Raw genomic sequence first — 57,671 nt, forward strand, 5'->3', positions numbered from 1 at the left:
GGTATAGCCCTCCGCCTACAATCGCCATAATCAATATCTGATTGTAAAGGTCTAAGAACATACAATCACCTACTTCTTTAGGCGCTTCATAAGCTTTTCAATGTCTTCTTTCGTTAAGTCGCCATTATCACATAAGGAATTTATAAACCCCAATACCGAACCTTTATGAACGTCGGCGATAAACTGCTTGGTTTCAAAATTTCGGTATTCCTGTTCCGTTATACACGGTTCGTAATAATTTGCCTTGCTAATTCTTGTTGCCTTGAGAATTCCTTTTTCCATTAGCCTGGCTAAAAACGTAATGACCGTGCTTTGCTTCCAGTTATTATCTTCCGGCAAATTAGCAATGATCTCTCTGGTAGTAACGGGGTGTCCGGCTACCCATATGAATTCCATAATCTGTTTTTCTGAATCTGACATTCGGTGAATTTTGTTCATGGAAACCTCCTTATAAAGCCCCCTGGTCTTAGTTTTAATATAACAATTTGCACTCTACTTACGTTTCGCCAAACGCTACTTAAAAACGTTAACTTGCTTTATTATGTCTAAACTATCTTTTTCCAATATATATAGAATCCAACTGTCTGTTCCGTCTTCATAGCGATATGTCAGCAATACAATATTACCTTTCTCATTGTAAACAGCATTTCCGGCGTTATCATTGTTATCATTAAGTATGGTGTTAGGCAGTTCCTCTTTATCCACATGTTTTACTTCTTTGAATTCTTCTGTTCCTTTGGCATTAGATAATTCGTTTTTCTCGATATTATAGACATATGCGGAATTTTCAATGGCACTTATGTTTCCTAAAGCGATTTTTTCATTATTGGATTTGGCAATCGTGTAATCGCTGCCCTGCATTTTATTAAGTCCCAAAGACATGTTATCGATTGTATGGATAATGTTTTCTTTATCAAAATCGTAAATCAATATGCCGTTAAAATTTAATATAACTGCATATTGCTTGTACGCATAAATTAATTTAGGACCCGTTGCCCCGATCGGCTGTTTTTTAATTGCCTCTATTATTTGATCATCCTTATTTAGATAACCCTCTAAATTTAATTCATTTGAGTTTTCTTTATCTGCTTGCTCGTTTGTACAACCTGCTGTTGCTATTAAAAAGATAGATACTAAAGCTATAAGAAAGGCCAGTTTCTTTCGCATTACATAATGTCTCCTTTACTCGATTATTATGGGGACACTTTAAAGTCTGTTTTTTTGCATGCCGTTTGAACTTTAAAATGTCCCCATAATTTTACTAATTATAATATCCAGTAATATGAATCTTGAGGTTTGATATGCCTCCATATCTTGTGGAATAATATCCGGAATATGCGTTAGTATGTGCGGTTACCGTTGGGTCTCCTCCTGGAGTGTGCACTACAATAGAATGATAATATTCACCTGAACTTGATAATTGAATTATATCTCCTGAATTTAAGCTGCCAAACGTGCTACTAACCTGCCCGTAAGGGCCTTTAGTAGTATTATTCAACAGAAAAGTTTGTAGCTCTCCAGCTCCTGTCCACGAAGAACTTCTATCATTTGCACTTCTGTAAAACCATCTATCACTGCCACTAATGCCAGTATTAGGAGAAGGGTAGAAGGGGGCACCTCCTCCATCATGTAAAACTTGAGAGGCATAGTTAGTGCAGTCCCCTCCCCCAGTCCGTGAAATTTGCGTAAGCAGGATTAAATCCATTCCACCAATTATCCTGATACGTTCTCATCCCAGCACGCTCGCTGGATGTAAAGGTATGAAAGCTTTGCACCGATTTATTGTCCTCCGTAGCTTCTGCTATTAAGCCGTCGTTTTCTTTTTGTACATCTTTAAAGTAATTCTTTATATTTTCTTCAACCGTATTGTAATCGTAGGAAGCCTTAGTCTGCGTATTTAATTGGAATTCTAAATTCAAATCAGCCGCCGATTGAGCTATCGTTGCATTAATCAAACTTCCTGAAGATAGATCATTGGACATTGCTGCGATTACTTTAAATTCGTTTAAATCATCTTTCCCTAATATAATTTTATAACCTGCATTCAAAGAAGATTTTAAATCTCCATCAATATAAATATAATTTATATTGAGAAGAACTTCATATGAGTCATCTAATTTAGTCACTTTCGTATCTAAAATTTCACGGGACTGTAGCACAATTTTTCTCCCCGATAACTCTTGTTTTAGATTCATAATTTTTCTTTTATCTTGGATAAACTTTTTTAGTTCATCTGCATTTGTTGCTATTAAATCTTCCTTATAACTTTCCGGATCGGCAAAATCAGAAAATGTTGTATCGACAAAATTTATTGCATTTTCAATCGCTAAATCCTCGATCTCTTCTGCCGACGCACTTAAGCACCCTATGCTTAACACCATCACCATTGCCAACAACATTGAAACAATTTTCTTTGACTTCAGCATTTGAATTCACACTCCTTTTATTTTTCAAAGTGACTTCTCAGGTTTTTGCCCGCAAAAACCATATTTTAATTTGAAAGGCCCATTGGATTCACTCCCTCAACATACAGAGTTGATATTAACAGTTTTTTTGCGACAGTTTCTAAACGATGCTCCGCAGGCCCTTAACGGCAATTTTACTTCCTGTTTGCCGCATTTTAAAGTGACGGCTAAACTTTCGTCCTGCGCAAGTTTAGGTCCATAATCTATTTTTTGCATCTGACACTCGCTGTGTTTTTGCTCATGAAATCCGCCTCTTCTTATCTACGTGGTGTAATTCAATATTAATTTACAATATGTAGATTAATGTGTCAATACTTTTTGGAAAATAAAGTAGCAAAAAACAGAGAAAACAAATTGAGTTTCTTCTTGCCAAAAAAGCATTCCAGCTCATAGAGAAAAGATATGCGGCAAGAATGAAAAAAGGCCCGTCAGGGGAAGCGTAGGAAGAGGGTGCGCTCCCATGCGTGCCTATTGTGTTCCAGTCAGTGAATCACTTCAACTCGATATCTACCATGCTGCCGTATAATTGGAGAAGTACAGCAGGGGGTCAACTCTGGTGCCGCCGACATAAACCTCAAAGTGCAGATGCGGGCCAGTGGACATTCCCGTGCTACCCACGAAGCCGATGGTCTGGCCCTGCTTCACCGTCTGCCCGACATCGGCGCTCATTTGGCTCATGTGGGCGTAAAGGGTCTTATTGCCGTTGCCGTGGTCGATGATAATATAGTTCCCATAGCCGCCTGCGTCGTAAGCTGTGGTTGTGACCACGCCGTCCGCGGCAGCCAATATTGCCGTTCCGTATCCCGCTCCGATGTCAATGCCGCTGTGGGTTTTGTAGACGCCCAGGATGGGGTGCAGCCTGGTGCCAAAAAAAGAGGTTACATAGTCGCTGTCGGCGCTGGGCCAGATATAAAAGCCCTCCGCAATTACCTCCGTTCCGTCCCCCAGGTGTCTCAACCCTGTGATCAGGGCCATAAAATACTGGTCGTATGAGCCGCTCAGAAGTTCTTTCAACAGTTCGTTCTGCTCGCTGTTAAAGCCGTAGATTTCTGCTTGTTCCCATGCGGTTCGCTGGGTAATGACGATATGCAGAATATGTTCGTACCATGTTTCCCCGTCGCTGTCGGTATGCGCCACAATTCAACCACATTATTGAAAATATGCTGAGCTGGCATCACAGCGGGTTTAATGTCTATTGTGGACCAGCCATTAATCCAGGGGATCAAGAAGGGCTGGAAAAACTTGCTCAATATATTATTAGAGCTCCCCTCTCACAGGAAAGACTGATCTATATATCCGCATCCGAAGTGCCTGACGGTATTGCCAGAGTAATTTATAGAGGCAAAAATAGCAGCGTTCGGGAAAGCTTTATGGCCCTTGACTGGTTGGCAAGACTTGTTACCTATATTCCCAATAAGGGAGAACAGCTGGTCAGATATTACGGATATTATTCCAACAAGTCGCGGGGGATGCGCAAAAAAACCGAGATTGATGTAGAGATTCCGTCGTTGGTTGAATCTGATATTTCCAAAAAGGCCTTTCGCAGAAACTGGGCTCGCCTGATTCAAAAGATTTATCATACGGATCTATTACTCTGCCCTCAATGTAGTGGTCACATGCGAATTATATCCATTATCGAAGATCTGTCTATCGTCAAGAAGATATTGATACATCTGGACCTGTGGGCAACTAAGAATCATGACCCTCCTCCCACATCTTCCGCTGATATAGAATATGCCTGTCTGGCAGCTCCTTGCCATCCATGGCACTGCTGCACTAGTCCATCCATGGACGTCGCAAGTGTTCCGCTCTCCATCACGAACGAAGAGAACATCAGAAGTACCCGCAAAGTGAAAGCTCAAGAGGTGTCTTATGAGGAACTTCCTCAGCTAAGTTTTGATGAATTCTCTGATGATTATGTCATACCAATGCCGTTTGCCGATCCCTCCGTGGTTCTTTTGATGGCTTGATAATTTCTGTAAAATTTTCCTTCTATATGTATAAGACAACTTATGAAATATTTTGCAACAGCTTGATTAGTACTTTTAATGCTTTTTTACCCCCCAAGGGCAGGCCCCAAAAACTTCCAGTTGCGCAAAAAAGCCTGCCCCAAAAAGGGCAGCTTTATCTGCTTCGTTTCAGATTTATGAATTAACTTAATAATTGTTAATTGAGTGTTGCAAATTACGTCTCTTCTTGTCTATTATAGTAAAGAAGGCCTTTAAAAGGCATGATGTTATTTATTGGAGGGATGCGATATGGCTGCCTCACATGCAAGCAAAAGTATTTTGGGATGGGCATGTATATGAAAAAAACAATTTGGTTGACCTTTTTGTAGGCTATGATGTTATTTTCCGGATGTGCGGATAAAAAGAATCCAGTCACAATACCCGATGCATCATCACCAGAAGGCATAATTAACAGTAAAGCAGCACAAGCGCCAACTGAGCGGTCAACAGACAACAATACTCCAGAGAGTTATTTAGTAAGCCTGCTCAAGCACGACAATCTCAAGGTATCAGAGGATCTTATCTCGCAGTTTTTTAAATATTATCGTATGAACCCATATGAACTGGCCATGCTGCCCGCTTTTGCTTCCCCTGAACAAGCGGATTGGGATCAATTTACGCTTTATATCTATATGAACTTTGTTAGCCCAAGAAACGAGGCCAAATATGAAAACCTTGACGACGTGCTTACAAAAGAAAAATTTGCAAAAACGGTAAATAAGTATTTTGGAAGAATAAACTACACCGATCGAGGCTCTTCATACCTTACCTATGATAACGGTGTTTATTGCATAAAGCCCGGAGATACAATGAGACACGGCTATTATCGCCTCACAAATATTTCGAAAGACACCGATGGTATCTATACGGCGGTATTTGATGGCTTGTTCTTCGGGGAATTGGAATCCTCCGACCTTTATGAGGACGCCACGCCAAATATAAAGGCTATCAGAGATGCCGCTGGCACAACGGAAGCTATGCAGAAGGCTGAGTTTGAGAAAACCGTACTAGATATTTTCCTCAAGCCGAATTACAACCAAATACTCAGAATGACTGAAAAAGTCACTATTCAGTTTACATTATCCGGTGATGATACTTTCCCATTTGCATATAAGTCATGCAAGATAACAAAATACTAACTGTGCAGAATCATGACCGCCGGTGGTATTCTGACTGCCCGTTTACGGGCGGATGCTTACTGCAATATAAAAGAGGCCGCCCCCTTGGGACAGCCTCTCTTTTGAGTACTGATTATTTATCTGAATTGAATATGAAGATGAGGGCCGGTAGAGTTCCCTGAATTACCGCTGTAGCCAATGAGGTCCCCGCATTTTACAGCCTTGTTCGCAAGAACAACAGTTTCTTCCGAGTAATTATTGCCGCTTGAAGAATCCGGGCAATTCTCAACATAACTTGGCGTGGAATAGCCGTTCAGGCTGGACAGATGGCCATATTCAATATATGAAGGTGTTCTGCCGTCCGCTGTTTCCCACCCAGAAGCAGGCGTCAAGCGTGTTCCTCGCCCAAGACTGAGGTGCGAATCAGCGCTGGTTTGGGTATGTTTGCCCCAAATATATGCAAATTTAAAAGTGCCGTCACACATGGCGTAAACTGGAGTCCCAGTTGACACAGAATAGTCTACATGGTTGCCGCCAGTAAAGTTATTGTTTTTATTTATGGGGTCTTTCATGATCTGGTCGGAAACAGGTGCTGTAGACAAATAGCCGGCATAAAAATACGCCCTCTTCTTTTGCGATCCAGAAATGTTGTACTCAATAAACGCATAGCTGTTAAACATCTGGCCGATATAGATGACTGTCTCCCCTCTTGAAACAGAACCGGCCGCCACATATCCGGTTGACGCAGGCCCGGTGTACGTTGTGCCGCTGGTGTTCACGTACCTGGTAAGATTCTGATTGGTGATAGTTGGCACCGACTCGGTAATGTTTACCGTGCTGGCGGGAACGTATCCTCTTTTCTTATTGGTTGTACCGGTGACGCTGTACTCGATATGAGCCCAGGTTCCCTCTTTCCAGATGGCGGTTACATTTTCGTTTTGGGATACGCTGCCTACCGAGGGGTAGGTGCTCGTGCTGGGACCGAGGATTCGATCTTGGGGATGGTGCCGATCTCGTCCAGGTACATCATAAGGTTTCATCGATCTCCGCATTGTAGGCGATGATGTTCATCATCATGGACATCTCCACGGCCAGCTTGAAAAGCAGCCTGGCCATCCGGTTCTCCGAACTTTCCACCACGCCGGCCATGGCGGAGGTAAGTGCGGCGGGCAGAAACTTCATGCTGTTTTCCGCGGAGATGTAGCCGCAGTAAAATAGAATGGCCTTCTCAATGAATTCGCTCTGGCTGCCGCAGTTGTCCTTTTGATACCACTCCTTGACCTGGCGCTGCGTTTCCGGGCGCATCCACAGGGGAAATTTCTTCTTTTTCTCTTCCACCATTGTTTTCGACCTCCAATCCGGCGCATAGGGGATCGCAACACCGGCCGCGATCCCCTATAAAATACTGTATTTACCTCCTTGACGCCGGTTTGCAGCTCCTGGCCCGACCCCCACGGGCAAGATCCGACCCCGGTATGAAACGTTCCTCAGCCCGCGTTGCGGGCTGAGGTGAGCCGAGGCGGGGGGCTGGGCGACCCCGCCTCTTTAACCTGCAAGATTTTCGACCCCATGGCTCACCCCCTCTCCCAAGGGAGGGGATATCCATCCCTTGGGCCGCTTTTGGATTGCCGCTCACAAAGCCTCGACACGGCCTGGGAAGCTGTTCATAGGTATACGGGTGCCATCCCTTTTGTCAAAGGGGCACACCGGGCGACACAGCCGCCAGATCCGCTCCTATTTGCCTCATGCTTATCCGGCCCCTGCTGCCGCCCTATTTGATGGCAGGCCGGGCCATTTCTCCACCCACTATGGCCATTACGGATAAAAATGCATTCCTTCCGCAAAGCCTTGTTAAAAAGGAAAAAAATTGGTAAAATGATGTACTAACAATTTATATTTGAAGGGAGGGCATACGGATGATCTACACGTTGATGAATAAGTATACCCCGGTGGTGGAACTGAATATTGACGAAGATACGGGCGCGATTTTAAAGGTCGTCCAGGTGATTCATCCGGAATACCTTCCCGTTGGCATTGCGATGATCAGAGGGATTCCCGACCGGAAAAGCCTGAACGATTGGTGGCGGGGACGTTCCATTCCCGCCAGCCGTTCCGGTATCCGGGAGGCTCTCGATATCTTGAAGGTGTCCTATACGGAGCAGCTTCTCACCAAATGCTACGGGCTGAGTCTGTCCGACCAGTATTGGATTAATCCCAAGGCGCATCCTTTTAAATGGGAGGATATCAATTTCTTTCACAATCCTTTTTCCGATGATGTGGGCAATGCGCTCTTTGGTCAGGCGACACCCGGCAGCGAACTGGACCTGCTCTCCCCCTGCAACACATCGGACGGATGGCTGCGCAAGAAATGGAAAATCATCGACGGTGAACGCTGCCTGATCAAGTCGGGAAGCAATCCGTTTCAGCAGGAGCCTCTCAATGAGGTGATTGCCACCTCCCTGCACCGACGTTTAAACCGCGGGGCTTATGTGCCGTACCGCCTCATTTGGGAGGAGCAGATCCCCTACAGCATATGCGGGAATATCATCACACCGGAGACGGAACTGGTCAGCGCCTACCACATCTACCGCAGCCAAAAGAAGCGCAACCACCATTCGGTGTACGAGCATTTCCTGCTTTGCTGCGAGCATTTGGGCATCCCCGGCATGCAGGAGTTTTTGAACTACCTGCTAGCCTTTGACTTCCTGATCGCCAATACGGACCGGCATTTTGGAAACTTCGGAGCTATCCGCAATGTGGATACCTTGGCCTGGGTAGGCCCGGCCCCCATCTATGACAGCGGTACCAGCCTCTGGCATGACCAGGTCACCGGGGCCATCCATCCGGGAGGCGATGTGCCCGCTCATCCTTTCAGACCGACCCATGCCCAGCAGATCGCTTTGGCCGGCAGCCTGGATTGGATTGATTTTTCCGCACTGCGGGATATTGATGAGGAGTTTCGGGTGCTTCTATCCGCATCTCCTTACATCGATGAGGCTCGTACAGACGCACTCTGCCAGGGTTTAAAAGGCCGGGTGCGGCAGTTGGAACAGCTTGCGTTGCAGCAGCGGCAGCATGCGGTCACGGGGCCTTCCCAGGATGAGCCGGGAGCTGAACCGGACTCGCCGGATTTTGAAATAAAGCTATCATGAGCTTAAATGACCGCTCTGCCAAGTGACAAGGCGGTTATTTTTTTCGGCTTATTGCCCATTTTCTGCGGTATTTTTCTGTAGTGAGGCCGGACGAGAGGGGCTTTTTGTTTTGGCCGCTTCCTCCGCCTCCCGGCTCTCGATGTATTCCCGCACCGGCACGGGAACGTGTTTTTCGTAGAGCTTCTGCATGACTTCGTCCAGCTCGGCCAGAAGCTCGGCGTCTTTTTTGCTCATATACCGCTTAATGGCTCCGAGCTTTTCCGCGTCGAAGCTGATTTGAACGGTTGCCTGCTTCATGGTTTCGCACTCCTTTTCCCGATTGTATTTGTTCACATGCTCATGCTCATGCCCTGGCTTTCTTCCTCGTCAGGGGCTGCGTCCCATCCCGGAGAATCCAAAACCGGGGCGGCTTCAGCCGCGGCTTGCTCCCGCTGACGGCGGGATTGCCTCGGCTGACGCACCCTCTGCTGCTCCGGCTGCTGTTCCGGTGCCTCCGGTTCAGGGGTTTCATCCGGTTGCCGCTCCTGCATTTCCGGTTCGGGAGCGGGTTCCTGTGCAAGCTCCAGTCCGAGCCTGCTTTCCACGTATTCGCGGACATTGGCGGGGACAACTTTTTCATAGGTTTTGTCCAGGTAATCTTGCAGTTCCTGCTCAATGGACAGCTCCTTTTTGGCCATAAAAAAGCGGAGAGCCTCCAGCTTCTCCGTGGGGAACAACATCTTCAACTCGGTTTCTCTCATGGCTGATTTCCTCCTTAAAAATTCATATTCATTGTGTTTTCTTCTTCCTTCCAGGACTCATCTTCATCCTCCATCAGCGATGAAAACAGGAAAAATTGCTGGTTCGGGCACTGCTTATTAGTTCACCACCTCCTTTTCTTACTGTTGATGCATCTGCATATTTGGCGGCTGTGGTTCGACGCAAACACGGTCTATGTCCTCTTTATGGCAGATAGCTTCTTGGATTTTTCATTTCTCCATTGATTCTTACCTCGAAGTGCAAGTGTGGACCGGTGCTGCGGCCTGTGGAACCGACCTGGGCGATGATGTCGCCGGCCTTGACTGTCTGTCCTTCGGCAATGAGGATTTTAGAGCAGTGGCCATAGAGAGTGACGAAGCCACCGCCGTGATCTATGGCCAGGTGATAGCCGTAGCCGGTGTTCGTATAGCGCACAAACTGCACCGTGCCGTCCAGGGCCGCGCGGATGGGGGTGCCGCTGGGCGCACCCAGGTCCAGGCCGGTGTGCCCTCTGCTCTCCCCGGTGAAAGGATCAGTCCGGTAGCCGAATTCCGAGGTGACCACGCCGCGCCAGTTTTCTCCTAGAGGAGAACAGAAGCCGTCGGCCCCCACAAAGGGCGCGTCGGACAGAGGCAGGCCGTTGGCCCATTGGTCGAATGCCTTCCCATAAGTGGGAACGCTGCCGCCGTACAATATACGGTAATATATTTCCGCAGCGTTGGCCTGATCCTCTAAAGTAATCGTCCGGCCCAGGGTGTTTTCCAGGTTGTCGTAGATCTCCGGCAGGGATTTGATCGGCACGGCCACGGTGCGGGTTTCCTCCGAAGTGGTGCCGTCGCCATGGTCCACGGTGCGGGTGCGGGTTTCGTAACCTACGAAGCACTTGACAAAGGCCTGGTAGCCCGAGTTGTCCATCCTGAGATTTTCCGCGCCGAAAAGCAGAGCATAAAAAATCGCCTTGATTCTAATGCTGTCAAGGCTGCCATCCTCCAACTCCGCGGATATGTCCGTGATGGCTGCATCCAGCTCCGAGAAACTGCCGCGCATATCCCGGATATGGGCGGCGTAATCGGCGGGCGCTTGCGAGGAAATCGCCCCGCCGTTGAAGCACAGGTCGATGGCGGTATTGTTGTGATCCGCCGCGGCCGAGAGCAGGCTCACGATCATCACGATGATGAGAATCAGCGGCGTCACGAGGGCGGCCACGAGAATGCAGACAGCATTCCGCGTCCTCTTGTCGGTGGCCGCGGTGATGGCGGCTTTGACCGCCAGGGCGACGGTTGCGGGAGCGGCCATATCCTCACCACCACTTCAGGTCGAACAGGCTTTCCTGTTCCGGGTGCTGTTCTCCGGCCAGCCGGGTGGATTTCTCCACCGCCTGCTCCAAAACCTCGGTGTCAAAGCCTGCGCTTTGGTAACCTTCCAGGATAGTCTGCAGGTAATAATCCGAGGGGGCGCCCAAGGGACGGCCATCGTTCATGACATACACCATGGCCGGAACAGTTTTGCCTTTCAGCTCCACATCGAGAATTTCCTTGCGGTAAAGGCACGGATATCCTTCATAATGGTCAAGAGCCTGCAGGTCTTTTTCCTTGAGCGTCCATAAGAGTACCGGCACGCAGGTGTTTTTGAGGGGTTCCACCGTTGCAAACGCGTTTTGACGGCCGCCTCGGAACAGCAGCTCATAATCCCTGATCTCGCTTGTCCCCGCCACCCTGGCGGTGGGGCACCGGTAGGCCATCTGCCGCAGGCTGAGATTGCTGCCGTAGGCGATGTACAGGGTTTTGCCTTTCATCATTGTTCAATCCTCCTTGCTACATGGACATGGAAAGGCCGGGGTTTTCTTCAGCCCCGGCCGGTTCGACATCCTGATGATTTTGTTCTTCCGCAGCCTGAGCGGCCTCGGCAGAACGCGCCAGCTCCTTTTCTTTTTTCTGCCTTAGCCGCTCCCTTTGGCGCTCGGCCTGGGCGGGATCTTTCCAGGCGATGCAGCCGTCCAGATGTTCTAATAGGTGCAGCCGGGCGCTCTTGAATTCGTCGCCGATGAGCCCTAGGCGCAGAAGCCAGGTGCGGAAGGTGTACTTTTCATTGCTGCTTTGAGTCTTGATGCGGCTGGCGCAGCGCTGGGAGAGTGCCTGATGGCTGATGGCCAGGCAGAGCTGGATGTACGCTTTGATCTTTCCGGCATGGGTGGTGCTGTTGAACAGCCGGAACTCAATGGTGCCTTTCTGGAATACGCTGTGCAGATTCAGGCAGTGATAGCGGCTGTTGTGGTAATGCTCATGCCTGCCATCGTTGCCGTCGTACCAAATGCAGCCGACCTGCTCCAGGGTTTTGGGCTTCCTGCGGTTGAGTTCCGCTAAAAAACTCTGCTCCACCTTTCTGCAGAATTGGCGCTCCCTTGCCACATCCACCTGCAGGGCTTTGTAGATCAGATCCTCCTTGCTGGCCATGATGTTGGTGATGTTGCGCAGGGTAACCGCGTTGTGCGGCGTGGCATCCACATGGACATGGATGCCGCAGCTTGCGTTGGCGATGGCTCTCCATCACGAACGAAGAGAACATCAGAAGTACCCGCAAAGTGAAAGCTCAAGAGGTGTCTTATGAGGAACTTCCTCAGCTAAGTTTTGATGAATTCTCTGATGATTATGTCATACCAATGCCGTTTGAAGATGAGTATTCGCAATGGACACCTTATGAGGATTGATTCAGCAGACTTGTAATTTATAATATATTGACGACCTGGACAATAGCTGGCTATGAGCATTTTTCGCGGCAGGAGCGTGAAATTTCTTATAGTCTATTTACTCATGCCCATATTTTAGATAAGGGTCTGCCGGGCAGTTCCAACTGCGGCAATAGTCAAGTTAGATTTCATATAAACCTACTATAGTAACGGTATTACCCATGAAAATTATAATTTCACGGGTAATATTATGCTGATAATTATAGCGTTCCAGTAATATACTGAGAAGGGTAAAAAAGTAAATTCTTATCTATGAGAAAAGTTATTTATTTAGATCATGCCGCAACTACTCCCTTAAATTGTGATGTATTGGAAAAGATGAAGCCATACTTATGTGAAAACTTCGGGAACGCATCAAGTATTTATCAATTGGGCATAGAAAGCAGAGCTGCCGTTGATGAGTCTCGATATAAAGTAGCCTATGCATTAAAATGCCAAGCACATGAAATATTTTTTACTTCCTGCGGAACAGAATCGAATAATTGGGCTATTAAAGGAATTGCTTTTGCAAATAGATTAAAAGGCAATCATATTATCACTTCGGCAATAGAACATCCGGCAGTTAAGAACTCCTGTGAATATTTGGAGCATAACGGTTTTGATATTACATATTTGCCTGTTGATGAATTTGGTGTTGTTTCTTTAGACATATTAAAAAAATCCATCCGAAAAAACACTATATTGATTTCAATTATGTATGCCAACAACGAAGTTGGAACCATGCAGCCAATAAAAGAAATAGGACAAATAGCAAGAGAAAGCAATATCTATTTTCATACGGATGCAGTGCAAGCCATAGGTAATATTGATATTGATGTAAACGACTGTAAAGTTGATATGCTATCCCTATCTGCACATAAATTTAATGGGCCAAAAGGGGTTGGGGCCTTGTACATCAGAACGGGAACAAATATAGACCCGTATCTACACGGCGGTTCACAAGAACTAAACCGAAGATCCGGCACTGAAAATGTGCCTGGCATTGTTGGGCTGGGAAAGGCAATAGAACTATCAACTATCGACATTGAATCTAAAAATAAAAAAGTGTTAACGATTAGAAATCTGTTTATTGGAGCGGTGATAAGGAATATTCCCAACGTTTTTCTAAATGGTCATCCAACCTTAAGATTACCGGGTAATGCCAATTTTTTCTTTCAAGGTATTGACGCTAAATATTTAGCGACTATTTTAAATGATGAAGGAATATATGTTTCCAATGGTTCTGCATGTAGTTGTAACTCAAAAAGTCCCTCTCATGTGCTTTTAGCTATGAATAAAACTGAGGAAACTGCGTTAGGTTCCGTAAGGTTTACATTTGGTGAAGAAAATACTGAAGATGAGGTAAATTATGTCGTGGATGTTCTATCCAAAGTTATAGAATACAAGCGTAAAAATCCATGATGCTTATTCTAAAAGATGAGTATTCTATGAAAAAACTTATAAACAAAAATATACAAAAACGAGCCGAAAAATCGTGCCAACGCACTTATTTGGGCTCGTTTTTATGTAAAACTATCTTCTCAGTTTCACATTGTTATGGCATCCCATTTGTAAGGAATATTCCTCCAAATCAGAGATTAACCACAATTTTTTTTGAGCGTCGTAACCGGTTCGGTCGTTGACGCCATTAACGTCCACTAATTCGCAATTGTCCATTTTCCTCCGAAAATGAAAGTATATCCATGGAATATCCGGCAAATCCTTCGGAGGTCCTACCCTCATAGAACACGACCACGCGGTTATCAGAAATATGAATGACATAGCTTTCCTTCCACGGGCTGGAAACTCCGGTCACCCAGCCCACGGCCTCGTAATAGTCATAGTATTCGGATTGCAGCTCTGCGCTCAGAAGCTCATACTGCGCCCGGCCGTTGCGTTCTTTTACCGCCTTTGCCCATTGAGACGCTATCTTATAATATTTTATTGCCGTTTCTTTCGGCACAAAGCTCTTTACAATTCCCATTGCCGTCTGTGCATCCACCTTGGCGGAGTCGAAAGAAAAGTCGAACGCGCAGCGGAGGTCCGCAAGCATGATGTATATGTGAAGCTCATCCACATGGGAATCGTCATTCGCTGCCGCAGGTTGTGTCGCCCGGATTAGCGCTTTTGCGGCGGGATAGTCAAAGCCATCTAAAGTGTCACTTGAAAGCGTTACCCTGTGATTGTCCTCAAACTGGGCAATGGTATGGTCCGGGTCGTAAGTACGCATGAAAAGGGAGCCGACCGCATCACCGGAACGGGTGAAGTTTAAACCTTCGGCTTTCCAGCCATCGGGAAGTAAAAGTGAATATAAACCGGTATCGTATACTTTCGTGTCAACTACGGCTGTGTGCCTTTCCTTGTCTAAAGTTGCGGTAAAGCTCATATTGATTGCAATGTCGGAAAGTGATATATAATTAGTATGATTTATGGTAAAAGCACGCATGGGAATCCGAGTGTCATCAATATGAAAATCACAGGAAGACATATGCGCAATGACCTTTATACCCTGCGATACTTTGGATAATTCTCCGCCCACTGGCGTATAAGAAAGTTGGGGCGACAGCTTAACCTGTAAATTATAACCATTACGTTCCTTACCATCGTCGTACCACGTAACCCCGAAATGCTTTTCCGTATCGTTCAGTATCATAGCCAGGTCTCGCAGTTTGAAATATACGTCGTCCTCAATCTCGTACGCCCACAGGGATACTCTTTCACCATTGATATAAAAGTCATACTGGACGGGCGCGGCGGAAGCAGCGGTCGTACCGACCGCTGCCAGTACCGGAATATTCGGTCCAGTAGCTATAAATACTCCGGCGATAACGAGTATACTAATGATTCGTTTAACTATTCGCATATATAGCCTCCTATCAATAACTAAAGTCAGACAGAAATGGAATACTAGGGGAATACTTGTAGGCTCTATTTTATAAAGGTAATCTTACACAATAACGCATCTACCTCCCTTATTATACAATTTTAACAAGAGTTCGAGTAGAATACCTTTCATAATGTATAAGACAATTCAGGAGGTCTTTTGCAACACTTTTATTGACATTTTTTACGCGCTAACCGGAGCTTTTTACTAGTTCTTTTTGCGTATCTATTCTCTCAGTTTACCATCAGTAGGCTTTTCTGCATCTTTTGGTGTAGCCCATGAAGGGCCAAATCGAACAATACCATCTAGTCTATTTTCTTCAAAAAGTTTTTATATCCTGCGTTCAGAAATCCCCCGCTTGATTGCTGCATTCCGAACAGAAATGTAATCCAACATTATGATAATCCGTATAATCTCAAAGAGAACTTTGTAATCACTCGTTGCGCATAATGAGAACTACAAAGCTACACTATGGATGTTTCTGCATCGTTTAGCTTTACCAATGAGAATTGTAAAATGATACAGGGTGATATGATTATGCGCAATCCAGATAATCTCTATGATTTTAAGGCTTTCGGACAAGTCATAAAAACAGCACGGGAAACCAAAGGATGGACACGGGAGGTATTAGCCGGAAAAGTTAATCTTGCCCCCAGGTACATCATGTCAATTGAGAACAAGGGACAGCACCCGAGTTTTCAGGCTTTTTATGAGCTTGTCACTCTCTTTAATATTTCGGTAGACCAGTTTTTCTTTCCCGATACCGGCGCTGAAAAAAGCACACGCCGCAGGCAGCTTGAAAAACAATTAGACGAATTGGACGAAAAAGACCTTATTATCATAGAGGCTACAGCAAAGGGAATAATTCAAGCAAAGGAAGCGGAAAAATAAAGACCTCCGCTTCCTTTGCCGTCAGCCTATAAAAGCCCACCGGCAACCGATGGGTTTTTATAGACGGGCAGAGAAAAGGCCCGCCACGGGGCAAGCTGATATGTTCACCCGTGGCGGGCCTATTGTGTTAAGCTACTCTGAAAATAGAGAGAATCGCACATGTTGTACCTGCGATTTTCATCCTGCCGCATGGCGGTGTGGGTCTATCCTGAAAGTCAGGATTTTGGTGCTTCGTTTCCAATCGGCGATGCAATTCAGTCGATGTCTACCATGCTGCCGTATAATTGGAGAAGTATAACAGGGGGTCAACTCTTGTGCCGCCGACATAAATTTCAAAGTGCAGATGCGGGCCTGTGGACAATCCCGTGCTGCCTACAAAGCCGATGGTCTGGCCCTGCGTCACCGCCTGCCCGACACCAGCGCTCATTTGGCTCATGTGGGCGTAAAGGGTCTTATTGCCGTTGCCGTGGTCAATGATGAGATAGTTCCCGTAGCCGCCTGCGTCGTAAGCAGCCGTTGTAACCACGCCGTCCGCAGCAGCCAGTACCGCCGTTCCGTATCCCGCACCGATGTCAATGCCGCTGTGGGTTTTGTAGACACCCAGGATGGGGTGCAACCTGGTGCCAAAAAAGGAAGTCACATAATCACTGGCGGCACTGGGCCAGATATAAAAGTCCTCCGCAATAACGTCTGTTCCGTCCCCCAGGTGTCCCAAACCCGTGATCAGGGCCATAAAATGCCGGTCGTATGCGCCGCTCAAAAGTTCCTCCAGCACTTCTCTCTGGTCGTCGTTAAAGCCGTAGATTTCCGCCTGCTCCCCTGCGGTTCGCTGGGTAATGATGATATGCAGAATGTATTCGTACCACGTTTCCCCTTCGCTGTCGGTATGCGCCACGATTTCTATCCAGTGGTCGATTTCTGTCATATCCCAAAATACTTCCTGGATAAGGTCAATACGGGTCTGGTCAATGGTGGCAACATCCATGCCATCGTCGGTCAGGGCGGTTTTGACGGCGAAAACGGCTAGAATATCTATCCAGATATTGCCCCGGCTGCCTCCGGTACCGATGTATTGAACATCCAGCGTATCCCATGTATTGTCATTCTTGATGTCCTCTATCCGCTGGTTGTATTCCTCGTTCACTTCCTGCACAACGCGCGAAATCGGCATAACATCGGTGCTTTTATCTTCATCCGAAAAGAATAGTCCGAAGGGGGAGGCAATCAGGGCGGCGACGGCGGCGATAAAAACGATTATCACCACCAGCGGCCCGCAAGCGGATAGCAGGGCAACCACGCCCTTTACCAATGCGGCGGCAATTTTGGTTATCAGCCTGGCAGCTTTCATAGCGGTTCTGCCCGTAGCTTTCGCAATCCGGGCGGCGCGTTTCATGGCCTGCTGCCTGGCCGCCTGCTTCGCTTTCTTCGCTGCCTGTTTTTGGGTGGCGCTGGTGATCTTGGCGCCTGCTTTCCGGGCCTTGCCGCCCGCCGTGGCCGCCCTGAGTAAGTTGGTTTTCGCCCGCTCCGTGGTCTGGATGCGGGAAGCCACCGAAAAAGGTCATAAAGCCGTTGGCCCGCTGGCCGGGGTCGTGGGATTTCAGTGACAGGCCGATCTGCACGATGCCGAAGCCCAGCAGGATAATGCCGATGGCGCGGATGGCGGCAAACACAAAATCGGACAGCTTGTTTATGCTCCCTAAAGGGTCGCCTGCGGCGTATGCCGTTACGCTAAAACCGAACATGGCCGCCGTGATAGCCGCCGCCATGATGTACCCGCGCCGGATGTTCTTTTCGGCGGGCTATGGACAATGGGTTTGCCGCCCTTGCGGGTAAACAGTTTTTTCATGGGGATTCCCCATGCCCTTGTTTCCCGCTTGCGGATAGTGGCAAGGGAAAGGGCGTCAATGGGGCTTTCGCAGACGGCTACAAAGCGGCTGCCGGGCGGGCAGGAGGGCAGCACGAAATTGTACCGCTTGTCGCTGCCCTCGATGTCCTGCTTGAAGTCCCCGTAGGTTCCCCGGACAGAGGCAAAGCGGGGTGTTCCAGCTGTGTCCTTGCCCACAAATACGCAGTTGTGATATTCCCGGCTCTCATAGAGCGTTCCGGCTTCAATGCAAAGCCTGATAATCTCAGGGTCAATGCCCCGGCCTTGCAGGTAGCCGATAACGGCCCGGTTGTTGCGGTTCGGTTCCGGCAGTTCAAAGGGCTTGGGCGGTGGCTCCGGTTTCCTTACCTGCTGAAAGGAAACGGCAGGGGCGGCCCGTCCGTCGCAAAGCAGTTGTACGGCTTCCACAAAGCCCATATTGCGTACTTTAATAAGGTAGTCAAGGGCGGTATTGCCGCCGATGCCTCTTGAAAACCAATGCCATTTGCCGTTGGAGATTTTTAGACTGTCATGGGTGGCGGTGCAGTATTCATGCGGCGCTGTGCGCTTTAGCTCTTGCGGCTCATATTGTTGGAGATAGGAAAACAGGTCGATTTCCTTTGCCTGCGCAACCAGTTCCGGTGTGACGTAAGGCATGGCCTATTCCTCCTTCCTGAAAATGAAAAATGGGCGCTCACTCTGAACGCCCAGGACGTGGTATGCTTTATTGCTATTCTTTTCCCAGCAGGTAAAAGGGGTTTTAAGGGGAACAAAAAGCTCGCCCGGCTTCGGCCATAAAGTCCTGCATGATGTCGTCCATATCCAGCAGGAAGGAAAACAGGAAGTATTGCCGGGCCTCCGGGTGCCCTGCCAGCATTTCCACTTCCCGGCCTTCGCTGTACAGGTGAGTAAAGATGGCTGAAATTCTCTTCATTACCTCGGTGTCGTTTTCGGAGAACGCCCAAAGGGTTTCAACGAACGGGGCGGTCATGGCCCCGGTTATGAGGTTGATTTTGTCCCGGCTGATGTCGCCGGACGGAAGCAAAATACCGTTGGCGTAAAGATTGACTTGCATGGTTTGAGCCTCCTTTTCAGGTTTTTTCCCATATCCCTTTAAGGCGCTTTATATCCCGCTCGTAGATTTTGATAACATTTTTGCAACAATCGGGGGTTTTGCGCCTTTTGAGGACATAGGGATTTTTGATAACATGGATAACATTTGAGAGTATATTGGTTTTTGACGACAAACAAAAAAAGCCTTGAAACATAGTTATTTCAAGGCTTCTCATGGTCTTTCCCCGTGTGAAGGGCACGACATATTTTGTTTTTTTAGTTTATTGCAACATGCTATTCGGCTCGGCTTTAGCGGAAATTATTTTGTATTTTTAATTATAAATTGTTTATTATAGCTTACACCACAAATTGGAAAATACATAAAAATACTGTCCTGCCACTATTTTCATAGGCTTTACAGCTCCCCTGCCAGGGCGGAAACCATGTTCGTTTATTTTCTGACAAATTAAATATGGATACACATCCGGCACTCAGGTATGGTTGTTTGGGCTTTTGCAGGCTTAATCCAGGGGGGCCGGATCTTTTTACAAAAGCTTCCATTATTTTGGATAGCCGCGAATGTTTTTCGATTTCTTAGGACAATCATTCTGACTTAAGCATGTTCCAGCCTGTGCTATATGAGTGGATTTGATGATACCAAGATTAATAAGTTAGTATTGGGCTATGGTTACTATCTCCAAAACTGCAGCGATGTTAACACACGAAACAGCTAAACGGTTCTTTTTCAAGTTAATACAGATTAGAAAGGGGTTAGAAAATGTTACGAAGTAAAATGATTGTTCCCATCTTTGTCTTAACACTTTTTATTACCGGTATTTTTGCCGCCCAAAGCGAGAATGCTGTGGCCGCATCCAATTTATACTGGGGATCGAGAGGAACTGAGGTAGAGACAGTGCAAAAAGCTCTAAATTCCCAAGGTTATTGGTGCGGAAACGTTGACGGCATATTTGGTCCAAAAACGTATGCTGCGGTAACCAAGTTTCAAAAAGACAAAGGACTGGTAGTGGACGGAATAGTGGGGCCTAAAACCAAAGCCGCTCTGAGGATAACTGATTCCACCCCTTCCCGGGATGGTTCCAAGGTTTATCGTGGTAAAACAGTAACCATGGTAGCTACGGCCTATTGCCCATGTGCCAAATGTAATTATCCATATTATGGCGCACCCTCTTACATAGGTCTTCCTTTGAAATATGGCATCATTGCTACGGATCCCAAAGTAATTCCCATGGGCACCCGGCTCTACGTTGAGGGCTACGGTGAAGGAATCGCTGCTGACCAGGGAGGAGCTATCAAAGGAAATCGCCTTGATCTTTGCTTTGCGACTCATCAGCAGGCCTTAAATTTTGGTATTAAGACCGTGAAAGTAACCATATTGAATTAACTTGAAATTAATAATCCGCAGTTCCTAAGCTGCGGATTTTTTTCTTATTCCCGATTTAATAATTTTCATCAGACAACAGCACTATTCATATTATCCTAGCTTTTTCCAGCCCGATACTTCTCTAATAAACTTTTTTCAACGGCAGCCGGTACCAACCTTTTTACATCCCCGCCCAATAAAGCAGCTTCTTTAACCCCGCTGGAGCTAACAAAAATATACTGTGGATCAGACATAACAAATATTGTATTTACTTCTGGCAATAATAGTTTGTTCATCATGGACATATGGGATTCATATTCAAAATCAGTAATAGAGCGTAAGCCCCTAATAATTACCACAACGTTTTTTTCTTTTAAAAAGTCAGCCAGCAGTCCGTTGAATCCTTCCACTTCTACGTTATCTAGATGTTTGGTACTCTCCTTGATCAGTTCAACCCGCTCATCCAAGGTAAACAAAGCCTGCTTGGTAACGTTATGAACGACTGCTACAATAATCTTATCAAAAACCCCGCTCATTCTCTCCAGAATATCAATATGCCCATTGGTAACCGGATCAAAACTCCCGGGATAAACAGCAACTGCCATTTGGTACTCTCCTTCCATAAAATAGCTGACACCCTTAGCTAATTATACCCAAACAGTTTAATTATTTAAAGAAATAAACCACCTAAATCACCTTAGAATACCTCCAATGCTCCCCGGCACTCAGTCTGAGCTTGAACCGGGTTAGTATTAATTTTCCGGCTGAATGGGGGAGCTATCAAAACTGCCGCCTTATCTCCTAATATTCCCCAAACAAAACCGCAGCTTACGCTGCGGTTTGGTAGCTTTTTATTTAATTGAACTATTTTTCTAGCGCAGACAGTCTTCGGGCAGATCAATGGCAGAAGTGTCGCCGATTTCGAATACTCTTTGAATGGTAAATATCTCCGGCATTACGTTCATGACATAGAATTTGGAACTGGCAATCTTACCTTTGTAAAAACTGGCATCGTAGTGGTCATCGCCAAGTTCAGCCAACTTCTTAGCTGCCAGTATAGCCTGATCGAGGATCAGCATACCGCAATAAAGCATAGCCGTTGCGTGCAGGATACGGGTTGCAAACAAGCCCAGCATATGGATTTTGCCTGAGGTCATATAGCCGTTGAAAGTTCCCAGAATACCCTGATAAGCTGTATAAGCTTCATTAAGCATCTTTATTTGGGCTTCAAAACCGGGCGCCTCAGCATTGGCCTGCAGGAATTTACCGACTTCGCCCAGGAAAGTCATGACAACTTTGCCTTTTTTCATAGTAAATTTGCGGGCACATAGATCAAGAGCCTGAATATAGTTGGTTCCTTCCCAAATGGAGAAGATTTTGACATCTCGAGCGTATTGGGCGCAGGGATATTCTTCAATAAATCCATATCCGCCATAAACCTGAATCGCTTCGGCAATTGTATTCCAGGCCAAATCCGAGGTATACGCCTTGCAAAGAGGATTACTCAGATGAAACATTAAATTGCCAAATTCTCTTTCTTCCGGATCATCACTGTCATGGGACATATCAATGTAGTAATAGGTCTTCATAATCATGGCCCGGCAAGCTTCAACAATCGATTTCTGATACATGAGCATGCGTCTGACATCTTCGTGTTCAATAATCCTAACGGCTGGTCCTTTTAGATCAGTTATCTTAGCAGACTGAACCCTTTCCTTGGAATAGGCCAAAGACTGCTGGTATGCGGCGGAAGCAGTTCCCAGGGCTAAAAGACCGGTTCCCAGTCTTTCTTCATTCATCATCTGGAACATCTGGGCCATGCCTTCACCCTTACCATCTTCTCCAGGCGGATTGCCGATCAGGTAACCGTAACAGTTGTCGTTTTCACCAAATGCCAGGGTACAGGTGGCAGAACCTTTCATACCTAGTTTGTGTTCAATCCCAACGGTATTAACATCATTAGGTTCTCCCAAGGAGCTGTCTTCTTTTACCCAAATTTTAGGTACAATAAAAAGTGACAGACCGGCTGTTCCGGGACGAGCCCCATCAACCCGAGCCAAAACTAGATGTATAAAATTTTTGGCTATGTCATTGTCGCCGGCAGTAATAAACATCTTGCCGCCCTTAATCTTATAAAGACCAGGGGTATCAGTCGGGAAAGCCTTGGTCGAGGCATTGCCTACGTCCGACCCTGCTCCGGCTTCAGTAATACACATCGTTCCGCCCCATTCACCAGAAAACATTTTCGGCAGAAACCTTTCCTTGAGTTCAGGTGCGGCAAATGATTGAATTACTCCGCCGGCTCCCATAGTCAAGCCCCAATAGGTAGTTACAGCCGGGGAGGCATTAATCTGCATTTCACCAATAGCCGCATTCATAATCAAAGGCATACGGCCTTCCGCTTCCCGGTCAGCATTCTGGGGCCCCAGTCCGGCTTCCATAACCGTCTGGTAAGCTTTTTTGATGGCTTCTGGAGTAACCACAACGCCATCTATAAACTTGACTCCAATTTCATCACACTCTACGTTAGCAGGTGCAATAACGTCCCGGCATATCTTGTAGTTTACTTCCAAAAAGGAATCCAGATCATCCTTGCTGTAGTAGTCGCGATAAGCTTCCATACCCAGAAGTTTATCCATGTCCAGCCATTCTTTAAGAATAAACTGGCTATCCCTGAGATCATAGATGAAATTACCCGCACTCATTACAGTACCCCTCCTTATTTTGTTAGGTAAATTATGTATATTTTGTAATATTCAACATTAATATAATTTTACCTGCTGACTTTGAATTATTTTTATATATTGTTATAATTAGACAATTTGATAGTGCGCGTATTTTAAAACCCTAGGATAAATCCCACTTCTTTTTTAGGCAAGCAGAAAAAAGATTAGCAGTTGCCTGATGAGCAACTGCTACTCTTTTAAAGATCAATAATTAACTAGCGCAGACAGTCTTCAGGAAGATCAGCCGCTGTGGTGTCGCCCAATTCAAATACTCTTTTAATATTAAATACTTCAGGTACGATATTCATGATATAGAATTTTGCACTGGCCATCTTGCCTTTATAGTAGGTAGCATCAAAATGGTCTTCACCTACTGCTTGCAACTGTCTGGCAGCCAGTAAAGCCTGGTCAAGGAGCAGTCGGCCGCAATAAACCATTGCGGTTGCATGGAGGATACGGGTTGCAAACAGCCCCAGCATTTGTACTTTGCCTGCCTGCATATAACCGTTAAAGAGTCCTAAAATTGCCTGGTATTCGGCAAAGGCGCCGCCTAAAACCTTGAATTGATCCTCAAAACCCGGGGTAGCTTTGTTCATCTCAATAAAGGTTCCGATTTCCTTCATGAAGGTCATCATAACTTTGCCTTTGTTCATGGTCATTTTGCGGGCGCAGAGATCCAAAGCCTGGATATAGTTGGTTCCTTCCCAGATGGAGAAAATCTTTACATCACGAGCATATTGGGCGCAGGGGTATTCTTCTATATATCCGTAACCGCCATAAACTTGAATAGCTTCAGCAATGGATGGCCATGCCATATCAGAGGTGTATGCCTTGCAAAGGGGGTTGCTCATGTGGAACATCGCATAAGCAAACTCTCTTTCAGCTTCATCAGGACTGTCATGCATGGTGTCAATATAAAAGTAGGTTTTCATAATCATGGCTCTACATGCTTCGGTGATGGATTTCTGGAACATCAGCATACGTCTGACGTCTTCGTGTTCAATGATTCTGACAGCCGGGCCTTTCATATCGGTGAGCTTGGAGGATTGTACCCTTTCTTTGGAATAAGCCAGGGATTGCTGATAAGCAGCCGAAGCTGTTCCCAAAGCCAAAACTCCAGTACCAAGTCTTTCTTCATTCATCATTTGGAACATCTGGGCCATACCTTGGCCTTTGCCTTTTTCATCCGGAGGATCGCCAATCAGGTAACCGTAACAGTTGTTATCCTCACCGAGTGCCAAAGTACATGTGGCCGAACCTTTCAGCCCCATTTTATGCTCAATGCCGACCGTAGTAACATCATTAGAATCGCCTAATGAACCGTCTTCGTTAACCCAGATTTTGGGCACGATAAATAGAGACAGGCCGCCGGTTCCTTCCCGGGCACCTTCAATCCGAGCCAATACCAGGTGAACAAAATTCTCCACCATATCATGATCACCGGAAGTGATAAACATCTTGCCGCCCTTGATTTTATAAAGTCCCGGTTTATCGGTTGGATAAGCTTTGGTAATCGCCGCTCCAACGTCTGAACCAGCGCCAGCTTCCGTGATACCCATCGTTCCGCCCCATTGGCCATTGAACATCTTGGGTAAAAATCTCTCTTTCAGTTCAGGCGCTGCATAGGTCTGGATAACGCCAGCCGCTCCCATGGTCAATCCCCAATAAGCGGAAGTAGCTGCCGATGCGTTTATGATCATTTCCGTCAGACATGACCCAAAACACCAGGGCAAACGGCCTTCAGCTTCGCGATCCGCGAATTGAGGCCCTAAACCAGCCTCTATAACTGTATCGTAAGCTTTTTTCAGGCCATCCGGAGTTATTACCTTGCCATCAACAAATTTAACACCGATTTCGTCACATTCGGCATTGGCAGGTGCTACCACATCGCGGCAAATCTTATAAACTACGTCTACAAAGGAATCCACATCGTCCTTAGTGTAGTAATCACGATAGGCCGGATATCCCAAAAGTTTATCCATATCTAACCATTCTTTCAGAATAAACCTGGTGTCCCTGGTGTCGAAAATAAAATTACCTGCAGACATTACAATTCCCCTCCTTATATTTTCAGAAAAATAATATATTCAATAAGATATTCAACATATATACTATATATCCTCTTACATAATAAAATTATTTTGGAAATTGTAATTAGTATACGTACGGTATTTTCTTGTCTCGACAAATTCTCCGGGCGTACCAGACCTGGGGTGATTGATTTAGGAGACTGTACTTAGACTGGAAAATTTAAAAAGAAAGATGCAAGGTTTATATAACCTTGCATCTTTAATTATAATATTTTATTACTTTTAGTAATCATAATTAGTTATATCACCTTTTTTAATACAATTTGTTATAGTAAGTCGTTGGATTTCGTTAGTACCTTCGTATATTTGAGTAATCTTGGCATCCCTCATCATTCTTTCAACTGGATATTCGCGGGTATAGCCATATCCGCCCAGTATTTGAACTGCTTCGGTAGTTACTTCCATAGCAACATCACCGGCGTAGCACTTGGCAAATGCCCCCTGTCTCTGGTATGGCAGTCCCTGGTCTTCCCGCCAAGCTACTTCATAAACCAGATTGCGTGCTGCCTGGATCTTCATGGCCATGTCGGCCAATTTAAACGAGATGGCCTGGTTGGAAAATATAGGTTTGCCAAATTGCTGTCGTTCCAAGGCAAAATTCAATGCATAGCGGTAAGCACCTTCAGCAATACCCAAAGCTTGGGCCGCAATTCCTACCCGCCCGCCATTTAGCACATGCATGGTCTGTTTAAAACCATCCCCCTCATTACCTAGCAGATTTTCTTGCGGAACCCGGCAATCTTCAAAGACCAGTTCATACGTAGCTGATGAGCGAATACCTAATTTTTTTTCCTTTTTTCCGAAACTAAACCCGGGGGTTCCTTTTTCAACCACGAAATAACTGCTGTTGCCATGTTTAGCGTTTTTGTCGCCGGTACGTACCAAAATAACGTAAATATCAGCATAATAACCGTTGGTAATGAAAATCTTAGTGCCATTTAATATATAATGATTGCCGTCCTTTACTGCCGTCATAGCAGTAGCTCCGACATCGGAACCGGCATTGGGTTCCGTAAGACCTAATGCACCCAAACTTTCCCCAGAAGCCAGACGCGGCAGAAATCTTTTTTTGTGTTCCTCATTGCCCAAGTGCAATATTGGCCAGGTACAAAGGGATGTATGCGCTGACAGGGTTACTCCCATTGAAGCACAGTTTCTGGATACCTCTTCCACCGCCATGGCGTAAACGACTGTTCCGGCAGCAATCCCCCCATATTCCTCGGGTACAATCAAACCTGCCAGACCCAGTTCGGCCATTTTACGCCAACACTCCAGATCAAATTCCTCTTCTTCATCCCGTTCTGCAGCACCAGGTGCTACTACCTCATCCGAAAAATCCGCAAAGGTTCTTTTAAAAAGCCTCTGCTCATCATTTAATCCAAAATCCACCAGTTACTCCTCCCCTATTCTTGCCTATCAGACCCTCATATAGCACGATTAAAAGATTAATAAAACAACCCTTTTTTTATCATATGCTTTGGCCCTTAAGCTAAGAATTTTTTATCCTGGCTGAATCTTTTTCCTTGACTAGGCTTCGATTCTCTCTACAATCATGGCTGTGCCCATTCCACCGCCAATGCAAAGGGTTGCCAACCCGCGCTGGGATTTTCTTTTCTCCATTTCATACAGCAAGCTGACCAGTATTCTCGCTCCAGATGCCCCTATGGGATGTCCGAGCGCAATCGCCCCTCCATTGACATTAACCCTGTCCATTATCTCAGTAAGTCCTAAATCGCGAGCTACGGCTATTGATTGGGCTGCAAAAGCCTCATTGGCTTCGATCAGGTCAATATCATTTATGGTCAAGCCGGCTTTCTGCAATGCTTTACGGCTGGCCGGTATAGGCCCTAATCCCATTACTTTAGGTTCTACCCCGGCAGAAGCATAACTTACTATCTTCGCCATCGGCTTAATGCCCAATTCGTCAGCCTTCTCCCTGGACATTACGATTACCGCAGCTGCGCCATCGTTTATGCCTGAAGCATTAGCGGCTGTGACTGAGCCGTCTTTTTTAAAGGCCGGATTAAGCGTGCCCATCTTGTCCCGGGCAGTCGCGCGGGGGTACTCATCTACCTCGAAAATGGTGTCTCCTTTCTTGCCTTTAATTACTACCGGGGTAATCTCGTCTTTAAATCTGCCGGAGGCAATTGCCTGAGCCGCCAGTTCCTGGCTTCTAAAGCCAAAATCATCCTGTTCCTCACGGGAGATATCATACTGTTCGTTAATATTCTCAGCCGTAATACCCATGTGGTAGTTGTTGAATGCTTCCCAAAGGCCATCTTTGATCATAACGTCAATCAAACTGCCATTTCCCATTCGGTAACCGTAACGTGCCTTTTCCAGAGCGAACGGTGCGGTAGACATGCTTTCCATGCCTCCGGCCAATACAACATCTGCGTCCCCGGCTTTTATAACCTGGGCCGCCAAACTAACAGCTCTTAAGCCTGAACCGCAAACCTTGTTGATGGTCATGGCTGATACATCTATAGGAATCCCAGCCTTGACCGATGATTGTCGAGCCACATTTTGTCCCTGAGCGGCCTGCAGGACACATCCGAATATTACTTCATCAATCTGATCTCCTTTCAGACCTGCCCTTTTAATGGCCTCAGCCATAACCACACTTCCTAAATCAACTACAGAAATATCTTTGAGCGAACCCCCAAAGGATCCTACAGGAGTCCGGCAGGCCCCTACCAAAACAATTTCTCTAGTCAAGAGCAATACCCCCTTACTTAGTATTAGCTGGAAAAACCATCGGATATATTAGATCTATAAAAGACATCCCCCCTGCCTGCTTACTTAATTTTGGAATAGTCTTAACTGATTGATTTTAATGAATTATCTGTTTATTTATACATATTATTCTATTATATGGTAATTATTCCTGCATGATTTTTGCAGGCTGATAATTAAAAATCTGGATAGACAGAGCAATGACTACATTAATGGAATTATCGCTCGTATTGCAGGTTTTAAGAGTAGCGGTTAGCAGATGGTTTGATTTTTGCAGTTGGCAAGTATGTAATTTGGTTTCTTTATCAGAAAATAAAAGGTCCCCCAAAGAAACGGGAGACCCTTTAATGTTTATTAATTATTATTGCATTGATTGCCAGAGCACTTCGGCCACATCGTAGACTTTAGTGCTTTCTTCTGCCTCAGCAGATTTAACGCCATCGGAGATCATGGTCAAGCAGAACGGACAGTTTGTAACAATCATTTGCGGATTGGAAACAAGTAGTTGGTCGGTTCTGGTATCGTTGATACGTTTGAACCCTTCTACTGCCTCTTCTTCCATCCACATACGTCCACCGCCTGCGCCACAACAGAAGCCATAGTTCTTGGATTGTTGAACTTCAACAATCGATGCGCCTGCAGCTTTCAATACCGTCCGCGGCTGGTCGTAAATACCATTATGCCGTCCCAGGAAGCAGGAATCGTGATAGCTTATCTTGGCTCCTACTGCCTTATCCGGTTTGAGCTTGCCTTCGGCTACTAATTTGGCCAGGATTTCAGTGTAATGATATACCTCATAATTTCCGCCCATCTGCGGGTATTCATTCTTCAGCGCATTATACCCATGCGGGCATACTACAATAATTTTCTTTACGCCATAGTTGTTAAAGGATTCCAGGTTCTGGTTGACCAAGGTCTGGTAAAGATACTCGTTACCTAATCTTCTGGCTGAGTCACCACAGCAGAATTCTTCCGTTCCCAGATAACCGAAACTTACGCCGGCCTTATTAAGCAACCTAACCAGAGATTCACCTACCCGTTTGTAACGATCATCGAAGGATACTGCGCAACCGGCATAAAGCAGGTATTCAAACTCCTTGCCATCTTCTGGCAAGAGATTAACAATGTCTCTGACGCCTCTTTCATTGAGCCATTCAGCTCGTGATGCCCAACCAACACCCCAAGGGTTGTAGTTGCGTTCCATGTTGGTAAAGGCCATCTGGGCTTCACCAGGCATATCTCCCTGCCACATAACCAGGTTTCTGCGCATTTCCACAATTTTGGGAATATGCTCGATATACATGGGGCAGTGCTCCATGCAAGCCCGGCAGTTGGTACAATCCCATACAACTTCCGAAGTTACTACATCATAAATCAGGCTGGCTTCCATCGGATTGACTTTTTCAGCGGCCGCATCGGTCATGGCTATTTCTTCAAGTTCTTCAGGGTTGTTTTTAGCAGCCAGCAGATAAGGTGCTTTTTCGTCCAGGTGTAGCTTCATAGCCTGAATAAGAGTTAACTTGGGATTTAGATGCTTTCCGGTATTGTAGGCGGGGCAGTTTTCCTGGCAACGACCGCAGCGGATACAAGCATCCAGATCCAGCAAATCTTTCCAACCAAAGTCCTCAATATTTTCTACCCCAAATGATTCGGCCTCTTCAATATTATCAACCATACGCAAAGCTGAAGGTTCCAGATCGCGGAAAATATAGTTGGCCATTCCGGTAAATATATGCCACAGCTTGGTAAACGGAATAATGGCAATAAAGGCAAAGGCAATAGCCATATGGAACCACCACAGGATGCGATGCCACATCAACATGCTATCCAGGCTCATACCTGCAAACATAGCAGCAAACATCCAACCAATGGGTGAAGCTATTTTTTCATAGGCGATTTGCTCCATAGTTGTCGAAAGCTGAATCTGAGCACCAATCCTTAGACCTTCAATGAAGTAACCGGTTAGAAGGATAGTAAAGACGAGCAGTATTATCCAGCCATCTGAAGCCTTAGTATCATTTAAGCGATCCGGTTTTTGAATATAGCGGATAAAGGCAAGTACCATGATGCCAATCATAGCCAAAAAGCCAAAGATGTCTACTATCCAGGACATCCCGATATAATTGGCGCCTTCGAGGTGTGGCCAGCCGATGGCATGGTGGGAAGCATCGATGCCAGCAGCCATAAACAGTAACAAGAATCCCCAGAACAAGAAGAAATGCATCCAACCTGGCAGAGGTTTCTTAATTACCTTAGTTTGTAATAAGGTGTTGGATAAAAGCGAACCTATACGTTGCCAAACCTTATCATTTCTGTGTATTTCCCCTTTTGCCAGCATCCATACCTGGACTTTTTTAATAAAGCCGTACAGGAATATGCCTATAGGGATAAACATAATGACATAGATAAGCCATTCGTAGGGAATATTCGCCCCAACAACCCGCATTGGGACATCGTAACCACCTTCTAGTGGTTGAAAGCCAAATATCATGAAACAAATTCCCTCCCTTAAAGCAAACGTTGGTTTTCTGGATATGCTGTTTGGCATATCCAGAAACACCAATTATTTTTTACGGCTACCTATTTTTTCAACTCGGTGCAAAGCAAGGGAACTACCTTAAAGAGATCCCCCACTACTCCGAAATCGGCTACATTAAAAATAGGGGCTTCAGTATCTGTGTTTACCGCTGCAATAAACTTAGAAGAAGACATTCCAGCCAGATGCTGGATAGCCCCAGAGATTCCACAGGCTATGTACAGCCCGGGGCATACTACCTTACCAGTTTGACCTACCTGGAGTTCATGTCCCAGCCACCCAGAGTCAATGGAGGCACGCGAACCACCCAGAGCAGCACCCAACAGGTCAGCTAACTCTTCAACAACTTTGATGCCTTCGGGGCCTTTGCAGCCGCGTCCACCGGAAACTACAACCGCAGCTTCAGTAAGCTCAGGTCTTGCCGATACGGTCGGTACAAAGTCCTTGGCAACCTGGTAGACATCAGCAGCAGTAGCAGCAACAGCTACTTTAACCACTTCGCCGGCTCCGGCAGATTCGACTACTTCCCAAACACCTGCACGAATTGTTGCAACTATAGGGCTACCGGTTACTTCAACTTTAGCCAACGCTTTACCGGCATAGATTGCTCTGGTGAAAACAGCTTTGCCATCACTGATTTCGGCAGCAATAGCATCAGTAGCCATACCTGCATCCAGTTTCTGTGCCAGCCTGGATGCCATGTCTCTTCCGTTCATGGTATGACCAAACAGTACGGCGTTAGGGCTGTATTCCTTAATCATGGCAACCATTTGCGCTACATAAGCACCTGTATTGTAAGCTGCAAAAATATCATCATCTGCAACATAAACTTTATCGGCGCCATATTTCGCAAATTCGCCGGCCAGACCTTCAACACCTTTACCAAATACAACGGCTGCTACTTCTCCGCCAAATTTCTTGGCTTCGGCTAGCATCTCATAAGTAACTTTACGTATATTTCCATCTCTTTGATCTACAAAAACCCATGTTCCAGCCATCTATGACCCTCCTTTATTTATACACAGGTATAATTATTTCACTTCCACCTTAACGGTATTTTTCATCCAGTCAGCCATTTGGGCGGCTGCTACATCGGGATCTTCCTCTATCTTAATGCCAGCGGTCTTGCCAGCGGGAAGAGCAAATTCCAGCACTTTAACTTTGTTTTCTACGGCAATTGCGTCAACTGTGGCAACGGGTTTCTTTTTAGCCTGCATAATACCCTTCATGGAAGGATAACGGGGCTCATTCCAGCTTACCTGACTGGAGATAACCGCCGGAATGCTAACTTCGGTCACCGCAGTACCGCCATCGGCTTCACTGGTGCAGGTAGCTTTGCCACCAGCTATTTCGATACTGGTGATAACGTTTACATGTGGCAAACCAAGTATTTCAGCAATACGTGTTGGAACCTGTGAAGATCCATCATCAGCTGCAACGTGTCCGGCCAGAATCAGATCTGGGTTTTCTTTCTTGATGGCATCAGCTAAAGCTACTGCGCGGGCATACTCATCAGCAGCACTATCTTGTTTGACCAGGATACCACGATCAGCACCCATGGCTAAAGCGGTACGGATAGCATCCATCGCTTTGTCAGCACCTGCAGATACTATAACTACTTCGGTAGCTATTCCTTTTTCTTTCAATTGGATGGCACCTTCAACTGCTACTTCATCATAAGGGTTAATGATGAGGTTGATACCTGCATCGTTAATTTTGCCATCTTTTAACTCAATTTTAGCTTCTGTGTCAAAAGTTTGCTTAACACATACTAGAACCTTCAAGTTCATTCCTCCTTTTCATCTAATGGCCTCTTTTTTTACCTGATAGTAAAAACTCCCGTCAAAACCTGCGGTCTCCCAGATCACCTCCATGAGATTTTATCTATATTTACTGTTGCCTACGGCAAAATTACCGCCAAAAAAATTCATATCAAGCACCGGTATAACATCTATTTTCAAAAGCCATAGACATGGTTTTACATTCTATAAAAAAGTCTTTTTTCCTGCTTTGCACTAGAAATAGGACATATTTTTAGTCTTTCAAAACTATATTGTTCATACTGCTGATTTTTGATAGAAAAAGGTCGCCAGGGAAGTAAAACCTATTTCCTTGGCCTGAAATATCTGCTCGGTGCTGCCTATAAACAACACGCCTCCCGGACGAAGCGCATCCACAAATTTACGATACAATTTAAACTTGGTTTCTTCAGTAAAATAGATTACTACATTGCGACATAAAATCAAATCATAATCCCTGCCAAAGGGGTCTTTTAATAAATCCTGTTTTTCAAATCTAACCATTTTTTTAATATCTTCAGCAACCCGGTAGTATTCCCCGTCTTTTTGCATATACCGCTCCAGATAATAGGGCGGTAGCGTCTGCGCTGCCTTGGCAGAATACAGTCCTATCTGGGCACGTTCTAACACATCCTGATCCAGGTCGCTAGCTAGAATCTTGTCTGTCTTGCCAGGTATTTTTTCCTTGCAGAGCATAGCCAGAGAATAAGCTTCTTCGCCAGTGGAGCACCCGGCGCTCCATATTTTTAAGGGGGTTCGTTGTTTAAGTAAAACCGGAAATATTTCCTTTTCCAAAACCTCCCAATGGACTGGATTACGAAAAAACTCTGAAACGTTAATGGTCAAATGCTCAATAAACTTACGGTATAAAACCTTATCCTTCTGAATCAAAGCTATAAATTCCTTGTAATCAGCAGCATGGGATGATCTCATAAAACTATTAATACGTCGTTCCATTTGTGGCCTTTTATAAGCAGTCAGGTCTATTTTGCTCATTCCCTCAAACTGCCTGATAAACCACTCCCAGTCATAAATACTCTCCAAAACTGAACCTCCCTATTTCATTCTATCCAGGGCTCGTTCAATAGCAGCCACCGTCTGGTAAATATCCTCCAGTTCATGGGCGCAGGATACAAAAGACACCTCAAACTGAGCCGGCGGCAAGTAGATGCCTTCCTGCAGAACTTCCCTATAGAAACGCGCATATTTTTGAGTATCACACTTCATGGCGCTCTCATAATCATACACCTCGTCTTCAGTAAAGAAAACGCAAAACATAGAACCCAACCGTTTTATGACATAATACATACCCCGGGCTTCAAACAAGGATCTAATTTTGCCGGTTAAAAAATAACTAATTACCTCCATACGGTCATACCAATCGGTGTCCCGTAAAATCTTAAGAGTTGCCAGACCGGCGGCCATAGCCAGCGGATTTCCGGAAAGTGTTCCGGCCTGATATACTTCACCTTGCGGAGCGACCAGATCCATGATTTCTTTTTTGCCGCCATACGCCCCCACCGGCAAACCTCCCCCGATTATTTTACCCAGGGTGGTTAAATCAGGGACAATCCCGGTTATATTCTGTACACCGCCATAACAAAGCCGAAAGCCGGTGATCACCTCATCAAAAATCAACAGACATCCATAGTTGTTACACAATTCCCGCAAGCCCACTAGAAATTCACGGGTACCGGGAATAAGACCCATATTACCGGCCACCGGTTCCACAATAATTGCCGCAATATCAGCTCCCGATTGTCTAAAGGCTTCTTCTACGGACTCAAGATCATTATATCTGCATAGAATTGTTTCCCCGGTAATGGCTGAAGGCACACCTGGGCTAAGCTGACTGCCAGCGGTCAACATGCCTGATCCGGCTTTAATTAAGAAGGCATCGGCATGTCCATGATAACAGCCTTCAAACTTAATGATTTTGTTGCGGCCGGTAAAGGCCCGGGCCAGGCGGATGGCACTCATGGTAGCTTCGGTTCCGGAGTTAACCATACGCACCTTTTCAATAGAAGGAAAAGCATCGCAAATCAATTCGGCCATTTCAATTTCTTTGGAGCAGGTAGCTCCAAAACTGGTTCCCTCCTGAGCACATTCACAGATGGCCTGAACCACTTCGGGGTGACTATGTCCCAGTATCAAGGGTCCCCAGGAACCGACATAGTCAATATATTCATTATCATCTTCATCAATTATCCTGCAGCCACTGGCCTTTTTCATAATCAGGGGTGACCTTCCCACTGAATGAAAGGCCCGCACCGGACTGTTAACCCCGCCGGGCATAAGTTGAAGAGCTTTTTCATAAAGCTGATCCGACTTAGTGGTATCCAATTCATGTTCCCCCGTTCACAAATATATGAATATCTAAAAATACTGCATACTTACCTTCTTGAATTCACGCGTGCTTTTCAGCACTGCATAATCCTGCAGCCCCGTTAAGTCCGATACCTTGGCGATAATTGCGGCCAGTTCCTGCTCGTCCCGGGCGTGAATCATGGTAAAAAGTACATAATTAAAATCAGCAGGTACCTCTCTTAAATAACAATGGCTTATTTCTTTGACACCAGCCATTATTTCCCCACATTTATCAGCCTTATCGGCATCCACCTGCCAGGCCACCATAGCATTGAAACGATATCCCGCCTGCTGATGCCTTAGTACGGCACCCCATCTTCTTATGATGCCTTTATCTTGTAATAAGCGGATTCTATCCAAGATTTCAAAATCCGACAATTCAAGGCTTTGGGCCAGCTGTGCAAAGGGACGTGAGGTCAGAGGAAGATCCCCCTGCAGCATTTGTATAATTTTAGCGTCTATTTCATCATAATTCATTTTGCTTCTCCATATCAAAGGAAACATTTATCTTATATACTTTACTGGCTGGCATGGATATCACTTTTAAACCAGATACCTCTTCCAGTTCCTTTAACTGCTTTTTTACTTCTGCCTGCGATCTCACCGTAAGGGTAAACCATACATTGTAATGATGTTCCCGTAAGTAATTGTGGGTTACGCCTGTCATTTGATTTATCAGCTCGGCTGTTGCTTCGATCCTGTCCTCAGGTACTGACATGGCGCAAAGGGTTGAAGAAAAACCCAGTTTTGATGAGTTCATAATGCCGCCTATCCGCCTAATCAAGCCCTCGCTTTTTAGGCGGGCAATCCGCTTTAGTACCTCGTCTTCCTCAATACCCAGTTCCTGGGCGATATCCTTATAAGGCTGGACGGACAGCGGTAAAGAGTTTTGCAAAATATTTAACATGACCTGATCGGTTTTATCCAGCATATTCTTCATGCCTTTCTAGATGGATTATACAAACACCAGCTGTCTTCCGACATGATACTGCCATTATAGTAATTGGCTCGAGCTCGGCAGCCACCACAGCTTGTTTTATAATCACAGATGCCGCATTTGCCTTCATAATCCATAGTTCTTAGCTCCTTTAGAACCGGATTGTCAGACCAAATCTGGTGAAACGGAATTTCCCTAACGTTGCCCAGATACATATTCATATAGGCACAGGGCTGTACATCTCCCTTTGGGCTTATTATACAGTAACTAATCCCGGCCAGACATCCTCTGGAAAAACGCAGGGGGATACCCTTTTTGTCCGCAACACGGATAAACTGCGGGGCACAGGTCGGCTTAATTTCAATCGGCACATTTTTTTGCTTTTCCATCAAGCGGGCAATGGTTTTTTCATATATTTCCACCCGCAATGCCTCTTCTTCAATATTTACAGCTCGGCCGGTAGGCACCAGGAAAAACACATGATGCGCCATAGCCCCTAGTTCTACCGCAAAATCAGTGATTGCCTCCAGTTCGTCAACATTCCAATCCATAACCGTCGTATGGATTTGAAAAGGTATACCGGCCTCTTTTAAATTGTTTATGCCGTTCATGGTTAATTCAGAAGTATTTTCCAGCTTACGGAAAGCATCATTTTTTTCCGGAATCAGGGTATCCAAACTAACCCCGGCTGCCAGGAAGCCAGCTTCTTTCAGTTGATGCGCCGTCTTCGGCGTAATCAGGGTAGCATTGGTTCCCAGCACCGGACGTAACCCCTGTTGACGGGCATAGGCACCAAGTTCATAGATATCCGGTCTAAGTAGTGGCTCTCCGCCACTGAAAATCATGATTTTAAAACCGGCTTTTTTAATTTCCTCAATGAGTGTGCGGGCTTCATTTGTATCAAGCTCGTCCGCAGCTTTGGCGCCGGCATCTCGATAACAATGGTCACAAAACATATTGCATTGATTGGTGGTATTCCAGGAAACCAGCATTTACTTCGATTAATAGTCCCGGTCAATAATCAAGCTATTTTAAATTATTAACCTAACTATTTAACCTTCCCCCTCTCTCCGTAATGACACAGGAGAACCGACCCCTTGTTCTCTTGGTCTGGTTTAAATAAGGCGAGCCATATCTTTGGCTGCGTAGGTAATAATCAAATCAGCTCCGGCCCTTTTAATTGAGGTCATTACTTCCAGCATTACCGTCTCTTCATGGATCCACCCCTGAGCAGCAGCTGCTTTTATAATACTATATTCCCCGCTCACATTGTAAGCTGCCGTAGGCATTCCAAATTTCTCCTTGACGGCTTTAATTACATCCAGATAGGCCAGAGCCGGTTTAACCATTACAATATCGGCTCCTTCAAGAATATCCAGTTCAACTTCGCGCAGGGCCTCATTTATGTTGCCAGGATCCATCTGGTAGCTGCGCCGATCTCCAAATTTTGGTGCACAGTCCGCAGCATCCCTAAACGGTCCGTAAAAACTTGATGCAAATTTGGCGGCATAGGACATGATAGGCAGGTTTTCAAAACCCATTTCATCCAATCGATTTCTGATAAATCCTACCCGCCCGTCCATCATATCCGATGGCGCTACCAGGTCACAGCCGGCCCGGGCATGGGACAATGCTTCTTCGGCCAACAGTTCCAGGGTGCGATCATTGTCCACGGTCTGATCTGGATTCAGTACACCGCAATGTCCATGACTGGTATATTCACACAGGCATACATCCGTAATAACCATCAACTCCGGGCTGATATCCTTGATTTTTTTGGTAGCCTCCTGTACCGGCCCATGATCACTGGCGGCCTCACTTCCCAGAGGATCTTTGTGCTCAGGGATACCAAACAGCAAAACCGCTGGTATTCCTAAAGCCTCCAGTTCTTTTATTTCTTTATCCAACAGATCTACGGAATACTGGTTAACACCCGGCATCGAAGTAATCGGGTTTTTTTTCTCCTTACCCGGGCAGACAAATAGCGGATAGATAAAGTCATTTACAGATAAACGGGTTTCTCTTACCATACTACGCAGTGTTTCATTGGCTCGCAGTCGTCTCATTCTGTTGTGCGGAAAAGCCATCCTCTCAGCTCCTTATGGTGCGATCTCATCCTTATCGAGATAGCAGGCTGGATCTTCAGCCCAAATATCATTGTAAACCGCCCGGGCTCTGATTCTACATCCAGAACACAGTGGTTTGTAGGTACAATCAGCACATTTGCCTTTTACATGCTGCTCTTTGACTCTTAATTTTACCATTAATTCATCATCTGAATTCCATATCTGGCTAAAGGGTGTTTCTTTCACATTACCTACGGTGTAATCCTGCCAAAATTGACAAGGATGAACATTTCCCCGGGCATCTACATTGGCAAACTTGGTTCCGGCTGAACAGCCGCCATGCATTTTCAGCAGATGTATGACTTCATCGGCCCGTTCGGGGTTATTTTTTTTGATGCTATTATATAGGTAAATACCATCGGCATGGTTGTCAGTAGTTAATATCTCAGTCTCAATGCCGCGTTTATTTAAATCCAGGGTTTTTTGACTGACCAGATCCAAAATAGCCCGTTTTTCTTCCCGGTTGGTGTCCATATCCATCATTTCATGTCCCCGGCCGGCGTAAACCAAATGATACATACAGAAGCGGGGGATTTTTTCTTCCTCTATTATTTCAAAAATACGCGGCAGATCAGCCTGGTTATAGCGATTGACTGTAAACCGCAAACCGGTTTTAACGCCCTGGCTCAAACAGGCCCGCACCCCTTTTATAGCTTGGTCAAAAGCTCCGGCTTTATTGCGGAAATCATCATGCGTCTCAGGAGCGCCATCAATACTTATGCCTACATACTGAAACCCGGCCTTTTTAATCTCACGGGCCACATCCTCATCAATCAAGGTTCCATTGGTGGATATCACAGGTCTTAAGCCTTTTTCCGCCGCCATTTTTCCCAGATGAAAAATATCCTTGCGTAACAGGGGTTCCCCCCCGGAAAAAAGCAATACCGGAACTTTCATCTGGGCCAAATCAGAGATCATATTCTCCGCTTGCGTCGTTGTTAATTCGTGATCATAATTATGATCTTCAGCATCTATATAACAATGCTTGCAACGCAGATTGCAGCGCTGGGTCGTGTTCCATACCACCAGCGGCCGGTTAAGATCAGAGAATTGCAATAATTGCGGGGGTACTTCTTCCCTGCCGCTATGCTGAATAACCTCGGAAACGGTTGCGGTGCCACACAGTAATTTCGTACATCCAATCATAATTTGATCACTCCTTCTTAAGCTGCGCTTTCTTCTTGTTGGCATCGACATCCCTTAATAAAGCATCAACAAGGCCATCAATAGTGTATTTTTCTGCTGTTATATCAACGTTAAAGCCGTTTTCCTGAGCAGTTTTTGCAGTAATAGGTCCAATACAGCTTATTTTGGTCTGCCGATTTAGTATTTGCACCTGTTCTTGGCCGATTATATTTACGAAATTCGTAACCGTTGAAGAACTGGTAAATGTAATATAGTCCAGACCTGCATTAAACATCTCATCCCAATCCGCCCGGTTGGCACTTTTAGGGATAACCGCCTGGTAGAGATAACATTCATCCACCTGGGCGCCCATTTCCCGCAAACTCTGCGGCAAAATCTCCCGAGCTCCCCGGGCCCGGGGTAAAAGCACCTTTTGTCCAGGCGTAATAAGATTCCCTAGTTTTTCTATGATACCTTCGGCTTTATATTCCTCCGGAATAATATCAATCACTAGACCGCGGTTTTCTAAATTGGCAGCCGTAGCCGGGCCAATCGCACATATCTTAAGGCCGGACAAACTGCGGATATCTCTGCCCTGCCCCCGCAATTTCTTAAAAAATATATCAACGGCATTTGTGCTGGTAAATATCAGCCAATCATATTCTCCCAGGCTTTCAAACGACTGATAAAGGTTTTTAAGGTCGACTTCTTCTTTAATCTCTATAGTCGGAAACTCTATAGCCTTTCCGCCTAACTGCCGAATCTTTTCTGCCAATACGCTGGCTTGAGTTCTGGATCTGGTAACCAAAATACGCTGACCCCAGAGGGGTTTGTTTTCAAGCCACATCAGGCTCTGGCGCAGGTTCACCGTATCTCCTACCACTATGATGGCCGGGGGCTGTAAGTCCGCCCGGACTACCCTCTCCACTATATCCTCCAGGGTGCCTGATACTACTTCCTGATCGGCTCGGGTTCCATTTCTGATTAAAGCCACCGGGGTCTGTGGGCTACGTCCATTCGTCACCAACTGGGTAACAATATATTCCAGGTTTTCAACTCCCATTAGAAAAACCAAGGTGCCTATTCCAGTCGATATTTGGGCCCAGTTAATTGAGCTGATTTCTTTACCCGGCCTCTCATGACCAGTAATAACGGCAAAACTGGAAGTAGCTTCCCGGTGGGTTACGGGTATGCCGGCATAGGCAGGCACGGCAATAGCCGATGTTATGCCGGGTATCACGGCAAAATCAAAACCGTTTTCCCTTACATATAGGGCTTCCTCTCCGCCCCGTCCGAACACAAACGGATCTCCGCCTTTTAAGCGTACTACCAGTTTTCCTTGGGCAGCCTTCTTGACTAAAAGCGCATTTATTTCATCTTGATTAAGGGTGTGTTGACTGGATGCTTTGCCTACATAGATCAACTCCGCATCTGGGTTAGCATATGCCAGTATTTCCTCCCCAACCAAGCGATCATAAACGACTACCTCCGCCTCCTGGAGAACCTGTTTGCCTTTTATCGTGAACAATCCCGGATCGCCTGGTCCGGCCCCCACCAGATAAACAAATCCCTTTTTATCCATGTTTAATCTCCCAGTCCTTTTATTTCTTCCAGTATTTGTCCGGCCCCTGCCCTAAGAAGGCTTGCGGCCAGGCCTTGTCCAGCTTCCTTGACCTGACGGACAGTTGCCTGCCGCACAGAAAAATCTGTCAAAAATTCATAGTCGAGCGGTAACTCAATTTCAACTGAATCTTTGTAAACCTGGCTGCCATCCAGAGCAGCGACCAATCCTTCGATAAGAACTTTGCTTTCAGTTACTCTGGCCAGGCAAGCTATCGGCACCTGGCAGCCGCCTTCCAGTTCAGCCAAAAAAGCTCTTTCCGCACTCGTTTCCAGCCAGCATTCGGTATCGTTGATTGATTCCAGGATGCTACGAACCGGCACATCATCCCGGCGAATCTCGACTGCCACGGCTCCCTGACCGACTGCAGGCAATATTTGTTCAACTGGAATAATCTGACTGATGCTGTCGACAAAGCCGAGACGTTTAACCCCGGCGAAGGCCAGGATAATGCCATCAAGTTGCTCCTCATGCATTTTTCTGATGCGGGTCTCGACATTACCGCGCATATTTACCAGTTCAAGATCCGGCCGCAAGGCTTTTAATTGAGCTATGCGGCGCAGGCTGGAGGTTCCAATTACGGCCCCCTGCGGTAAGGTTTGCAGGGTGTACCCCTGCGGAGATATCAGTACATCCTGGGGTATTTCCCTTTTCAAAACTGCGCCCAGGGCTAGTCCCTCACCTAAAACCGAAGGCAGGTCTTTCATGCTATGTACGGCCAGATCAATACGGTTGGCCAAGAGTTCATTTTCGATTTCCCGGGTAAACAGCCCCTTATCACCGATCTGAGCCAAGGGGACATCCAAAATCTTGTCACCCTTGGTTTTAATAATAACGATTTCTATATTCAGTTCAGGCATCCGGGCAGATATTTGGCGGGCGACATACTCTGCCTGCCAGATCGCCAGTTTACTTCCCCTGGTTCCCAATCTTAAAACTTGCATAATATTCCTCTTTCTTATGATCTGGTTCTAATTCAAATAGTTTTTTAACCATTTCGGCATACAGGTGTCCTTGATTACTGGATGCTATTTTTTTTAAATTAAGCACCGGTGATCTTAACAACTGATTGACGATGGAGCCCGCCATATTCTGAATAATCATCTGTTCCCGTTCGGAAACTTTACCTAAACGGTTAAATGCCCTTTTTAGTTCATTTTGTTTAATCGTCTCACCATAGCTTTTTAAGGCCGTAATTACCGGAACAACATACAGCGTGGCCAGCCACTGGTTAAATTCATCCAGTTGCCCGGAAATAATGTCTTCGGCCAAGAGGGCTGCTTGGCGGCGTTCCTGATAGCTGACATTTATAAAATCCTGCAAATCATCGATATCGTGTACAGACACACCTTCAATCCGGCTCAAATCGGCTTCAACATCTCGGGGAACCGCAATATCGATAAAAATTATATTGCGTCCCCGGCGCTGACGCAATATATCTCCGCAGTTGTCCTCCCTGATAACGCAGTGATTAGCGGCTGTACAACTAATAACGATATCCGCGTTTAAAAGCTCATTAGGTAAATCATCAAAGCGAACCGCCCGCCCCTTAAAAAGATCGGCCATTTGCACGGCTTTTTCATATGAACGGTTGGATACAATTACCGAATTAACCCCCTGCTCCATTAAATAGCGGGTGGTTAATTCGCCTGTTTCCCCGGCGCCTACCACCAAAGCGGTTTTATCCCGAAGTGAACCGAACCTATCCAGAGCCAGATCAACTGCCGCGAAACTAACCGATACCGGGTGCTGATCTATTTTGGTTTCGGTGCGTACTTTTTTGCCAACGTAGAGGGCTTTTTGAAACAGCGAATTCAAAACTGTATCGGTCGCGCCTTGCTCATGCGCTTTTTGATAGCCCTCCTTCACCTGGCCCAAAATCTGAGTCTCTCCCAAAATCATGGAATCCAGCCCCGAACTTACCCTGAACAGATGGGCTATGGCGTCATAACAGTCAGACTGATAGCAATACATATCGAATTCTTCTGCGGATAGACCGGAATATTCCATAAGATATGCCTTTAGAAATTCCTGTCCTTCCTGAATATCCCGTACGGTTGCATATAACTCAGTTCGGTTGCAGGTATTGATAATAACAATGCCTTCAATAAAATGTGAACTTTTTATTTGCTTATAGGCATCTGCCAGTTCCGGATCGGAAAAGGTACATTTTTCCCTGATTTCAACCGGAGCTGTGCGATGATTTAATCCCGCCAGGAGGACATACATTCTTTGATCCGCTCCTCTACCTTTTCATCCTGACCGGCCTTAATTAATTCCAATAAATCTGAATCAACCAGCCGGGAGAATATTTCCCTACGTTGGGTAATGTCCAAATCAGAAGCTTTTACTTCCTCGCGCAAACGCCCCAATATGTCAACATATTCGCCGTGTTCCCAGCCTATGATATCTTCCAATTCTCGCCGCAGACGGGCCGCATAAAGGGGGCTTTTCCCCTCAGTTGACACAGCTAGGGCCAAGGAATTTCTTCTTAAAACCGAGGGTACATAGAAATCACAATTAGGAGGATCATCCACAGCATTTACCAGGATTCCCTGTTCCCTACACAACTCTGTGATCATCTGGTTTAATTGCCCGGTATCTGTAGCAATAAAGACCATGAAGGCTCCCATCAGATCCTGGACCTGGAATTCCCTGGGAATCCATTCCACCAGACCCTCGTCGGCCCATGCAGCAATATTGTTTTCCACCCTGGGACTTACCAGCCGAACCCGGGCTTCATGCTCTAATAAGTTGGCTGCTTTTCTTTCGGCTACCTGTCCTCCGCCTACAATCAAGCAGTTCTTACCGACTAGGTTTAAAAATATTGGATATAAGTGTGCCATAATTCCCCCCCAGATACGTTGTCTTCGTAATAAGCAAAAAAGGTACCGCCTATTTTGGTGCATATTGTACCGGATGCCCAATATGTCGGACTGGCGCCAACGGCTCCTAAAAGGGCACCTGTTTGCCTTGTAATTATTTTACAGCTATTATTAAATTCTGGTTTAACGTCTACCTCCGTATTAAAAAAAGGCCTGTTATCAGACCTAATTTTTTTCTTTTTCGTCTAGCTCGTCAAATTCTTCTTCTTTGGCTTTCCTGAAGCTCTGAATGGCTTTACCCATTGACTCCCCGACCTTAGGCAGTTTTCCCGGCCCTACCACGATGAGTACAATAGCTAGAATTAGAATCAGTTCCCAGGGGCCAAAATTCCCAATTATTCCGAACAAAATAATTCCCTCCTTAAATCGTCTGATCCCTTCAAAATCCTAATATTATGGCACTATTTGTTAAAAAATAGCCTTAGAGCAAACCTTCTTTAGTGTTATTATGACAACAAAGCAAGGCTTTGTAAAGGATGTCTCCAAGCTCAGTTTCGGTATAATCAGTTATCCTTCTTCCGTCTGTTGGTCAACTTGATTTTCAACTGGACTCACCACATTTTCGGGGTTTTTGGATTTTTTGTTCTTTTTTCGGGATTTCTTTTTTTCGCGTTCTTCATTAGGGGTAGCCCAGCGAGCCACCAAAACACTCACTTCATATAAAAAATACATCGGTATGCCCATCATACACTGGGAAATAGGATCCGGACCCGGGGTTAGGGCAGCGGCCAGAATAAATATCACCAGCAAGGCGTATTTTCTGTTTCTGGCCAAGGCTTCATGGGTAACCCAGCCCATTTTAGCCAGAAAAAATATGATTACCGGTAATTCGAAAACCAGCCCAAAAGGTATGGTGAAGGCCATTATAAATGACACATACTGATCCACCTTGAACATGGTGTCTAAATTTTCGCCGGCTATAAAAATAAAAAATTTTAATATCAGCGGTAAGACGCCAAAATACGCAAATACCACCCCAACAACGAATAAAAGAATAGTTATGGGGAAAAGTATATAGATATATTTTCTTTCACTGGGATATAAGGCCGGTTTTATAAACCCCCACAGGGATATAACCACTACCGGAAACGCCACGACAAAACCGGCCAAAAAAGCCAGTTTAAGTTTCACGAAAAAGGCCTCGGTTACCCCGGTAACGACAAGTTTTTCATTAAGGCCCCGCAAAGGGGAGATGATAAAAGATAGGATTTGTTCATTATACGAAAAGCAAATTACGGCGGCAACAATAATAGCTATCAAGCTAATTATTATAGCCTTCCTGAGGGCCTCCAAATGCTCTATAATAGTCTGCTTGTCCTCTGGAGTCATGTCACCGAACACCAGCGTTCCCCCGTTCCCCCTAAAATTCCCGGTTGGATATAAATAAAGCAATATTATTAAATGACTCTTTTACCGGCACATCCGGTAAAAACCTGAGCTCTTGTCTGGCCTTTTCCAAATATCTACAGCTTACTTGGTAAGCATAATCTATCCCCTCAGAATCATTTACAATCTGAATAATATCTTCGGATCGGTTGGCGCATTCTTCTGGGGATGCCAGCCAGTTTCTTAATTGATCGCCTCTCGGGTCGAATTTGATGGCATATATCGCCGGCAATGTAATAACTCCCTGTTTTATGTCGCTGCCCACCGGTTTACCCAGTATTTCTTCATCAGCTACAAAATCCAAAATATCATCCGTAATCTGAAAGGCCATTCCCAGATAATATCCGTAGTTTTTTAACGCTCGGGTTTTATACTCTTCGACATTAAGGAGCATTGCCCCTAACTGACAACTAACCGATATCAGTAAGGCGGTCTTGCGTTCAATCCGGCGCAGATAATCCTTTAAACCCTGATTCACATCGTAACAACTCATCATCTGATTGATTTCGCCTTCGCAGATACGCATGCTGGCTTCAGCCAAAACCTCCAGAATATCGCTGCGCTGGTACAGGGATACCAGTGACAGGGAACGGGCAAAGACATAATTACCCGCATAAATTGAGACCCGATTACCCCAGCCGCTTTTGACTGTTTCCCTCCCGCGGCGCAAACTAGAGTTATCGATGACATCGTCATGCACCAATGTTGCCATATGAATCAATTCCAGGGCAACCGCCAGAGGAATCACTTCATCTAGTGATTCAGTAAACATTTTAGCAGAAAGCAAGGCAAAGGCAGGACGAAGCCTTTTTCCTCCAGCTTTAACCAGGTGCGTGGAAGCCTGATCCAGTAGGGGTAAATCAGATTTAATACTGCTGATCAATCTTTCTTCCACTATCGCCAATTCATCGGTGACTTGATTAAATAAATCAAAATTGGTCATTTTATTCCCCTTGATTTTATTCCCCTTGTTTGGAAATTAGTATTAATTATATAGTTAAAACTATTAAATTCCAACTAATATGACATTTTAGCAGTTACCTATTTATACCGCCTGAATTCTTCATGGGGAATTTTCATCACATCCAAAACCTTCCCCACCACAAAAGCTACCATTTCCTCAACACTTTCAGGATCATAGTAGAAAGCTGGCATAGCCGGAACAACAGCGACCCCCATATCTGACAAGGTAAGCATGTTGCGCAAATGGATAGAACTTAAGGGCGTTTCCCGAGGAACTATAACCAAAGGCCGATGTTCTTTTAACATTACATCAGCAGCTCTTTCAATTAGATTGCCGGATAAACCCATGGCTACCGAAGCCAAAGTAGACATAGAACAGGGTATGATTATCATTCCATCAGTTATAAACGAACCGCTGGCAATACCTGCCGCAATATCCGCGTTATTGTATAAAAAGAGGTTATCTGCTGAAAAGTAATGACGTAGACTAATCTGCGGGGGTGCATCCAGAGTCCAGCCCAATTCCTGTTGCATAACCAGACAGGCTGGGTCGCTAACCACCAGATGAATCTCATCGCCCCTTTTTAGCAAGGTTTTGATCAGGCTGACGCCATAAATAACCCCGCTGGCCCCGGTGATAGCCACAATATATCGGTTCACCCCATCATCCCCCTACTCTATACTCTGCCAATTGTAATATTAACTTCCCATGGCCGCAGGGCACTATGTTTTAGAATAGTGTGTTGAAAATTTAAACTTAATTCCCCGGCGCAGAATACTGGTTCTCTGGCGTATCTATCAGGACAACAGATCTATTACGGCCGTTATCAGGATAATCAAACCGACATAATGGTTTATTCTGAATGAAGCGAAGTTAACCCTATCCAGATTGCCGGGCCGTACAATAATATGTTCGTAAGTCAACAATATAGCGGTAAAGGCTACCCCTGTATAATACCAGATTCCCATGTCCAAAATAAACCCGTTTAGAATCAAGAAGAGAACGGTAAATAAATGAAATACGGCAGAAAATAACAGCGCCCCGCGTTCACCGAAACGAGCCGGGATAGAATACAGATTCATAGCGCGGTCGAAATCTATATCCTGGCAGGCATACATGGTATCAAAGCCGGCTATCCAAAAAGCTACCGCCATTGCCAGTACAAAAGGCTGCCAGTCAAAGGTGCCGCTGATGGCTATCCAGCCACCCAACGGACCTATCCCAATTGCCAAACCCAGTATAAGATGACACCACCAAGTAAAACGTTTGGTATAAGAATACAGCCAGAGTACAATAACCGCCAGCGGAGCCAGTTTAACGCAAAGGGGATTAAGATTATAGGCGGCCAGGAATAACAGGGCGATAAAAACGAATACCAAAACCCAGATTCGCTTAACCGACAATTGACCCGAAGCCATTACCCAATCAGCCGTACGCGGGTTTTGTCGGTCAATATGACGATCGATAAGACGATTTAGACACAGGGCTGCTGTACGGGCACTGACCATCGCCAAGGTTATCCAGCCGAATTGAGCCAGGGTCGGCACTCCCTTTAGAGCCAAAAAAGCCCCCAAATAAGCAAATGGCAATCCGAAAAGGCTGTGCCCAAAATCAACCATGTTTAAGAACTTCTGCAGCTTATTCAAAAATACTACCACCCCATAGAATATAATCCCTTAAATAGTTCTCTTGCCTGAACTGTTTAATGCCCTTCAGCCGTTTGAAGTGATGCCGGTTTTTTACACTACGGCAGCGGTATCAAAAAACGATACCATCTCCAGCATCTCCTGTACCAACTTGTCTAACTCAAAATCATTATCCAGGGTAGCAATCTGAAATTTGTCGATTAAACTATGGGTATTATTTAAATAATCAAGTGCCTCCATCTTTTGACCAATCAGGGATAATTCCAGAGTCATGCCCAGATTAAAGCCCACTTCTGCATACAGCGTGGCCTGGGTTGGTTCTAACCCCTTCAGCTTGGCAGCAGTCAAAAAAGCGGTTGAATAAAACGGAGCGCTGGTCTTTTGCAGTACTTCCCGGGGACTTTTATCTAATTTGTGTTTTATTACCTGACCTTCATTGATTAGGCTGATCATATGCGCAAAATCATCCAATACCTGATCGGCTCCGGCTTCAAGCAGTAGCTTTAAAACCCGGCCGAAAATATAGTCTCCAATTAGAATAGTAAACTGCATCTCCTGGTTATGAATCTGTCCTTCTTCATTATCACTTACCATAGAATGAATTCTATTAGCAAAATAAAGGGTTTTAAAAAGGTTGCCCATTGCCACTCTAACGTCACGTTCCATACCCAGATATTTATAGGCCATAAGAACTACGGCAGGTATTAATTGGAAACTTTGGTCGCCCTGCAGTTTGTTATGCAGATTAGCCAGTTGAGCCCACCAAGGCTTCAGGCTTTCTCTAAACTTGTTTTCGATATCAGACATCTCCACCTCCAGTTCCCTGGTAAAAGCGAAGCTCATAATCTAGTCCTCCCTAATTGATAATCACAATCATTCCCATATTCTCTTGTCTATCATTCTACAGGATATTCATACTTCCTGCATTCATATTTTTCCTAACGCTAAAAGCGGGATAACTCTTTCCTTTAAAGCCTATGTTTTTAGGAATTACGGCAAAAAAATAAGCCTTACTTTTTACTCGTTAAGTAAGGCCCTTAGTAATAATTGTAATTCTTTCTAATCTTACTTCGGTCTACTAAAATAGTATCCCTCCTAAATATTTACCACCAGACGTTCTTCCTGCTCGGTCATCATTCCTCTTTTAATTTCGGATGCATCAACAGATTCGGCTCCAAACATCTGCGCCATGTAGTTGCATGCGTCCCAAGGGTCAACCCGATCTCCGCAGGTAAACACGTCCACAGCTGCATAACCCAATTCGGGCCAGGTATGAATCGCCAGATGAGATTCGGAAATCACAACAACTCCACTAACTCCTTGAGGACTAAACTTGTGAAAAACCACCTCTCGTACTTCAGCGCCAGCCTCCAAAGCGGCATTGACCATGATATCCTGAACCTTTTTGATATCATTCAACACCTCAAATCGACATCCATATACTTCAGCTAGAACATGTCGCCCTAAAGACTGCAATAATGTCGCCTCCCTTCAATTTTCTGGTTTGTCTCCCAAACCCCCTTTACTGTTCTCCCCAAAAACGTACATGTAGAATTTTAGCATATTCCTGCCGCTTGTCAATAAAAGTTAGCTTATTTATTTTAACTTTTTTTCTACTAATAGTAACTGCGGCAAACTCCATATCCAATGGCATTTTACGTATATTTAGCAGCTATATATTTTTGGTATAATTAAGGCATTTCTATTAATATCATATTTACCGTTCCTACAACTTGTGCACCTTTTATTACTACTGAAAATGAAAAACAGTTGTCTCCGCCTAGTCTTGAAAATGGTACGGTGACTACTGCTTAATTTAAAGAAATAATTTAAAGAAATTGCTCCTTCTTTTAGAAGGAGCAATTTTTAATCCAGCCCATTGACTATATTATTAATACCATGTATGAATTCCTTTTGGTTACCCTCACCCAACAAATCATAGAGCTGAGAATTGAATTTAATCCCAATTTTGCTTACCTTTTCGGCAATGTCCCTGCCTTTTTCCGTAATAAACACTCGTATTGCCCGGCGATCCTGGGAATCAAGCTTTCTTTCCACTAACCCATCTTTTTCCAGCTTGTCTACCAGAACCGTCATGGAAGAGCTGTCTATCAACGTTTTATTGCCAACCTCCTTTAATGTAGCCCCATCCTGCTCCAATAAACTAAATAGTATAAATGATTGGGGAATACTTACGCCATAGACTTCTAGCTGTTGACTAAGGTTTTTATCTATCTTCTTCATTGCTACCCTTAAGCTAAAGCCTAGATAATTAGTTAAATCTACCATTTTATACCTCCTTAATATTTAGTTGAAGATAAGAAAAAATCATCATATTATATAAAAGATCAATTCTGTTATTATTACAGCGGATAAAATTACATACTCTAATATTATTACAGAATAATTTGGTTTGTAAACAGCAAATATCTAAATTTTATTTTATATGTAAATTTATACCATATATGTCCTCTTGTTTTTTTGTTTTTTTGATGTTATTTTATAAGAGTTGATTAATATCAAAATGATGATGGAAAAGAGTAGGCAGACGAGGGGTTACAGAGAGTCGGGAAAGGTGGAAGCCCGATACTATCCAAACTGCTGAAATGGGTTCCGGAGTTCCATAACGAAGTTTGATACTTCCAAATGGCGGCTTTCTCCGTTAAAAGAAAAGGACAGGCCTTAACTGTCTTTAAAAGTGGACCTTTTGTCAATTAGGGTGGCACCGCGGATAACCTCCGTCCCTTGTGGATGTGAGGTTTTTTGTTTTTATTTTTTGTATTTGTTAAGGAGGTTTATATATGACTAAAAAAAAGAGAATATTAACCGGTGATCGCCCCACGGGGAAATTACATCTGGGGCATTATGTTGGCAGCCTGGCCAATCGGGTCAAACTGCAGGAAAAATACGACAGCTATATCATAATCGCGGATGTCCAGGCTTTGACAACTAATTTTGAAAAACCTGAAAACCTTAGCCGGGATATGTTTCAGATTGCTGAAGACTATTTAGCAGCTGGAATCGACCCTGAAGTATCCACCATCTTCGTGCAAAGCAAGCTCCCGGAAATCCATGAATTAACCATGTATTACTCCATGTTTACTTCCGTTAATGTACTGCGCCACAACCCTACTGTAAAGAGTGAAGCCCAGCAACATGGTTTTAATGATATGACCTACGGCTTTTTGGGATATCCGGTCAGCCAGGCAGCTGATATCAGCATATTTAAGGCTCATTTGGTACCGGTAGGGGAGGATCAAATTCCCCATATTGAATTAGCCCGCAAAATTGTGCGCCGTTTTAATGATCTGTATAAACCGGTACTGATAGAACCTGAGGCTCTAATAGGAGAAGTGCCGCGGCTGTTGGGGTTGGATGGAAAAGCTAAGATGAGTAAAAGCCTGAACAACTGTATTTTCTTGGAAGACGAGCCTGCCGACGTTGAAGCCAAAGTCAAAGAAGCAGTAACCGATCCAGCCAGAATCCGCAAAACTGACCCGGGTCATCCTGATATATGCATGGTCTATAGCTACCACCAGGTGTTTAATCGGAATGAGGTAAAGGAAATCGAACAGGCCTGTCGTCAAGGGGAAATAGGCTGCGTACAATGCAAGAAAAAACTTTCCGGCCACATTAATAATCTGCTTGAGCCTATGCGTGAACGCCGGATTAAATATAAACAAAATCCTGGGCTGGTAAAAGATATCTTAATGGAAGGCACCAGAAAAGCTCAGGGTGTCGCCCAGGAAACCATGCAGGAAGTTCGCGAAGCCGTAGGTATTGATTATTTTGGGGAAAATAGACGCAGATAAAGCGGCAAACTAATAGCTCCCCGGCACAGCCCGAGAACCGGTCAGGAGGGTTAATTAAAAGCAACCACGTAACTAAGCCCAGGATCCTGCCTTTATAGGCCAGGTCCCCTGGGCGGTTCATTATTGACTGACTATATGGAAGGCGCGCTAACCGCCACCGGAAATTACGCTTAGTTTGCAAATGGTAAACTTCTATTCCCCGCGCAAGCTAAAGCATCAACCTTCGGATACTACTGGTAAACCATGGCTAATTAATCTGCGTTGTCCGCGCCTACCGTCTTATAGTATCTCCCTGTGCTCGAGTTCGGCCAGGGCAATAACCTGTTTATATAGGATCTGAAAGTTCTCCGGGGTTAGGGATTGCTTGCCATCAGACAAGGCTTGCTCCGGGGATTGATGTACTTCGACCATAATCCCGTCTGCCCCGGCAGCCACCGCTGCTTTCGCCACCGGACTTACCATCTTCCATCTGCCGGTAGCATGACTGGGATCAACCAGGACAGGCAGATGCGAAAGCTGTTTAATTAGAGGAATGGCCCCGATATCCACCGTATTCCTGGTCCAGGGCTCGAACGTTCTAATACCGCGCTCGCAGAAAATTACTTTATTGTTACCGCCGTTTAATATATACTCTGCAGCCAGGAGCCATTCTTCAATAGTGGCCGACAAGCCTCGTTTTAACAGCACCGGTTTGTCCAACCGGCCCAGTTCCTCCAGGAGCGTATAGTTTTGCATGTTACGGCTTCCCACCTGCAAAATATCGACTGTTTCATAAAGCAGATCGATGTCACGCACGTCCATAATTTCCGTAATCACCGGCATACCAGTTAATTCTCGGGCTTCAGCCATAATTTTCAGCCCCTGGCTTCCTAATCCCTTAAAAGAATAAGGCGATGTACGCGGTTTAAATAGGCCCCCGCGCAAAACATTCGCCCCCATGGATTTTAACAGCCCGGCCATTTCCAAAAAAGTATCCCGGCTCTCAACCGCACAGGGGCCGGCTATAATAGTTAAATAACCCGCACCTATGCAAAGCGGCCCGCCTGGAGTCGGTATTTTTATGATGGTATCCTGGGAACAATATTGTCGCGAGACAAGTTTATAGGCTTGCATAAAAATCCCCCAGCCATTATCAAAACCTTGACCGATATTTATAATTAAGTATATCATGAGCCAAACTGGAAATTACTATTGATTTTTTTGATCTTTTTTGACCACCAGGCCCACCCCTTAAAAATAGTATATAAGGGGCCCCACAATACTTATGGAGTGCCCGGCATCAGATGCGGTATGGAATGGAATCAGCGCTGTTATTCAGCCCAATTTCCCGCTGAGTGCAAGGTTACTGTTAGGATTGGCGCTTTATCCGTCTATTAAGAGCCAAGCCACGGCTTAAGATGAAAGGGATGAAATAATGAATAAAGTTGTTAAAGCCGCTATCTGCCAGATGCAAGTAGTCGCCGAGAAGGCGGCAAATTTAGCCAAGGCCGGACAGATGATTCATGCGGCGTCCAAGCAAGCGCAGCTAGTCATTTTACCGGAGATATTCAATGCTCCTTATCAGACTGATCGCCTGGCCCAAAATGCAGAACCTATACCTGGCCCCACCACTGAATTTCTGGCCGCCCAGGCACGTGAAAACCAGGTTTTGCTGATCGGCGGCTCTATTGCTGAAATAAATGCCGATGGAATAATCTATAATACGTGCTGTGTTTTTGATGAAACCGGCAAGCTTATCGGCCGACACCGCAAACTACATCTCTTCGATATTAATATCCCCTCCAAAATTGTTTTTAAAGAGTCGGACGTTTTTTCCGCCGGTGATCGACTGGATATAATTAGCCATAACGGCATAAATTTCGCGGTATTAATCTGCTATGATATCAGATTCCCGGAACTGGCTCGCAAAGCTGCCCTGGCCGGAGCCCAAATGCTGGTGGTTCCGGCTGCCTTTAATATGACCACAGGTTCGGCTCACTGGGAGTTATTGATGCGCACCCGGGCGATTGACAATCAGCTTTTCGTAATAGCCGCCTCCCCGGCCCGCAATCCGCAATCCAGCTACCAAGTCTGGGGTCATTCCATAGCAGTAGACCCCTGGGGCAGGATAATAAGCCAGGGAACTACGGAAGAAGACATAATCTATGCGGACCTGGACTTGTCCCTGCTTGACAAAGTCCGCCGCGAATTGCCGGTTTTAAAAAACCGCCGGCCGGAACTTTATTAAAGGGGATTTAAATGGACACAGCCAACCTAGACCATTCGGGCACAGATTTTGTTCCTTTAAAAAGTATTGGCATGGTTTTGCGAATGATCCGGTAAGGCAATCATGCCGCCGTAGTTTAGAAAGATTTGACGCTGCGAATACAGATGGTTTATGACTGACGCAGATTTTTTTATTGCTGTTGTGACAAGGGAGTAATTCGATGAGTAATTCAACCGGGAACACAATCCCCGGTTAAAGGCGAACTTTATTCCCCTTTACCTTCGGCATGGCCTTTATCAGATTCCTTGCCAATCTTACAATTAATTTAAAAAAGATAATCTGTGTGCATCCCTGCCCGGAGGGTCAGTGTTATCTGTGTCCATTAAACCCCGTTAGTTCTGATTACGTTTGACTAAATCGGGACGCAGTTGCATGGCTTCCCGTAGGTAAACATGGCGAATCTCATCCTGTCTCTTATCAGTATTTATCGTAATCAATACCCGGATACAAAGCGGGATTGAACCCTCTACCTCTATTTCCTGGAAACACAACAGCGGCACCAATTCCCAGCCCATTTGGCGGGCTACCTCGGCTGGAAAGGCAGAACGGATATCGCTGGTAACCGTAAATAAAATACTGGAAATATCCTCAGGTTCGAAGTTATTTTCCCGCCATAATGATTCCAAAAGTTCGCGCGTAGCGGCTACAACCTCAGCGGGTTTATCTTCGATTATGGTTGTCGCCCCGCGTATTCCTCTAGTCCACATTCTATCCTACCGTCCTTCATTAATGATTATTAAGTCAGGCAACCGCCCGGTGACCAAGTCCAATAGCTACCTCATCCAGGTGCAAAAGGCCAATACCAAAAAATATGGATACACTGATATGGTCGCCATGACGGGCAATGCCTATCTTGCCTCCTACATTAAGCCCTAGGGCCTTAGGCATAATCTGGGCCAGGGCTTCCCGGGCCGCGCCGGCTACCGCTCCTTCATCAGCATGAACATCGTTAATGACCCCTTCGCGTTTGGCGGCCACAACCGCCCGTTCCACGATTTTAGCCGCAGAAGTTATAAACTCTCCCCCATAATCAACCGCAACTGCTTTAACGTTATACTCCTCCAAGAATTGTTTTTTTAAAACTGCTTCTTCCTGTCTGGACATGGACAAGGCCATTTTTATTGCAGCTGTGGCAACGATTTTACTCCCTATATCCACCGTTAATCCCACCCTAGATCTATTTTATATTATTTTACTATAATCTTGCCTATCATTACTATACTCTGATTGGCCGTAAAAACATCTCCCTGAGCCGGGAAAGCTAAATTAGCCGATGAGGATACAATCGTAAAATCAATGGGATAGTTACATCTGCGGGCATCTATTTCCACACTATCTCCGGCCTTCAGGCGCATTTTTATTGGTGTCCGGGAAAATGTGTAACGGGTTTTACCATTAACCAGGATTTCAACCTCGTTCAAAGCCCCTTCCTGGTCATGAGATATGACCAGCAAAGCCTCCGGCGAACTTACCTGCTCCTTAGATGCAGGCGGGATTTCAGTTTGGGGAGCTGTTACCGGTGCAGGTAATTGCTGACCCTCGAGCCTTTCGCTCCAGCTCATATAAAACCGTATAGAATCGGAAGTCATAAGACCCTGCGATATAACTACTAACATCAGGCACATAACTGCTAAACGAATTAAATATCTTTCTATTTTATGAAACACTAAAAGACCATCCCCTTAAAGCATATCTTCTGCTCTATCTTATGCCTAAGTCCGGGTCTTTATCCGTGTATTTGGTTAGATATCGCCAAAATGATTAACCTGCCTATTTTTGTAAAAAAAGGCGCAATTAGACGTTGTCATAAAATTGTATGTAGTTTGTTAGATAAGTGTCGCAACGTTGTTGCAGGGGATTTTAAAAATCTAACAGTTTGGTTACATCTTACGAAAACCTCATAACTGCTTGTTTGATCTTTAGGGTTAATTAAACCCGTTTCTAATAGGATTTAAATCATAAATGATTATTTGGCACGTAATTTGCATCATATTGTTATTAAAATTAAAACCTTGGGGATACAGTTCTTCGAGTTTATGCAATAAACACAAAGTGAAAGGAGATAGATAATATGCTTAAAGGAAATCAGGTAATTGTGCGTTGGATTTTTGGGATTTGCTGCTTTCCGGTAGTATTTGTAGCTGCCATCTTCCTGCTCTGTTATAGCCCCTTGTACTATCTGTTCTCGTTACTGGGACAGGACAAAACCAAACGCGGAAAAGCAGAGCTAAACAAAACCAGGATGGACGGACGGCCAAGATTAGAAGTCAAACACGCTTAAGCTTATTTGCAGTATTTTAAATACCACCCCAAAAAATACCGTATGATTCTTTTTTGAATAATACGGTATTTTTCTTTGAGCCGCATCTGTTTTCTTACTTCATTCACTTGTCAAGAAAATGCGCTTCTATTAAAAATCTGTTTCTAACAAAAACGAAAAAATGCTCAAATAAATCGATAACCTACCGCCGGTTCGGTAATAATATGCTGCGGACGGCTGGCGTCTTTTTCGATTTTATGGCGTAATTGTCCAATATATACCCGTAGATAATGAGTTTCCTTCTCGTAGCCCGGGCCCCAGACTGCCCACAGAATCTGTCCATGGGTTAATACCTTACCGGGATGGCTAACCAAGAGTTTTAGCAATTCATATTCAGTAGGGGTAAGACGTATTTCCTGTCCCTCCAGTTGCACCTGCCGATGAGCCAAATCAATTTCCAAATCCCCAAAATTAAGCACCGGTTCCACATCTGGGGAGGCTGCGTGGCGTAAGGCGGTACGCATTCGGGCCAGCAGTTCGCCCATACTGAAAGGTTTGGTCACATAATCATCGGCTCCGGCATCTAGGGCAGCTATTTTATCAGCTTCTCCTTCGCGAACCGAAAGAATTATTATCGGCACCTTAGACCATTGACGCAGGTTTTTTACTACCTCGATACCTTCCATATCGGGCAAACTCATATCTAAAATCACCAGATCCGGTCGAAATACGGTTGCCAAACCTAATCCCTCCTGACCGCTCACGGCCAGAGCAGTATTATAATCATGAGCATTAAAGGCTACCTGCAGTAAACGCCGCATTTGCTCCTCATCATCAATTATAAGCACTCTAGATCCTGCGTTAGTCATAATTTATCCCTGTCTTTCTAGGCAGTAAGTACCGATTTTACTTCTCCCGGCGGAATTCTAAAACTGATCACGGTACCCCCGCCGGGGTTATCTGTTGCTTCGATTTCTCCCCCGTGCGCCTCAATAATACTCTTGCAGATGGCTAAACCCAACCCGGTGCCGCTTATATTAGCGGTGCTTTGCAAACGAAAAAAACTATTAAAAATGGTTTCCCGATTTTCCGGAGCTATGCCCGGCCCCCGGTCAGCCACGGCTACTTCTATTTTTTCCGCCTGACGATGGGCCGTTATACTAATATTGAGGCTGTTTCCGGAATATTTGACGGCATTGTCCAGCAGATTAACTATAACCTGTTCAATCAAGACAAAATCAACTTCGACTAAAGGCAACCCGGGTTCAATATAAATAGAAAAAGACGGGGTATCCAGATGTTCTACCCTGCTAACGGCTACCCCGATTATGTCCTGGATATCACAAAACTGTTTATTAAGTTGCAAAAACCCGCTGTTTAATCGGGCCATATCCAAAAGGTTGGTCACCAAATGATGCATCCGCAAAGCACCCTGCTGAATATTTTCCAGCATAATACGACGTGAAGCGGCATCATATAATTGTTCTTCTTCTAAAAGTCCGCTGACCGAACCTATAATAGAGGTCAGGGGGGTTCTTAGGTCATGTGATATAGAGTTAAAAAGAGCCGTCCGCAATCGCTCGGAATCAGCAGCTATCTGAACTTCACGAGCCCGTTCAGCCAATTGTATACGGTTTACTGCTACTGCAGCCAGGTTAGCCAGGGCTTCAATAAAGAGGGTCTTTTCTCTTAAAAGGTTTTTTTCGCTCCCGGTGGGGCGAATACCTAAAACTCCAACCGGCCCCGCTTCAGTAGCCAGTGGAAAATAGACCAGCTCCGCCCCTGACAGGGTATCCGTACCCTGACCGGCCTTCTGAAGGTGCTGAAATGCCCACGCTGCCACGGCCATTTCATTGTCCGTCAAACTTTTCTGGGGACAAGATTCGCTGTCGGCTTTTAATTCCAGGCTGCCATTGCTGCCCGGCAGCAAAATAACCGCCGCACCTTTACTGACTGCTTCCACTTTTTTAATAACAGCCGGCAGTACCTCATCTATTCCATAGACTGCTCCTATTTCCCTGCTTAAACCATATAAAGCGCTTACCATGCTTTCCCGCTGGTGAGCATCGTCGATTTGCCGCTTTAAGCGGGCTGCCATGGTACCGGTTA

General features: G+C 45.3%; 57 protein-coding genes, 3 pseudogenes and 1 other annotated feature (1 of these 61 running past the window's edge). Of the genes and pseudogenes, 10 read left to right on the plus strand and 50 right to left on the minus strand.

Going from position 1 to position 57,671, the window contains the following annotated elements; translation table 11 throughout:
• Positions 1-69: 69 nt before the first annotated feature.
• The 5 genes from AAV90_RS10570 to AAV90_RS10585 all read right to left on the minus strand — a co-directional run bounded on the left by AAV90_RS10570 (position 70) and on the right by AAV90_RS10585 (position 3,602).
• Complete coding sequence (locus AAV90_RS10570; protein WP_046498793.1) at positions 70-438, minus strand: BlaI/MecI/CopY family transcriptional regulator; 369 nt, start codon at positions 436-438, stop codon at positions 70-72.
• A 75-nt stretch (positions 439-513) separates the two neighbouring features.
• On the minus strand, positions 514-1,167 hold the full coding sequence (locus AAV90_RS10575; RefSeq protein WP_046498796.1) for a hypothetical protein: 654 nt from the start codon (positions 1,165-1,167) through the stop codon (positions 514-516).
• A 94-nt stretch (positions 1,168-1,261) separates the two neighbouring features.
• Positions 1,262-1,705 carry an amidase domain-containing protein gene (locus AAV90_RS15730; protein ID WP_076982641.1) on the minus strand — a complete coding sequence of 148 codons (444 nt, stop codon included), beginning with the start codon at positions 1,703-1,705 and terminating at the stop codon, positions 1,262-1,264.
• Positions 1,650-2,426 (minus strand): hypothetical protein, encoded by a 777-nt coding sequence (locus AAV90_RS10580; protein WP_046498798.1) that lies wholly within the window; start codon positions 2,424-2,426, stop codon positions 1,650-1,652. Before AAV90_RS10580 ends, AAV90_RS15730 begins: the two co-directional genes overlap by 56 nt.
• A gap of 546 nt (positions 2,427-2,972) precedes the next feature.
• A complete protein-coding gene (locus tag AAV90_RS10585) occupies positions 2,973-3,602 on the minus strand; it encodes a M23 family metallopeptidase (RefSeq protein WP_242847546.1) in 630 nt (209 codons plus the stop codon).
• A 23-nt stretch (positions 3,603-3,625) separates the two neighbouring features.
• Here AAV90_RS10585 and AAV90_RS10590 point away from each other — a divergent pair, with 23 nt between their 5' ends.
• Both AAV90_RS10590 and AAV90_RS10595 read left to right on the plus strand, forming a co-directional pair.
• Positions 3,626-4,435 (plus strand): transposase, encoded by an 810-nt coding sequence (locus AAV90_RS10590; protein ID WP_242847547.1) that lies wholly within the window; start codon positions 3,626-3,628, stop codon positions 4,433-4,435.
• A 371-nt stretch (positions 4,436-4,806) separates the two neighbouring features.
• On the plus strand, positions 4,807-5,613 hold the full coding sequence (locus AAV90_RS10595; RefSeq protein ID WP_157609548.1) for a hypothetical protein: 807 nt from the start codon (positions 4,807-4,809) through the stop codon (positions 5,611-5,613).
• 116 nt (positions 5,614-5,729) lie between these two features.
• Here AAV90_RS10595 and AAV90_RS14175 read toward each other — a convergent pair whose 3' ends face one another.
• Positions 5,730-6,632, minus strand: coding sequence for a M23 family metallopeptidase (locus tag AAV90_RS14175; protein ID WP_052729742.1), 903 nt, complete (start codon positions 6,630-6,632; stop codon positions 5,730-5,732).
• Positions 6,628-6,933: pseudogene (locus AAV90_RS10605) on the minus strand (hypothetical protein); the annotation flags it as partial. The pseudogene AAV90_RS10605 and the gene AAV90_RS14175, both read right to left, overlap by 5 nt.
• A 575-nt stretch (positions 6,934-7,508) precedes the next feature.
• On the opposite strand from AAV90_RS10605, the gene AAV90_RS10610 reads away from it, so the two are divergent.
• Positions 7,509-8,744 carry an excisionase gene (locus AAV90_RS10610; RefSeq protein WP_076982642.1) on the plus strand — a complete coding sequence of 412 codons (1,236 nt, stop codon included), beginning with the start codon at positions 7,509-7,511 and terminating at the stop codon, positions 8,742-8,744.
• A 48-nt stretch (positions 8,745-8,792) separates the two neighbouring features.
• Here the strand turns inward: AAV90_RS10610 and AAV90_RS10615 are convergent, their stop codons facing one another.
• The 5 genes and pseudogenes from AAV90_RS10615 to AAV90_RS10635 form a co-directional block, all read right to left on the minus strand.
• Entirely contained in the window at positions 8,793-9,041 is a 249-nt protein-coding gene (locus AAV90_RS10615) for a DUF6103 family protein (RefSeq protein ID WP_046498803.1), read from the minus strand.
• Between the two features lie 32 nt (positions 9,042-9,073).
• Positions 9,074-9,484 carry a DUF6103 family protein gene (locus tag AAV90_RS10620; protein ID WP_046498805.1) on the minus strand — a complete coding sequence of 137 codons (411 nt, stop codon included), beginning with the start codon at positions 9,482-9,484 and terminating at the stop codon, positions 9,074-9,076.
• 202 nt (positions 9,485-9,686) lie between these two features.
• Complete coding sequence (locus AAV90_RS10625) at positions 9,687-10,778, minus strand: M23 family metallopeptidase (RefSeq protein ID WP_046498807.1); 1,092 nt, start codon at positions 10,776-10,778, stop codon at positions 9,687-9,689.
• Between the two features lie 4 nt (positions 10,779-10,782).
• Positions 10,783-11,277: a gamma-glutamylcyclotransferase family protein gene (locus tag AAV90_RS10630; protein WP_046499051.1), complete on the minus strand. Its 495-nt coding sequence runs from the start codon at positions 11,275-11,277 to the stop codon at positions 10,783-10,785.
• Between the two features lie 19 nt (positions 11,278-11,296).
• Positions 11,297-12,022 (minus strand): annotated as a pseudogene (locus AAV90_RS10635) (amidoligase family protein); the annotation flags it as partial.
• 41 nt (positions 12,023-12,063) lie between these two features.
• Here AAV90_RS10635 and AAV90_RS15615 point away from each other — a divergent pair.
• Together AAV90_RS15615 and AAV90_RS10640 are read left to right on the plus strand one after the other, a co-directional pair.
• The gene (locus AAV90_RS15615; RefSeq protein WP_278279305.1) at positions 12,064-12,189 is read left to right on the plus strand and encodes a hypothetical protein; all 126 of its coding nucleotides are present in this window, start codon (positions 12,064-12,066) and stop codon (positions 12,187-12,189) included.
• Between the two features lie 291 nt (positions 12,190-12,480).
• Positions 12,481-13,629, plus strand: coding sequence for a cysteine desulfurase family protein (locus tag AAV90_RS10640; protein ID WP_046498811.1), 1,149 nt, complete (start codon positions 12,481-12,483; stop codon positions 13,627-13,629).
• Between the two features lie 226 nt (positions 13,630-13,855).
• On the opposite strand, the gene AAV90_RS10645 is transcribed toward AAV90_RS10640, so the two are convergent.
• On the minus strand, positions 13,856-15,070 hold the full coding sequence (locus tag AAV90_RS10645; protein ID WP_046498813.1) for a hypothetical protein: 1,215 nt from the start codon (positions 15,068-15,070) through the stop codon (positions 13,856-13,858).
• 537 nt (positions 15,071-15,607) lie between these two features.
• On the opposite strand from AAV90_RS10645, the gene AAV90_RS10650 reads away from it, so the two are divergent.
• Positions 15,608-15,982: a helix-turn-helix domain-containing protein gene (locus AAV90_RS10650; protein WP_479725404.1), complete on the plus strand. Its 375-nt coding sequence runs from the start codon at positions 15,608-15,610 to the stop codon at positions 15,980-15,982.
• A gap of 265 nt (positions 15,983-16,247) precedes the next feature.
• Here AAV90_RS10650 and AAV90_RS14180 read toward each other — a convergent pair whose 3' ends face one another.
• The 4 genes and pseudogenes from AAV90_RS14180 to AAV90_RS10670 all read right to left on the minus strand — a co-directional run bounded on the left by AAV90_RS14180 (position 16,248) and on the right by AAV90_RS10670 (position 18,921).
• Entirely contained in the window at positions 16,248-17,153 is a 906-nt protein-coding gene (locus tag AAV90_RS14180; protein WP_207642060.1) for a M23 family metallopeptidase, read from the minus strand.
• Between the two features lie 373 nt (positions 17,154-17,526).
• Positions 17,527-17,748 (minus strand): annotated as a pseudogene (locus AAV90_RS15160) (glutamyl-tRNA amidotransferase); the annotation flags it as partial.
• A complete protein-coding gene (locus tag AAV90_RS10665) occupies positions 17,706-18,503 on the minus strand; it encodes a DUF3991 domain-containing protein (protein ID WP_052729744.1) in 798 nt (265 codons plus the stop codon). The gene AAV90_RS10665 and the pseudogene AAV90_RS15160, both read right to left, overlap by 43 nt.
• A 103-nt stretch (positions 18,504-18,606) precedes the next feature.
• Positions 18,607-18,921: a hypothetical protein gene (locus tag AAV90_RS10670; RefSeq protein ID WP_046498819.1), complete on the minus strand. Its 315-nt coding sequence runs from the start codon at positions 18,919-18,921 to the stop codon at positions 18,607-18,609.
• A 756-nt stretch (positions 18,922-19,677) separates the two neighbouring features.
• Between AAV90_RS10670 and AAV90_RS10680 the strand changes: the two genes are divergently transcribed.
• Positions 19,678-20,301: a peptidoglycan-binding protein gene (locus tag AAV90_RS10680; protein WP_052729745.1), complete on the plus strand. Its 624-nt coding sequence runs from the start codon at positions 19,678-19,680 to the stop codon at positions 20,299-20,301.
• 95 nt (positions 20,302-20,396) lie between these two features.
• Here the strand turns inward: AAV90_RS10680 and coaD are convergent, their stop codons facing one another.
• The 27 genes from coaD to AAV90_RS10820 form a co-directional block, all read right to left on the minus strand.
• On the minus strand, positions 20,397-20,885 hold the full coding sequence (gene coaD / locus AAV90_RS10685; RefSeq protein ID WP_046498824.1) for a pantetheine-phosphate adenylyltransferase: 489 nt from the start codon (positions 20,883-20,885) through the stop codon (positions 20,397-20,399).
• A 267-nt stretch (positions 20,886-21,152) separates the two neighbouring features.
• The gene (locus AAV90_RS10690; protein ID WP_046498826.1) at positions 21,153-22,985 is read right to left on the minus strand and encodes an acyl-CoA dehydrogenase; all 1,833 of its coding nucleotides are present in this window, start codon (positions 22,983-22,985) and stop codon (positions 21,153-21,155) included.
• A gap of 236 nt (positions 22,986-23,221) precedes the next feature.
• Positions 23,222-25,054 (minus strand): acyl-CoA dehydrogenase, encoded by a 1,833-nt coding sequence (locus tag AAV90_RS10695; protein ID WP_046498829.1) that lies wholly within the window; start codon positions 25,052-25,054, stop codon positions 23,222-23,224.
• A 264-nt stretch (positions 25,055-25,318) separates the two neighbouring features.
• Positions 25,319-26,485 (minus strand): acyl-CoA dehydrogenase, encoded by a 1,167-nt coding sequence (locus AAV90_RS10700; RefSeq protein ID WP_046498831.1) that lies wholly within the window; start codon positions 26,483-26,485, stop codon positions 25,319-25,321.
• 138 nt (positions 26,486-26,623) lie between these two features.
• Positions 26,624-27,814: an acetyl-CoA C-acetyltransferase gene (locus AAV90_RS10705; protein WP_046498834.1), complete on the minus strand. Its 1,191-nt coding sequence runs from the start codon at positions 27,812-27,814 to the stop codon at positions 26,624-26,626.
• A 379-nt stretch (positions 27,815-28,193) separates the two neighbouring features.
• On the minus strand, positions 28,194-30,323 hold the full coding sequence (locus AAV90_RS10715; RefSeq protein ID WP_052729746.1) for a heterodisulfide reductase-related iron-sulfur binding cluster: 2,130 nt from the start codon (positions 30,321-30,323) through the stop codon (positions 28,194-28,196).
• 89 nt (positions 30,324-30,412) lie between these two features.
• Positions 30,413-31,366 (minus strand): electron transfer flavoprotein subunit alpha/FixB family protein, encoded by a 954-nt coding sequence (locus AAV90_RS10720; RefSeq protein ID WP_046498839.1) that lies wholly within the window; start codon positions 31,364-31,366, stop codon positions 30,413-30,415.
• 33 nt (positions 31,367-31,399) lie between these two features.
• Entirely contained in the window at positions 31,400-32,158 is a 759-nt protein-coding gene (locus AAV90_RS10725) for an electron transfer flavoprotein subunit beta/FixA family protein (protein ID WP_084691566.1), read from the minus strand.
• 267 nt (positions 32,159-32,425) lie between these two features.
• Complete coding sequence (locus AAV90_RS10730; protein WP_084691567.1) at positions 32,426-33,211, minus strand: CheR family methyltransferase; 786 nt, start codon at positions 33,209-33,211, stop codon at positions 32,426-32,428.
• Between the two features lie 12 nt (positions 33,212-33,223).
• Complete coding sequence (gene hemL / locus AAV90_RS10735; RefSeq protein ID WP_046498844.1) at positions 33,224-34,510, minus strand: glutamate-1-semialdehyde 2,1-aminomutase; 1,287 nt, start codon at positions 34,508-34,510, stop codon at positions 33,224-33,226.
• 33 nt (positions 34,511-34,543) lie between these two features.
• Positions 34,544-35,011: a siroheme decarboxylase subunit beta gene (ahbB, locus tag AAV90_RS10740; protein ID WP_046498846.1), complete on the minus strand. Its 468-nt coding sequence runs from the start codon at positions 35,009-35,011 to the stop codon at positions 34,544-34,546.
• Positions 35,001-35,474 (minus strand): siroheme decarboxylase subunit alpha, encoded by a 474-nt coding sequence (gene ahbA / locus AAV90_RS10745; RefSeq protein WP_046498848.1) that lies wholly within the window; start codon positions 35,472-35,474, stop codon positions 35,001-35,003. The genes ahbB and ahbA overlap by 11 nt, the downstream gene beginning before the upstream one ends.
• Positions 35,471-36,463, minus strand: coding sequence for a putative heme d1 biosynthesis radical SAM protein NirJ2 (gene nirJ2 / locus AAV90_RS10750; protein ID WP_046498850.1), 993 nt, complete (start codon positions 36,461-36,463; stop codon positions 35,471-35,473). The genes ahbA and nirJ2 overlap by 4 nt, the downstream gene beginning before the upstream one ends.
• A 123-nt stretch (positions 36,464-36,586) precedes the next feature.
• Positions 36,587-37,558 carry a porphobilinogen synthase gene (gene hemB, locus AAV90_RS10755; RefSeq protein ID WP_046498852.1) on the minus strand — a complete coding sequence of 324 codons (972 nt, stop codon included), beginning with the start codon at positions 37,556-37,558 and terminating at the stop codon, positions 36,587-36,589.
• Positions 37,559-37,570: 12 nt separating this feature from the next.
• The gene (locus AAV90_RS10760) at positions 37,571-38,743 is read right to left on the minus strand and encodes a radical SAM/SPASM domain-containing protein (protein ID WP_046498855.1); all 1,173 of its coding nucleotides are present in this window, start codon (positions 38,741-38,743) and stop codon (positions 37,571-37,573) included.
• 7 nt (positions 38,744-38,750) lie between these two features.
• Complete coding sequence (gene cobA, locus AAV90_RS10765) at positions 38,751-40,304, minus strand: uroporphyrinogen-III C-methyltransferase (protein ID WP_046498857.1); 1,554 nt, start codon at positions 40,302-40,304, stop codon at positions 38,751-38,753.
• 2 nt (positions 40,305-40,306) lie between these two features.
• Complete coding sequence (gene hemC, locus AAV90_RS10770) at positions 40,307-41,287, minus strand: hydroxymethylbilane synthase (RefSeq protein WP_052729747.1); 981 nt, start codon at positions 41,285-41,287, stop codon at positions 40,307-40,309.
• Complete coding sequence (hemA, locus tag AAV90_RS10775) at positions 41,253-42,572, minus strand: glutamyl-tRNA reductase (protein ID WP_046498862.1); 1,320 nt, start codon at positions 42,570-42,572, stop codon at positions 41,253-41,255. The genes hemC and hemA overlap by 35 nt, the downstream gene beginning before the upstream one ends.
• Complete coding sequence (locus AAV90_RS10780; protein WP_046498865.1) at positions 42,548-43,189, minus strand: precorrin-2 dehydrogenase/sirohydrochlorin ferrochelatase family protein; 642 nt, start codon at positions 43,187-43,189, stop codon at positions 42,548-42,550. The genes hemA and AAV90_RS10780 overlap by 25 nt, the downstream gene beginning before the upstream one ends.
• 204 nt (positions 43,190-43,393) lie before the next feature.
• Positions 43,394-43,576 carry a twin-arginine translocase TatA/TatE family subunit gene (gene tatA / locus AAV90_RS14965; RefSeq protein WP_046498867.1) on the minus strand — a complete coding sequence of 61 codons (183 nt, stop codon included), beginning with the start codon at positions 43,574-43,576 and terminating at the stop codon, positions 43,394-43,396.
• Positions 43,577-43,735: 159 nt separating this feature from the next.
• On the minus strand, positions 43,736-44,569 hold the full coding sequence (gene tatC / locus AAV90_RS10790) for a twin-arginine translocase subunit TatC (protein WP_242847548.1): 834 nt from the start codon (positions 44,567-44,569) through the stop codon (positions 43,736-43,738).
• 19 nt (positions 44,570-44,588) lie between these two features.
• Complete coding sequence (locus AAV90_RS10795; protein WP_046498873.1) at positions 44,589-45,557, minus strand: polyprenyl synthetase family protein; 969 nt, start codon at positions 45,555-45,557, stop codon at positions 44,589-44,591.
• Between the two features lie 98 nt (positions 45,558-45,655).
• Positions 45,656-46,237, minus strand: a complete 582-nt coding sequence (locus AAV90_RS10800) for a UbiX family flavin prenyltransferase (protein WP_046498878.1) — start codon at positions 46,235-46,237, stop codon at positions 45,656-45,658.
• 138 nt (positions 46,238-46,375) lie between these two features.
• On the minus strand, positions 46,376-47,224 hold the full coding sequence (locus tag AAV90_RS10805) for a UbiA-like polyprenyltransferase (RefSeq protein ID WP_076982644.1): 849 nt from the start codon (positions 47,222-47,224) through the stop codon (positions 46,376-46,378).
• A 93-nt stretch (positions 47,225-47,317) separates the two neighbouring features.
• A complete protein-coding gene (locus AAV90_RS10810) occupies positions 47,318-48,067 on the minus strand; it encodes a hypothetical protein (protein WP_046498880.1) in 750 nt (249 codons plus the stop codon).
• 252 nt (positions 48,068-48,319) lie between these two features.
• Positions 48,320-48,700 carry an adenosylmethionine decarboxylase gene (speD, locus tag AAV90_RS10815; protein ID WP_046498883.1) on the minus strand — a complete coding sequence of 127 codons (381 nt, stop codon included), beginning with the start codon at positions 48,698-48,700 and terminating at the stop codon, positions 48,320-48,322.
• Between the two features lie 390 nt (positions 48,701-49,090).
• A complete protein-coding gene (locus AAV90_RS10820; protein WP_046498885.1) occupies positions 49,091-49,513 on the minus strand; it encodes a MarR family winged helix-turn-helix transcriptional regulator in 423 nt (140 codons plus the stop codon).
• Between the two features lie 229 nt (positions 49,514-49,742).
• Positions 49,743-49,973 (plus strand) — a binding site (T-box leader).
• A gap of 52 nt (positions 49,974-50,025) precedes the next feature.
• On the opposite strand from AAV90_RS10820, the gene trpS reads away from it, so the two are divergent.
• Entirely contained in the window at positions 50,026-51,036 is a 1,011-nt protein-coding gene (trpS, locus tag AAV90_RS10825; RefSeq protein ID WP_046498887.1) for a tryptophan--tRNA ligase, read from the plus strand.
• A 279-nt stretch (positions 51,037-51,315) separates the two neighbouring features.
• On the opposite strand, the gene aroF is transcribed toward trpS, so the two are convergent.
• Positions 51,316-52,149: a 3-deoxy-7-phosphoheptulonate synthase gene (gene aroF / locus AAV90_RS10830; RefSeq protein ID WP_046498891.1), complete on the minus strand. Its 834-nt coding sequence runs from the start codon at positions 52,147-52,149 to the stop codon at positions 51,316-51,318.
• Between the two features lie 301 nt (positions 52,150-52,450).
• On the opposite strand from aroF, the gene AAV90_RS10835 reads away from it, so the two are divergent.
• Entirely contained in the window at positions 52,451-53,263 is an 813-nt protein-coding gene (locus AAV90_RS10835) for a carbon-nitrogen hydrolase family protein (RefSeq protein ID WP_046498894.1), read from the plus strand.
• Between the two features lie 371 nt (positions 53,264-53,634).
• On the opposite strand, the gene aroH is transcribed toward AAV90_RS10835, so the two are convergent.
• The 3 genes from aroH to AAV90_RS10850 are packed head-to-tail and all read right to left on the minus strand — an operon-like array spanning position 53,635 to position 54,864.
• Positions 53,635-54,009 carry a chorismate mutase gene (aroH, locus tag AAV90_RS10840; RefSeq protein WP_046498897.1) on the minus strand — a complete coding sequence of 125 codons (375 nt, stop codon included), beginning with the start codon at positions 54,007-54,009 and terminating at the stop codon, positions 53,635-53,637.
• A gap of 34 nt (positions 54,010-54,043) precedes the next feature.
• A complete protein-coding gene (locus AAV90_RS10845) occupies positions 54,044-54,460 on the minus strand; it encodes a HutP family protein (RefSeq protein WP_076982645.1) in 417 nt (138 codons plus the stop codon).
• A gap of 29 nt (positions 54,461-54,489) precedes the next feature.
• The gene (locus AAV90_RS10850; RefSeq protein WP_207642061.1) at positions 54,490-54,864 is read right to left on the minus strand and encodes a hypothetical protein; all 375 of its coding nucleotides are present in this window, start codon (positions 54,862-54,864) and stop codon (positions 54,490-54,492) included.
• Between the two features lie 509 nt (positions 54,865-55,373).
• Here AAV90_RS10850 and AAV90_RS10855 point away from each other — a divergent pair.
• On the plus strand, positions 55,374-55,583 hold the full coding sequence (locus AAV90_RS10855) for a hypothetical protein (RefSeq protein WP_046498903.1): 210 nt from the start codon (positions 55,374-55,376) through the stop codon (positions 55,581-55,583).
• A gap of 164 nt (positions 55,584-55,747) precedes the next feature.
• Here the strand turns inward: AAV90_RS10855 and AAV90_RS10860 are convergent, their stop codons facing one another.
• Positions 55,748-56,431, minus strand: a complete 684-nt coding sequence (locus AAV90_RS10860) for a response regulator (RefSeq protein ID WP_046498905.1) — start codon at positions 56,429-56,431, stop codon at positions 55,748-55,750.
• Between the two features lie 17 nt (positions 56,432-56,448).
• Positions 56,449-57,671, minus strand: partial view of a sensor histidine kinase gene (locus AAV90_RS10865; protein WP_046498908.1) — the final stretch only. It continues 1,453 nt past the right edge of the window; 1,223 of the gene's 2,676 nt are visible here — the last part of the coding sequence; its start codon lies off the right edge, out of view — the gene reads right to left on this strand; it ends in the stop codon at positions 56,449-56,451.

The sequence above is a fragment of the Syntrophomonas zehnderi OL-4 genome (assembly GCF_000983115.1).
Lineage (GTDB): Bacteria > Bacillota > Syntrophomonadia > Syntrophomonadales > Syntrophomonadaceae > Syntrophomonas_B > Syntrophomonas_B zehnderi.

Coding starts and splice junctions, on each gene's coding strand:
- AAV90_RS10570 (WP_046498793.1), bottom strand. CDS start 438: ATGAACAAAATTCACCGAATGTCAGATTCAGAAAAACAGATTATGGAA.
- AAV90_RS10575 (WP_046498796.1), bottom strand. CDS start 1,167: ATGCGAAAGAAACTGGCCTTTCTTATAGCTTTAGTATCTATCTTTTTA.
- AAV90_RS15730 (WP_076982641.1), bottom strand. CDS start 1,705: ATGGATTTAATCCTGCTTACGCAAATTTCACGGACTGGGGGAGGGGAC.
- AAV90_RS10580 (WP_046498798.1), bottom strand. CDS start 2,426: ATGCTGAAGTCAAAGAAAATTGTTTCAATGTTGTTGGCAATGGTGATG.
- AAV90_RS10590 (WP_242847547.1), top strand. CDS start 3,626: ATGCTGAGCTGGCATCACAGCGGGTTTAATGTCTATTGTGGACCAGCC.
- AAV90_RS10595 (WP_157609548.1), top strand. CDS start 4,807: ATGATGTTATTTTCCGGATGTGCGGATAAAAAGAATCCAGTCACAATA.
- AAV90_RS14175 (WP_052729742.1), bottom strand. CDS start 6,632: ATGAAACCTTATGATGTACCTGGACGAGATCGGCACCATCCCCAAGAT.
- AAV90_RS10610 (WP_076982642.1), top strand. CDS start 7,509: ATGATCTACACGTTGATGAATAAGTATACCCCGGTGGTGGAACTGAAT.
- AAV90_RS10615 (WP_046498803.1), bottom strand. CDS start 9,041: ATGAAGCAGGCAACCGTTCAAATCAGCTTCGACGCGGAAAAGCTCGGA.
- AAV90_RS10620 (WP_046498805.1), bottom strand. CDS start 9,484: ATGAGAGAAACCGAGTTGAAGATGTTGTTCCCCACGGAGAAGCTGGAG.
- AAV90_RS10625 (WP_046498807.1), bottom strand. CDS start 10,778: ATGGCCGCTCCCGCAACCGTCGCCCTGGCGGTCAAAGCCGCCATCACC.
- AAV90_RS10630 (WP_046499051.1), bottom strand. CDS start 11,277: ATGAAAGGCAAAACCCTGTACATCGCCTACGGCAGCAATCTCAGCCTG.
- AAV90_RS10640 (WP_046498811.1), top strand. CDS start 12,481: ATGAGAAAAGTTATTTATTTAGATCATGCCGCAACTACTCCCTTAAAT.
- AAV90_RS10645 (WP_046498813.1), bottom strand. CDS start 15,070: ATGCGAATAGTTAAACGAATCATTAGTATACTCGTTATCGCCGGAGTA.
- AAV90_RS10650 (WP_479725404.1), top strand. CDS start 15,608: ATGATACAGGGTGATATGATTATGCGCAATCCAGATAATCTCTATGAT.
- AAV90_RS14180 (WP_207642060.1), bottom strand. CDS start 17,153: ATGCCGATTTCGCGCGTTGTGCAGGAAGTGAACGAGGAATACAACCAG.
- AAV90_RS10665 (WP_052729744.1), bottom strand. CDS start 18,503: ATGCCTTACGTCACACCGGAACTGGTTGCGCAGGCAAAGGAAATCGAC.
- AAV90_RS10670 (WP_046498819.1), bottom strand. CDS start 18,921: ATGCAAGTCAATCTTTACGCCAACGGTATTTTGCTTCCGTCCGGCGAC.
- AAV90_RS10680 (WP_052729745.1), top strand. CDS start 19,678: ATGTTACGAAGTAAAATGATTGTTCCCATCTTTGTCTTAACACTTTTT.
- coaD (WP_046498824.1), bottom strand. CDS start 20,885: ATGGCAGTTGCTGTTTATCCCGGGAGTTTTGATCCGGTTACCAATGGG.
- AAV90_RS10690 (WP_046498826.1), bottom strand. CDS start 22,985: ATGAGTGCGGGTAATTTCATCTATGATCTCAGGGATAGCCAGTTTATT.
- AAV90_RS10695 (WP_046498829.1), bottom strand. CDS start 25,054: ATGTCTGCAGGTAATTTTATTTTCGACACCAGGGACACCAGGTTTATT.
- AAV90_RS10715 (WP_052729746.1), bottom strand. CDS start 30,323: ATGATATTTGGCTTTCAACCACTAGAAGGTGGTTACGATGTCCCAATG.
- AAV90_RS10720 (WP_046498839.1), bottom strand. CDS start 31,366: ATGGCTGGAACATGGGTTTTTGTAGATCAAAGAGATGGAAATATACGT.
- AAV90_RS10725 (WP_084691566.1), bottom strand. CDS start 32,158: ATGAACTTGAAGGTTCTAGTATGTGTTAAGCAAACTTTTGACACAGAA.
- ahbB (WP_046498846.1), bottom strand. CDS start 35,011: ATGAATTATGATGAAATAGACGCTAAAATTATACAAATGCTGCAGGGG.
- ahbA (WP_046498848.1), bottom strand. CDS start 35,474: ATGAAGAATATGCTGGATAAAACCGATCAGGTCATGTTAAATATTTTG.
- nirJ2 (WP_046498850.1), bottom strand. CDS start 36,463: ATGCTGGTTTCCTGGAATACCACCAATCAATGCAATATGTTTTGTGAC.
- hemB (WP_046498852.1), bottom strand. CDS start 37,558: ATGGCTTTTCCGCACAACAGAATGAGACGACTGCGAGCCAATGAAACA.
- AAV90_RS10760 (WP_046498855.1), bottom strand. CDS start 38,743: ATGATTGGATGTACGAAATTACTGTGTGGCACCGCAACCGTTTCCGAG.
- cobA (WP_046498857.1), bottom strand. CDS start 40,304: ATGGATAAAAAGGGATTTGTTTATCTGGTGGGGGCCGGACCAGGCGAT.
- hemC (WP_052729747.1), bottom strand. CDS start 41,287: ATGCAAGTTTTAAGATTGGGAACCAGGGGAAGTAAACTGGCGATCTGG.
- hemA (WP_046498862.1), bottom strand. CDS start 42,572: ATGTATGTCCTCCTGGCGGGATTAAATCATCGCACAGCTCCGGTTGAA.
- AAV90_RS10780 (WP_046498865.1), bottom strand. CDS start 43,189: ATGGCACACTTATATCCAATATTTTTAAACCTAGTCGGTAAGAACTGC.
- AAV90_RS10795 (WP_046498873.1), bottom strand. CDS start 45,557: ATGACCAATTTTGATTTATTTAATCAAGTCACCGATGAATTGGCGATA.
- AAV90_RS10810 (WP_046498880.1), bottom strand. CDS start 48,067: ATGAGCTTCGCTTTTACCAGGGAACTGGAGGTGGAGATGTCTGATATC.
- AAV90_RS10820 (WP_046498885.1), bottom strand. CDS start 49,513: ATGGTAGATTTAACTAATTATCTAGGCTTTAGCTTAAGGGTAGCAATG.
- trpS (WP_046498887.1), top strand. CDS start 50,026: ATGACTAAAAAAAAGAGAATATTAACCGGTGATCGCCCCACGGGGAAA.
- aroF (WP_046498891.1), bottom strand. CDS start 52,149: ATGCAAGCCTATAAACTTGTCTCGCGACAATATTGTTCCCAGGATACC.
- AAV90_RS10835 (WP_046498894.1), top strand. CDS start 52,451: ATGAATAAAGTTGTTAAAGCCGCTATCTGCCAGATGCAAGTAGTCGCC.
- aroH (WP_046498897.1), bottom strand. CDS start 54,009: ATGTGGACTAGAGGAATACGCGGGGCGACAACCATAATCGAAGATAAA.
- AAV90_RS10850 (WP_207642061.1), bottom strand. CDS start 54,864: ATGAGCTGGAGCGAAAGGCTCGAGGGTCAGCAATTACCTGCACCGGTA.
- AAV90_RS10855 (WP_046498903.1), top strand. CDS start 55,374: ATGCTTAAAGGAAATCAGGTAATTGTGCGTTGGATTTTTGGGATTTGC.
- AAV90_RS10860 (WP_046498905.1), bottom strand. CDS start 56,431: ATGACTAACGCAGGATCTAGAGTGCTTATAATTGATGATGAGGAGCAA.